We start from the raw sequence: 57,671 nt of genomic DNA, 5'->3' as shown, positions 1-57,671 counted from the left end.
AAGACCTAACACTGTTAAGCCCTTCAAATCTGACCAGTAATACTCGTCCACGCCTGCTTGAGGCAGTTGCGATTTAGAGATCCAGATATTTGCGCCAACCAAGTTATCTGCCGCGGTACGATCACTCACACCTTTTAGCGAAACAACTAAGCCTTTGCCATGTGGTTTCCAACGTTTTACATCTACTGTTTGCCAACCTGCTTTAGTCTCAATGTACCAAGGGAGGTAGTCAAAAATATTGCTCATAGGTTCTGTATTGGAATAGACCCAGAGCCACCCATTTAATCCATATGCTGAACGTAGCTGTCCAATCTGAATACGATCTTCGGGAACATTCTGTGTTGGTGTCATGGGTAACCTACTACTAATTAAGCAGTAGCTGCAGCTTTCTTAGCTTCAGCAGCTAAAGAAGCAACACGTTCTGAAGGTTGAGCACCTTGTGAAACCCAGTGAGCAAAACGGTCAGCATCTAAACGAAGTTTTTCTGCTTTACCTTGAGCTGTAGGGTTGAAGAAACCGATACGTTCGATGAAACGACCGTCACGTGCATTACGGCTATCAGTCACAATGATTTGATAAAACGGACGTTTTTTAGCACCACCGCGTGCAAGACGAATAACAACCATGATAGAACCTTATAGTTTTTACGGATTATCCCTGTACCGACCATCGATACATTTCAAACCCCTTTCATAGAGGGCAATATTTTACGTGAAATTTGCCCTGAATGAAAGATCAAAAAGTGTTTATCCACAATTTTGAATTTATTTTCCTTCCCATGGCGAACAAACTAAAGATTCTTTATACCAGCACTGCTTTCCTTGAGAATCAAGTGTTAATACACCAGTATTCAGCATTCCATTTATTGGTGTCGCGGTTAAACGCCACGAACCATTCTTAGTTGTCGAGGAATACGGTGTACCATCAATATCTGTAATTGTAAGATTATAATTCCCCGTACCAGTAACTGGAATTGTAGAATTAATTAAACCTGAGGTTCCAATATCTTTAAAAGAGCCATTTGCAATTTTATAAGCAATGAGCTTTTGAGACAACTCCAGCATCACCGACTGTGCTTCCACCCTTTTTGCACGTTTTGAATATTGTGTATAACTTGGATACGCAATGGCTGATAAAATCGCAATAATGACAACCACAATCATCAATTCAATTAATGTAAAACCAGTTTTAATCATGATGACACCTTACAGCCTACAGGTACTGTACATGCACCCGTTTCACTCCATTGGCAAGTTCTGCCATCGCTATTGAGTGCAAAATTGCTATATTTTGCTGCGTCTTTTAGATCTTTATTAACGCATGCTGTTAGTAGCCACTTTTGAAATACCGAAGTATCCACTGCAATATTGTATTTTACATCTATCCCTGTTTTACCCTTAGGTGTTACTTTATCTGTATCTGCCAAGGTAAACCCTTTATAACTAAAGTTTGTACTCCGTTCACTTTCAAGCTTAAGTGCAATATCTTGCAATTTTTGTTCAACAATTTTTTCATTATTTTTACGTGCATAATGTTGGTAACTTGGCAGCGCAATGGCTGCCAAAATCGCAATAATAATAACAGCCAACATTAATTCAATTAATGTAAACCCTTTAGCCATTATTTCGCTCCCACATAAGGTGTCATATCATACCAACGTGTAGGTAATAACTTATTTGTTGTCGTATATTCAATAATCTTATTCTGTGTACAAGTCGAACCAACACATGTTTCTGGAATTTTATTAAAAATTAATTTTCGAGAACCTTGGGTAGAGCCAGGTCCAACATTGAGACCAATAATCCCTCCACCTAAGTCACCTACAGTTGTAATTTTTGTATCTGTTCCACACTTACCAGATGGCAAACATAATTTGACTGCTGTACTTACTCCAACAATACCGCCAGAACAACTGGTACTACTTCCATTACTGCCATTGTTGGTTTTACTTGGGTCAAAAACTGAATAGTATAAATCACCATCTAGAGCGACGCCTTCGGATAATCCTCTTGTTTGATATGATTTTGAATTACCTCCACTAGTAGCTGTTATGATAGGTAATCGATAATACCAACCAGCTGTTTTATCAGTCGCTGCACCAGCCTTATAAATTTCATTCATATTTGTTAATTTGACTGTTGTGCCTTTTGCAGGTGTAGTTTTAGTTACATCATTATCATAAAACCCCAAAATCATATCTTGTGCAGAACTGTCAGACTTCAAAGGACTACTTCTATCTCCTGAAGCCATCGAAATGACTGCATATTTTTTAGCTACAGTATTTGTATGAATGGTAAATGTCGGTGCCTCATAAAAACGTGGGGGATTTTTATCAGCTTCTTTTGCATCGGCAAACTCAAAAGCATTAAGCACGAACTTATTATTTACATCACTTGCTTTGTGGCTTGGATTTAAATCTATACGGAATACCTTCCCCCCCAAGTCACCGACATAAAGATGATCAACTAAACCGTCACTATCTCGATCCACAGCTTTAACACGAGATGGAATGCTATTCACCATACCCGTGATTTTTGTCGCAGCACCACCATCTTTAGTCCCATTTGCATTCGATGCACTTTCACTGCCCCACCAGAGCAAGTTTCCATTTTCAGCATCAAATATATAAACACCGTTTCCTTTTACATTGCCTTCAGTTGAATTGGTAAAAGTTGGAACCTCATATTTTTCATCATAACCACCGCCCACAATCATTGCGAGTTTCCGTTGGCCATTCCATTTAATATAAGCTAGTGTGGGTTTTGACCAACTTTGCCCCATATAGGACAATGCTCCGCTTGTTACACTATCTGGATCAATATGGAACATTAATTTTGGCTTAGACATATCAGAAAGATTTAAAGCGTAATAGCTACGTCCTCCCATACGTAAGCCACCATACACATATTGATGACTATTTTTCCCGTCAGCTTTCACCTGCAAACCATCGCGCTCAACCGTTTTTCCATCAGCTGTAGTACCATCATAGAAATTAGGTTCATAAACAGTATGTGCTGTCCAAGCACCATCTATTCCGTAATAAAAAGCATCATTATTATCGGTTTCTTTGGCTGTCGCCATAGACTCAAAGAAGCCCTTTTTTTGTTTAGTCAACATTTCTTTAGGAACAAATGAAAACACTTCTTCACCACTCCCCGAAGCGATTCCACTACCATTTATTACTTGGGCATTTTGTGTTCCCGATTTAACAACATGCAGAACACCTTGTGTTGTACCAAAAAGCACATAGTCATCGCGATCCACCGACCCCAATGATCCCGTATCAGCAACAATTGCGCCTTTTTGTGTCAGTAGAATCGGGGAAGAATGGATAATTGAACCAAGTTGATAGCCTTTGGATGTCTCTTTTGTTTTTAAATAAGCCAACTGCTCATCATAAGATTTTGGTTTTAACGCTGTTAAATCGGCTTCTGTGAGTTTTGAGTACCCCAGTAAACCATATAAATACTCTCGCTCGGCCAAAGTTCCTGTTTTAAGAATACTTTCTGCAGATTTCAAATCACTTGCAGAACTCCCATCATTTATAAATACTTTTCTTTGTAAAACTAAATTATTTGAACCATCGATTTTTGGCATTTGAGTCCCCAAAAGCTGACTCAAATTACCACCATAATTCACACCTTCATCAGCGTGCGTTACACTTTTATTTAGCCAATAATCTTTTAAAGCTGTATTAAAGTCAGTGGGGGTTTTAAATACCGGCGTATTATTTGTATCGTAAAGCGTACCGTTGGATACATTAAACTTTTTTAAATTCCCCAACCATAGTTGATCTTTTGTTGCAATGAGTGGTTTAAACATAGGGAAATAAGCAAAAGGTTGCAACTGGTTGGTATTTAAAGCATCTACAGGAATGGTACTGCTACCGATGGTTGAACCTTCGATAGGCACCGTAGTGTCTGTAATAAATGTTTTAATACTCTCAACTAAGTCAGCAGATGATTGTGCTGTATAAAAACCACCTTCTCCGAAACCACCAGTCCCTGATTGATTTGGAATCGTTTTAGCCCCCCACTTACATAAGCTACGGTGATCTGTCTGACTTGCAGTAGTTTGATCAATATACGAACAATCAAAATATTTTTTATCACCTATCGTTATATTTGCACTATTTTTTTGCGTTGCTGTTAAATAATAGCCCCCCCCAAAACCAACAGTTGCTGTTTTAATTAAATACTTACTCGCTCTGATATTTTGTGCAAAATTACCTATGTTATTCCAATAATTTTTATTATTTCCGCTCGACATTGTATTTAATTTTGATGAGGCTAATTCCGTAATCTTATTACTCGACAAAGTTGAGCTAAATGCCCCCTCTCCCTCACCAGTACTAGGCTCCCCATCAGTTAAAAAGTAAATACCATTTCCAGTACAGTTTGCACTTGCTCCAGTTGCACTTTGCCCGGCCTGAATAATAGCACTCCCTGCTACATTATATGCTGGTGAAATGGGAGTATTACTACTAGCTGACAATGCTTGAATTTTTTCAATCAATGATGCTTTACCTGTCGCATCCATCGCAGTAAATTTCATAACAGTTTTACCGCCTTGGTTACCATTTGGATAATTGCCTAAAGCAAAATAAATTTTGTCATCAATTGATACATCTGCCACAACTGAAATCAAACCTTTTCTTAAATTTACAATACGGCTATAACAATTATATGTGTTTGTATTTCCAAGTTTTTCACAGACATTCCGTATCTTATCTTTATAAGCTATATCTGCTGTAGTATTTTTTATACCGTTAGAGTCTAAATCTACTGCACAATAATAATCCAATTTGGTTGCATAAGTATAAGATGTACTTGCTGTATTATCTTTATTAGGAATTGAAACTGTTAAGTTATTAGGCAAAGTTTTACGTTCGCATAAATTCTTAGTCACATCGTCATACCAACAAATCCCCCGATAACATTTTTTTACACTCTCCGTATAAGAATAACCATAATCTGCCGTAAATGAACTTGCCTGAGCCATACTCCCTGAAGTATCCAACATTAGATAAATACGTGTTGCTCCCGTCCCCCCTGCTTGATAAATATCAATATCACTTGCCTGAATTTGTACAGGCAAACCCGCCAAAATCAACGAAGTTATAGATGCAGCTAAAGTCGACACTTTAAAACGCACCCAATGGCTTGGAATCTGTTTAATCTCGTTCATAAAAACCTCTAACTAATCCCAACCTCAGGTCGAACCTGATTTTTTGAGAAATTGCCCCAAACTATATTCAGAAATTTGGGTAGTAAACGGTACACTTAATGCATTCAAACACTCAGACACAGTCACTTTATCGTTATTACTAATACCTGTAATACTCGGATCGATATAACTTGCTCTTTTCAAACATGCATTGATATCTGTTGCCGAAGCACTGCTTAACACCGGCATAACTGAAATTGCCGTCACAATTAATGTTTTTGGATCATCAATTTTTGCACCTTCAGAATCAGTTCCTTCAGGAACCCCACTAAAAGGTAATATAGGGGTAATAGTCGACGTTCCGACACGTACTGAAATTTGAGTCAAAGCAGCAGAACGGCCACTGCTAAAAAAACCATCTTCATATTTACAAAAGCTATCAATAGTCCCCAAATTTGATGTTTGTAATTTCGAGGAGTTATCAATATAGGCTATTCCTGCTCTTCGTAATGCAAAAAAATCCTTTTCCGAACCTTTGTAGCAAAAAACCAGCTCTTTATTTCGATTCGCATCCATTTTGGGATAACCGAATAAATTTGTACCTAATAAATAGGTTTCAATTTTTGTTTTATCTTCAATAGGAATAAAAACTGCATCAGTATTCTGATTTAAAATTTGAATCGCCTGACCATTGGTTGCAACTTTAAGCCCAAACAACCCAGACTTTGCCGCCATTGCTCCAAGAAGGGCTATCGCAATCAGTATAAACAACACCACGATTAATGTTGAACCTGCTTGAGCATTCGAATTTAAACTCATTGCGCATCTCCTATTGCATTACGTATTGCAACGGTTTGCTCCAAAGGAACTCTTAAAAATTTTCCTGTAACGCCTGTAGGATTGCTCACTGTATAAGGTATATTCAGCAATGTGTAAGTTGCAGGTATAACAGTATTCCCACCAGAATTATCAACAGAACGCATAAGCACACCTAATTGCAAGCTAACTGGTCGAACAGTGCTTGCTGCATCTGCAAATTGTTTCAGCGTAAGGTAACTCATTTTCTTTGAATCATTAACAACGCCAACAAGGACTTTAAATTGGTCTACTCGCTGCAATATAACCTGACCATCACTCGCGCTTGTTAAACCTGTCAAAACTGGCGCATCCGCTCCATATTCATAACGACCTGCAGCACAGGCAAGAACGTAGTCATTTTTATTTTTTTCATCTTTTCGAATAAAATATTTTTGCACAACAACAGCAGTAGAAGATGTAATCTTTTTACCTTCACAATCAAAACCATTGATCTGTGCTGGTTTATACTGAATCACTAGAATATCGCTATTCACAGTTGCTAATGAATCACCCGTAGCAGTTGAACTTAGCGGTAAATCAGTGGTTGTAATTGCCGAAGGGTAATTTTCTTTTTTAACAATCAAACCTGATATAATGTTATTTTTCATTATTCGCCCTCCCACATCCAAATTGGTCTGACGAATATCAGCAGTAATATAATTCATACCAAAATTAGCATTGTCTTGTATATTTTCCATTGCCTTTTGATACGAAAGTGTGGTCTGTCCACTTATTAAGAGTTGTACAGCAGCTGCAACAATAATCAGCCCAAGTGCCAAAGCAACCATCAACTCAACAAGGGTAAACCCTTTATTTTTTGACTTCATTAGAATGCCTCCACCACAATACAATGAGCACCCGACTTATATTTAAATTTATCTGCTTCTGTACATGCTGCAGCATCACTATTACTTTGAGATGGTGTGGTTTCATCCCATGCTATATATATACAGTTTCTTAAATTTTTCGTATCTGGACATGTAAGCACGGCAACAGTCATGTTTTTACTTTTTGCAAGTTTCGTTACATCTGCAATATCTTTGAGTGCAAACTCATCTGCTGTACAGTACGTATTTAAACATTTTGAGGTATCAGTAGAACTTACTCCCTTATAAGCACCGTCTCGATTAAAATACATACGGTCACTTAAATTCCGAGCAATACTCACTGCCTCGATTTTACGTAAAGCCTGCTCCCCCATACTTAATGACTTATATTGTAATAATGCAAATCCCAACACAGCTATCCCTAATATAAGCATTGCTACTATCACTTCCATTAAGCCAACACCATTTTGATATTTCATATCGTTCTCTTTATTTCATTAGCATGATGTTTTTGCTTGAGTAACAAGCCCTAATTGAGAAATTGTTAAAGATTCAACTTTAAGGCTTTTACTATGTTTGACTGCAATACAAATTGGATATTCTGCTTCTTCAGTTTGAATCTGCCCATTTGCTAAAAAAGAAATTGCCTTAACATCTTTTTCCAATTCTAAATTTGTTCCCAATCCAGCACTCACATCAAAACTCTTTGCAGTTGCGGGAACACTATAGGAACTATCCAATTTCAATACAGAAACTTGTCGAGTCAAGCGCGCGTTGTTTTTTGCATCATTTAAAGCAATAAGTAGTTTGTGTGAGCCCTGTTTTAATTCATTATTTTGAATAATTGATTGAAACGAAGGTGCTGCTACCGATGCCACAATTGCCAAGATTGCTATAATCACCATCAGCTCAATTAACGTAAATCCATTATTTTTCTGCATACTCCCCCCAAGGCGCGCCAAACTTTACCCTATTAAAAATAATATCCAATTAAATTACAAAACAAACACAAATCAGGATAAAAGGCATAAAAAAACAGATAATTGCCAAAAAGCAATGATCTGTCAATTCTTAAAAAAATTCAGAATGTTAAGTCATTAACACTTTATGCCTGAGTTACAGGAATACGTAACTCTTTTGGTAAACTAAATGTAATATTTTCTTCACGACCATCCAACTCTTGCGGTGCTTTCGCCCCCCAATCTTGTAAGCGCTGAATTACCTGTTTAATTAAAATTTCAGGTGCAGATGCTCCTGCAGTTACACCAATTTTTGTGTGCTCATTAAACCAGTCTTGCTGCAACTGATCGGCATTGTCCACCAAATAAGCATGCTTACCCATACGTTCAGCCAATTCACGTAATCGGTTCGAATTCGAAGAGTTCGGTGAACCCACAACCAATACAACATCACATTGCTCAGCCAGATCACGTACGGCATCTTGGCGGTTTTGAGTGGCATAACAAATATCATCTTTACGCGGCCCCTGAATTTCAGGGAACTTCTGACGTAGAGCATCAATCACTTTTGCTGTGTCATCTATAGAAAGCGTTGTCTGAGTTACAAACGCTACTTTTTCAGGATGCACCACTTTTAGTTCAGCAACATCTTGTTCATCTTCAACCAAATAAATCGAACCACCATTTTTGGTGTCATATTGGCCCATCGTCCCTTCAACTTCGGGGTGACCTTCATGACCAATCAAAATCGCTTCCACACCTTCACGTGCATACTTGGTCACTTCTATATGCACCTTGGTCACCAAAGGGCAGGTCGCATCAAAAACTTTTAGCCCACGGCGTTCAGCTTCTTGTTGTACCGCTTTAGATACACCATGCGCACTGAAAATCACGATATTGTCATCTGGCACTTCATCCAGTTCATCCACAAATATCGCACCGCGTTGACGTAAATCATCCACCACAAATTTATTATGTACTACCTCATGACGCACATAAATTGGGGGGTTAAAGCATTCCAGTGCACGGTTCACAATCGCGATGGCGCGATCAACACCTGCACAGAAACCGCGTGGATTAGCTAAAACAATTTCCATAGAATCCTCAATGCCCACTCAATTTTACGGGTATCACTTGAAATAAATGTAAACAATAGACGTCTGACTATTTTGTTTGGCGCGCGTCTGCTCTAAAATAGAGAAGATATTTTATCATATCAGGAAAAATATCATGTCGGGTCTCTTGTTTGTCGTTTCTGCTGCTTCGGGAACGGGCAAAACATCCCTCGTTAAAGCCCTGCTTGAACGTGTAAACAATTTACATGTCTCTGTTTCTCATACCACTCGTGGTCAGCGTCCTGGCGAATTAGACGGCGTACATTACCATTTTGCTAAAAAAGAAGATTTTCTATCTTTGGTAAATGAAGGCGGCTTCATTGAATATGCAGAAGTTTTTGGTAATTATTACGGTACTGCACAGCGCACAGTAAAAGAACAATTGGCCAAAGGTCATGACGTTTTACTTGAAATTGACTGGCAAGGTGCTGAACAGGTTCGTAAACTTTTTCCTGACTCTAGACAAATTTTTATTCTCCCTCCGAGTCAGTTCGATTTACGTCAACGTTTATCCAATCGTGGTACAGACTCTGTTGAAGTGATTGAACATCGTCTCAGCTGTGCCGTAGAAGATATGCAGCAATATGTTAATTTTGACTATGTCATTATTAATGATGACTTTAATAAAGCACTGCATGACTTAGAGTCTGTGATTATTGCCAATCGTCTTGTTTTAAAACAACAAGCCATGCGCCATGAAAAACTGATTGAGAAATTAATCACCCCTACGGAACAGTGATTAAAACTTGAGTCTATAGACAAAGCACCTTATACTGCACAGTCTGTTAAAAATTTATATTCAAACGAGAATTCTTATGGCACGCGTAACCGTTGAAGATTGTTTAGACCATGTAGACAACCGCTTTGAGCTTGTACTAGTGGCAAGCAAACGCGCGCGTCAATTGGCACGTCAAGGTATCGAACCTACTGTTGAGTGGGACAATGACAAACCAACCGTTGTTGCTCTTCGTGAAATCGCAGCGGGTCACGTTTCCAAAGACATTTTGAAACAACGTGAACAAGACTACCAAACTTCAAGTTTAGACCTTGCACTTTCTGCAAATAACCTAAACTTAGACGGTTTTTCTTTCCAATAAGATAAACCTGACCTTAAAAGCCTAGTTTTTAACTAGGCTTTTTTTATGGATTCTCTTTAATATTTTACTCAGAACAGTTATAACATAAGCTTAAGAAGTGCAAAGCAAGCAAAAAAGATTTTCATTTTTTTAAACTAAAAAATTGACAAGTCATGCAATATGCATTTCATTAAAGTATTAACCGTTTCATTTGTAAATCAGTAGTAAAAGGGTGTTCTATGCCAGGCCCAATGGTCAGCCAAGCCAAGCAACAATTAAATGTGATAATCGACGCTTACCTTTCAGTAAGTGATGTCGAACGCGTGCTTGAAGCTTGCGACTATGCGGATATTGCCCATGATGGTATTACACGTAAAAGTGGCGAACCCTACATCCTTCACCCAATTGCGGTGAGCTGTATTTTGGCGCATATGCGTCTTGATGCGGAAACTTTAATGGCCGCTTTACTGCATGATGTCATCGAAGATACCGAATTTACTAAACAAGATATTACTGAAAAATTTGGTCTGACTGTTGCTGAACTCGTCGACGGCGTCACCAAACTCAGCCATTCTAGCGATAAAGAATATAATAAAGCCGCATCCTTCCGTAAAATTCTGCAAGCCACCCTACAAGACCCACGTGTCATTATTATTAAACTGGCAGATCGATATCACAATATGACCACACTGGGTGCTTTACGCCCCGACAAACGTGCTCGTATTGCCCAAGAGACCTTTGAAATTTTTGTGCCTATGGCACGCCTCGTCGGTATGAATGAAATGGCCGATAACCTTGAACATTTGTGTTATCAGAATCTAGATTTGGATATGTATAACAATGTTCAAGAAGCGTTATTGCAAACCAAACCGAAACGCTGCGAATACCAAACCAAGTGGGAAAACAACCTCACTACCCTACTTGAACAGCACCATATTTCAGGTCGAATTAAAAAGAAAAATAATAATATTGAATTACTTCGCCACTTCGTAAAAAACGATATTGATCTGCAAGAGCTCACCCATAGTCATGCCTTTGAAATTATTTTACAAAGCATTGCAGACTGTGACCGACTTGCTGATATCCTCAAAGAAAGCTTTAAAGTTCTAAATTACGCCGATCATATCCGTCGCCCACTCCCTGGTGGTAACCAGTCACTGATGATGCGCTTAAAAGGTGAAAAAACCATTTTATCGCTGACCATCCAAACGGAGCTGATGCGCAAAGCGGCGCGCTTTGGTGTGGTTCTCGGTGAAAATGCACCACAAGCTTGTCGCTCAGCGATCCAAGCCTCCATGCAAAATTTAAACGTGTTAGTCGATGGCGCATGTGCCAAGACCACATTTAGTGAATTACTCGATTATCTACATCAAGAGAAAATTTGGGTTTATACCCCACATGGTCATTTGCATGAACTCCCTCAGGGTGCCACAGCGGTTGATTTCGCTTATTCAGCAAGCTTATTTTTGGGCAACCATGCCGTTGGTGCGAAAATTAATGGTGAGACCAAACCCCTATCAACACCATTACTGAGTGGTCAAGTAGTAGAAATCATCACCGATGTTCTTGCAACACCGAATCCTGACTGGCTTAGCTTTATTAATACCCAAAAAGCCCGTCGCGCATTACAAAACATCCTACGTGACCAAGACCAAGACGAACAACGCTTAGTTGGTCAGCAAGCTTTAAATCGTGCATTAAAGCTCTTTAACCGTTCTGTGAGTGATTTAACATTAGCCGATTGGGAAAATGTGCTGAATTGGCGTCATTTAAATGATAAAGAACAATTATTTGAACAGATTGCCGTGGGTGACTTATTACCGCAATTGGTTGCTAATCATTTATATGCTCAAGATACCATTCAGACTTCAAACTCTGCACGCTTAATCTTGGGCACTGATGGTGTCGACGTCAAATATGCGCACTGCTGTAACCCGGTTTTAGGTGATCCAATACAAGGGCATTTATCACGTCGTGGTTTGATTGTGCACCGTTCACGTTGTCATAATTTATTGCATGAACAACATTTACATCCTGAAAATATCATGCCTTTACACTGGACTACAGAAGACAGTGAAGACATTAGTTTTACAGCCTATTTATGCTTAAACATGCTGTTAAATGATGAGCAAATTTCAGAACTGATCTATCTATGCCGTAAAGAGAAAGTGGGTGTAGAGACTGTCCGCTCACATGAAGAAAAAACCTATGTGAATATTGTTGTACATAACCGTAAACAAATTGCCGAAATTATCCGTAATTTAAGAATGCATTTTGGCTTCCCACGCATCAGTCGTTTGGCACAACCTGTTGCCATTGCTGAGCCTGCGAAAGTTGCCAGCTAACCTGACACCGCATATTTACATGTGATGTGTCTGTGATGATAATAGGAGAAATAGATGTCCCGCCAGGTAATCCATACTGAAAATGCACCCGCTGCAATTGGTACTTATTCACAAGCCATTTTAGTAGGCGACACTTTGTATTTATCAGGTCAAATTGGCTTAGATCCATATAGCATGGAGCTGGTAGAAGGCATCGAAGCTCAAATTCGCCGTGTATTCGACAACTTAAAAGCGGTATGTGAAGCTGTAGGTGGTACGCTAGCAGATATTGCTAAGCTGAATATTTTCCTCACTGACCTTTCTAACTTCCAATTGGTCAACCAAATTATGGGCGAATACTTTGCTCAACCCTACCCAGCACGCGCAGCACTCGGTGTAGCAAACCTACCAAAGGGTGCGTTAGTTGAAATGGATGGCGTGGTGATTATTAATCAATAAGTTAGTAAACATCGCTTAAGCCCTTCACTAAATATCACATTCTAAAAGAACAAAAGCCTCACATGGAAATCTGAGCATTACTCAGATTTCCACTTAAATGACATTTTTTATTCAAAAACTCAATCACCTTAAAAGCATTTTTAAATGATTTTTATTGACAAAAGATAATAATTATCAATAATATTACCTATCCCATTTATTCACTTGGTTTGATTTCATGTACGTTTGTTTGTGCCGTGGTATTACTGATCAAGACATTAAAGATGCAATTGCCAATGGTGCAGAAAGCTATCGTGAAGTTCGCGATATGCTCGATTTAGGCACCTGTTGTGGTCGCTGTGCTCCTGAAGCACGTATGATCATCAGTGATGAAGTTGCGCAAATTGCAGCCCGTATCGCAATTGCTGCATAAACCAAGTTTTTAAATTTTTCAACAATCATAATTATAAAACCAATGGTCTCAGACCATTCCTCCTCCCCCGCTTCTGACTCTAAGCGGGTTTTTATTTATTAAAACCTGAAAATTAGTGCCTTGTTTTGATTGTGATTTTCATTTGCTGTTCTATAAAAAACTCGCTAAATTACACTTTGTTGTTTAAGATATTTCTATTCTAATATCGAATTTATATTGCTTAGTTCGAGCTTTATTGCAGTTAAGGAGTCAGACATGAAAGGCAATCGTGATGTAATTAATCAGTTAAATCAGGTGCTTTATCATCATTTAACTGCAATTAACCAATATTTTCTTCATTCACGGATGTTTAACGATTGGGGCATTGAGCAACTGGGCTCTGCGGAATATAAAGAATCAATTCGTCAAATGAAGCATGCTGATAAAATTATTGAGCGCATTCTATTTTTAGAAGGCCTGCCTAATTTGCAGCACCTAGGTAAGCTCTATATCGGTCAGCATACCGTTGAAGTCTTAAATTGTGATGTACGTAAAGTCAAAGAGAACATCGAAGCGATACAAGCCGCGGTTAAGCTAGCAGAAGAACAGTTAGACTATGTGACTCGCGATTTAGTGCAAGAAATTTTAGAAAAAGAAGAAGAATGGCTGGATTGGGCAACCACTCAGCTTGATTTGGTTGAGTCGGTTGGTATAGAGAATTACATTCAGAGTCAGATTTAATTGATAAAAAAGCTAGCAAACACTAGCTTTTTTTGTTTTATATAATGTCATTTTTAAATGAAAATTAAAAGTCATTCATGACACTAATCTTTTTTGAGTTAATTTAAACATAGTAACAGCTGCTTAACTTCTTGCTCATAACAGTTATAAACTAGGATTTTAAGAGTATATTCTCAAATTGTGTGGGAAAACTGAATACCAAGTTATTATCATTTTCAAGTTACCCATTTATAGCTTTTAGATAATAGCTTTAAAACTATCCATGTTCTACGATGAATTAATTCCATGAGTAAAAATACAGGGTGCTTATTTTTTCAGACTGATTTTCATAACCTATTGACTCGCCCATTTCGTAACTGCAATAGCATACTCACGAACAATTAAAACAATAGCAAGCCAAAACTGAGAACAAAGAGACATCCGAGTAGTGCAATACTAGAAAAGAAGACTTGCCCTAAGCTGTATTTTATAAGCGGTACTGATGCTGGCGCTAGCAAGGGAAGTGTCAGCTTCGGCAGTGTCAATTTATCTTTAAAGCTTATCGCCAAAATTGCGATTAATGCAATGAATGCATAAAGCTCACCAGTATAAGTCACCCATGGACGATAATGTACAGGGCTTAGCCATGCGAGGGAGATGAAGATTGCAGCAACTATTACTAGAATAGGTTTCATGACTAAATTAACAGCATTAAATTGATGGACATAATAAACAAAATATAAATTACTTGTTAGCTTCACAGTTAAAATATTGAAAATCGAGTATGATTGAAAAATGCGGATTTATTATTTCAAAGTAACAGCATGAATCAAAAAACAATTTTAGTGGTTACACGCAACCTTCCACCGCTTATTGGTGGCATGGAGCGACTGAACTGGCATATTGCTGACGAACTCTCAAAAAACAATGAAGTTGTATTACTGAGCCATACTCAAGCTAAAAATAATGCTCCAAAAAATTGTACCTTTTATGCTGCCCCACTTAACCCATTACCTTTGTTTCTTATTTTAGTTTTTATACGAACATTTTTTATTTGCTTAAGACATAAACCAGATGTGCTTTTTGCAGGTAGTGGTTTAACCGCACCTATTGTGGTTTTTTGGGCTAAATTATTTAAAAAGAAAAGTTTGGTCTACGTTCATGGCTTAGACATTGCAACAAATCATTGGTTATATAATCTTTTATGGATTCCAATGATTAGAAAAGCAGATCGTGTCATTGCAAATAGTACCCCAACAAAAGAAATATGTTTAAGAAAAGGTATACAACACGAACAAATATCAATTATTTTCCCTGGTGTAAGTTACCCCCCTTTAGCACCTAATGATTTACTTATAGAAGAACTTCGACAGCAATATCATTTAGCCAATAAAAAAGTTTTAATTTCTGTTGGGCGGCTAACACAACGTAAAGCACTAAATGAATTTGTAGATCTTGCATTAGTCAATATTGTGAAACAAAACCCCGATACAATACTTGTGATCATCGGTGATACGCCTAATCAATCACTCAATAAGAACCTACAAAGTAAAGAGCTGATTTTATCTACCGCCACAAAACATGGTATTCACAATAATATTTTATTTGTTGGCAATATTAGTGATGACAAAATCTTATCGTCTTGGTACTACTTAGCAGACCTGCATGTTTTTCCTGTAAAGCATATCCCTGATGATCCTGAAGGATTTGGAATGGTTGCTATTGAAGCTGCTGCTCATGGCACACCTACAATTGCTTTTAAAACAGGAGGGATAATAGATGCAGTGGAAGCAGGTGTCACAGGTATGCTAATTGAACCTAATGACTATCAATCATTTAGTATAGCCATAACTCAATTTTTAAGTTCTGAGAACAATTATGATGAACATGCTTGTAAAGCTTATGCTGAAAATTTCTCTTGGGAAAATTTAAAATTAAAATTGAACTGCCACATTGAGAACACTATATGAGTATTCTTTTTATTGGTAAACGCTTTTACACTAATAGAGATGCATATTCTGAAAAATTTGGCAGAATTTATCAGTTACCCTATTATTGGTCTAAAAAAAATCCAACTTCATTATGGCTTATTGACTACCATACTAAAGAAAAAATTAATGACCAACATGATGCATTAAATATTCTCTCAACACCCGTATTAAGTATACTTTTTTTTATCAATATCATCAAAATAATATTAATAAATAAGCCAAAAACAATTGTTGGAAGCGGCGACTGTTACATAGGTATCTTTGCATATATTTTATCAAAACTATGTAGATCAAAATTTGTATTTGACGTTTATGACAAATATGACACCTTTAGTGGTTATCGAAACTTAGGATTTAAAAACTTGTATCAGTTTTTATTACAGAAAGCAGACATATGCTTTTTTGCTAGCAAAAAATTACAAGAAGACAGTGAAAATATATGTCAGAAAACAATGTTAGTTCCTAATGGAGTAGATACCAATCATTTTTACCCTAGAGATAGAAACCACTCAAGAACATATTTTAATTTAGATAAAAACAATATTTATATTGGTTATTTTGGAAGTATGGAAATTGAACGTGGTATTGATGATTTGATAAGTGCTGTAGAAATTTTAAATAAAGAAAATCGAAATATCTATTTGCTACTTGGTGGAAAAAAACGTAAAGATTTAAACTTTGATCATTCATTTATACACTATTTAGGTAATGTTAAATTTAATATAGTGCCTACCGCAATGGCCTGTTGCAATATACTTGCTTTACCGTATCGAAACTCAGTTTTTTTAGATAATGCATCTTCATGTAAAATTGGAGAATATATTTCAATGGGCATCCCCTTGGTAGCTACAAATTCTAATAGCTTAATCTTCAATAAACATTTACTTAATTTTAAAGAGCACTGCTTAGCTAAACACTCGGATCCCAATGATCTTAAAGATAAAATCTTATTAAAACTAAATAAACCTAAAATTCATAAGCAAATTTACTTTATTACTTGGGAGGAAATTTCAAAAAAACTAAACTCTTTTTAATAAACTCATAGTATTAGATGCAATCTTCATAATAAAATAAGAAAAATATGAGAGATACCTCACAGAAATAAACAAATTTCCAGCTTTACTTTTAATTAAAGCTCTATCTTTTTCAGTAATTTCAAAATAGTAATATTTATACTTATCCCATCCAAGCTTAAGACCACTTAGACCATCAAATAAAAAACAATATTCTAAGTAAATACGAAAAAAATGTATGAAACAAATCTTATAAAGATCATTTTTTTGTTTACAATAAGTGTTGAGTAAATTATCCAAACTTAACATATTTTTGTAAATTTTCTCTTTGTCTTTCCCCCTAGTAATACTCGATAAGTTTTCTCTATAGTTATATAAATAATCATCCAAAATCAATATTTTTTTAGATTTAATAAATAAAAATGGAATTACAGCAGGATCCTCAAATGTAAAGCCTAGTGGAAAGGAAATATCAGAAAAAAGTTCTTTTTTATAAACTCGTGACCATGGATACCATGAATTCCAATTAAATATCTCTAATAATAAGTTGGAACTAGTTTGATAAACCCCACTATGTAACTTGATGCCAGATTTATATTTATTAGAATCCCAATAATTAAAATTAAATTGAACTATATCTGGTTCATTTTTTTTAATTGCTTGAATAATTTTTTCGAAATATAAAGGCTCTAAAGTATCATCAGAATCAAGAAAACCGATATATTGACCTGATGCTAATTTTAAACCTAAATTCCTTGCAGAGCTAACCCCTGAATTTTTTTGAGTTACCACTCTAGCATTGACTTTAGTATATTTAATATGATGATTAACAATATTTATACTATTATCATTACTTCCATCATTAATTAAAATAACTTCAACTTCATTTGTACATTGATTAAATAAATTTTCTAAAGTTTCCGATATATAACTTTCACAATTATAAAAAGGAATAATAATTGAAAATATCAAAATATAATTCTCACAAACATATTAAAATTTTAAAAAATATTTATTTCACTTCCTTACATTTCTATAACCTTTAAAAATCAAAAAAAACCTATATAGTTCATTGTATGCTCGATTTAAAAACTTAAATAAAAACCACTTTAAAATATTTTTTTTGTTAAACATATGCTGAGTTGAATATACCAAATTTCTTTCACTATTAATATTACTATCAATAAAATCCTGAGGATGCTTTATCAAATTAAAAAAGTACATATTATTTAATTTAATTAAATCACCCCAATTATCTGTAAAATTAAAATTCCTATTATGCATCTCAACCAATTCTTCAGCTACACTACGATTTATAACATAGCAATATGCGCCAAATAAAAATTTCTTAGAAAAGTTTGAAATTAAATATAAGTTTTTAGTTTTTTTTGCTAAAACATATTTCCAATAATCTTTAGGCACCCCTTCCTGCCCTCCAAATAAAACAATTCCTTCTGGCCTGTCACTTAAAATTATATTTTCTATTTCTGAAATATCATCATCATTACCGATAATATCATCCTCTATTACCAAACAATATTCTTCATTAGTTTCAAGAAAATCTTTATAGGCTTTTATATGTGATAATGTACACCCAACTTCACTCGGTGCAATGATTTTTTTATGAGTTTTGTAAAACTGATTAGAATATAAAAAAAATTCTTCAGCTGTAATTTTTTTACCGTTTATAGCATTTATTATTTTCATATTACAGTAATTTTTAGGAAAAAAATTTTTTAAATTCTCCCTACGCATAGTGTCTTTTTCAAGTGAAATGCAATAAATTAACATTTTTTTCCTTTTAAATTTAATAAATAATCAACAATATTATTTGAAGAACCTAGTATCTGTTTCTTATATTTTGAAATAAGTATTTCCCTTGTTTCTTTCATGATATCCTCATCATTCTCTAACATTTCAATATATTTTAATATATCGTCGCAACTATTTACTATATAAAAACTTTCTTTCAACTCTTCTACAAAACTATTAAAATCAATTTTTTGCCTATCAGATTTTAACCAAATAATAGGTTTACCAGTAAAGAAATACTCAATCAAAAAAGAAGAACAATCAGTAATTATAAAATCAGATTCAGAAAATAATGAACCATAATCACCTTGATTCATTATTTTTGAATTAATTCCATTGTTCCATTTTTTAAGATATTCCTCATAATCTTCTATTGAAAAAAATAATTCCTCGCAAGTTAATGTATATTCTAGTCTAGGATGAGGTTTATACACAAATGAGCTACGTTTTAATCCAACAATATTCACTACTATTTCAAAATACTTATCAAAGGTACCTAAACCTAATATAGAATTTTCCAATGAGTGATGTGGTGCATAAATAATTTTTTTCTTACCAAAATCATGAAATATATTTTCATCATTTAAATATTCTCGATACAAATCATCAAACTTAGGGTAACCTAAAACCTTACAATTAATACCCCTTTTTAATTGAAACTCCTTAAAAAAATTAAAAACGTGTTCATTCTGTGCAACATACAACCACAAATACCTATGAAAATTTTCTACATTATAGTCTATAGAATCTTTAACCGTAATTGCACTATATGGAATATATATTGTTAGACAAAAAAAATGCATGTATCTTATTTTATTTTCCATACCCCAAGGTTGTTGAAAAAAAATTATATCTCCTTTAAATAATAATTTTAATTTTTGAAAAAAATTAAGTTTTGGGTATATTATTACATCGCCCTTTTTTGAAAAAAAATCATATACATTATTTTCTATTTTACCTGTATATGGATTTCCCAATAAAACAATTTTCACATCAAAATGTTTTTTTAATTCTAAATACAATTGATCTGTTGACCATTTCTGCTCTTCATTAACCAAAAAATATATATTAGATTTTCTCTTTATCTTAAATAAAAATAAATTAAGATTATTAAATATAAAATCTCTATTAAAAATAAAATATATCAATTTATTAAAAAAATTAAATACTTTCATTTTCACTCTAATATTTTCCTATTTTTCAGAAATTAATAATGTTTTTAATTTTTTTAAAGTATCTTTCCGATGTGTAATAATTATAATTGTAATTTTCCCATTTAAAAAATTTACAGCTCTATTAATTGCCTCTTCAGTCTCTATATCCAAAGCACTCGTTGCCTCATCCATAAACAAAACTTGAGGATTTTTATACAATGCCCGAGCAATACCAATACGTTGACGCTGCCCCCCCGAAAGCATAACCCCTCGCTCCCCCACAACTTCATCATATCCATTTTTTAAATTATTTGTTATAAAAGCATCAATTTGTGCAAGCTGAGCAACTTTTTTTACTTGCTCAAAATCGATTTGCTCTTTGGGTACACCAAAAGCAATATTTTCAGCAATAGTCTTATCTGCTAAATAAATAAACTGAGGCACATAGCCTACCAAAGCACGCCAACTCGCTACATTATCTCTTGTAAGTTCAATATCATCGATATAAATTTTACCTTGCTGTGGTGTCAAAAGCCCAAGCATAATATCCATCAACGTGCTTTTACCACTACCACTTTTACCCATAATCCCCAAACTACTATTTTTAGGAACTACTATGCTAAAATTCTTTAGCACCTCTTGATCAGGTCTGTTTGGATAACTAAAACTAATATTTTCAAGTCGAATTGCTTTTTCGAAAGTAATGTCTTTCTTAAATTCAACTACGTTCTCTTTTTTTTCCAATTCAAACTCAGGTTGAATGACTTTTAAAATTTGAGAAGAAAATTTGATTTGTGATACAGCACGGTAAATATTTTGCGCTGCTGGTAACATCCTATAAGCTGCAAAACCATATAAACCTAATATAGGCAAAATATGAGAAACATTTTTACCTAAAAGTACTAAAAAAATCGCAAGTCCAATAAGACAACCATATCCTACTGTTTCAATGATATTAAGTGGAATTTGTCCCAAGGTGTCACGTGTTGCTATATGTCGAGCAAATATACGAGATGATCGTTCAAACTGTTCGATATAACTCTCTTTTGCATCATTTATAATGACATCTTTAATGCCACCTAATGCTTCTTGACAAGTATGGTAACGCTGTTGATTCGCAATGCTAAATTCTTGACCAATTTGTGCTAATTTTTTTCGAATTACGATATAAATAATTGAATAGAAAAAACCTAAAATGCTTGCTGTTGCAAATGCCATTATTGGGTCATACACCAACAAAATAGCAATCATTGCAAATAACACAAGGCCATAAGACATGATTGTTAAAGCAGGAAGAATTAAAGTCCAAATGAGTTGATCAACTTCGGATAAAATATTCTTAATCAAAGTTGATGAATTTCGCTGAATAAAAAACTCATAGTTTTGTTGTAAGTAGATTTTTAATAGTCGTGTTGAAAAATAGTGACGTTGCAGACTCGCAAAACGGTTCACAGCATACTGGGTAATCATTTTAAATATTGCAGAACTAATCACCACAATTAAAGAAATAATGCCTAAATAGACAATCGCTTCCTTGACAGAATTAGCACCAATAAAAGTATATATTGTTGATAATAGAGGCTGAGTTTCAATGATCTGAGGATTAGATAACACTGCCAAAAAAGGCATAATTGAAATCACACCCGCAGATTCAACACATGCCATTCCCATCACAAGTATCAACACATAGAGTACTTTACGTCGGTCTAATGGAGATAAAATTTGCCAAATCTGCTGAATACTATGCAACACGAATTATTTCTCTTTATACATTAACGCAGTGATCTGTTCTGAAATTAAACCCATCAGAAAAATCATAACTGAACCAGTATAGAGTAATGCACTCATATTGGTAAAACGATGATATTCATACAGGGTATAACCATACCACACCGTACCCAATAGAAATAAGCTTACAGCCAAAGGTAAAAACATTTTTAATGGTGAAAATAATGTTGCAATTTTAAAAATAATTAAAAAGAAGCGGATACCATCTTTCACAGGACTAATATGACTTTTACCAACCCTTTTTGCCGCATGGATTGGCACATACGCTACCGAATACCCTGCCCTAAAAAATGCCATCGTGCTCGTGGTTGGGTATGAGAATCCATTCGGTAATAAGTATAAAAATTCTCTAAATTTATCTGCTCTTACAACCCTAAACCCTGAAGTTAAATCCTCAACTCTTTGCTCTGTCATATAAGTAGCAAGATTATTATACAGCGTATTTGCAATACTACGCCCTATACTTGCTTGTGAACCTTTCTGTCGTGCACCTACAACAAGATCATAACCCTTTTCTATTTTAGCTAACAATCTTGGAATATCATTTGGGTCATGCTGTCCATCAGCATCCATAAATACAATCACATCACCAATTGCATGACGCGTACCAGTTTTGATTGCAGCACCGTTCCCTTTTGAATATGGATGTGAAATAACTTTTGCCCCAGCATTTTCTGCGACTTGTTGTGTTGCATCACTTGAACCATCATTCACCACAATAATTTCACAGTTCAGTGCTAATTTTTGAATTTTTTGAATTGTCAGACCAATCGCTTTAGCTTCATTTTTTGCCGGTAAAACTATAGATATAAACATATTATACTCAAGGAATTAGATGACAATCTGCTGTACCAACTTGACATTGCACATCTTGATGCAATGACGATGTTCCTTTTATAGGAGTAGCAAATGTTGTCGTACCATTGGTCTTATAGTCAGTTTCTGTCGGAGCAACATTCAAACTCTCGCATGCAGAAGCCTTATAAGGCGGCACGGTAACATTATCTGCAAAATTTGCAACTACAGTATTCATATAAAATTTTGCCTCAGCTAAGCATGCATTATTTGCTGTTCGTTGCATATAATTCCGATATGCTGGTAGTGCAATACTGGCTAAAATTCCAACAATAGCAATGACAACCATCAACTCTACAAGTGTAAAACCTCGCGTCATGTCGCTTCCCCTCGGATCAAGTTATCTCTAAGTACTCAAACCTAGAGTTTTTTATACTTATGATGCTTAAATTAGCTTTAAATGATCAACCCAATCAGGTTTACCTACCTCAATCAATTGCGAATACAAATCTTGGATTACTTCAGAATCTTGTGGGTGAGTTTCTACAGCTTTTTCAAAAAAGGCCAACGCTCTTTTTTTATCTTTGCCATGATAAACAAATGATCCAATATCAAGATATTCTGCTGGCTCGAACCACACCCCTTCACTTAAAGCAATTTCAAAGGCTTGAATCACTTGTTCTGTATCTTCGATCAGACCTTTTTCTGTATTACTTTTTAAAAACAATAAACTGATGCGTTTTTCTGGCCAGTGACTTTTAATTGTTACAGGTGCTCTAAGAGCCTTATAGTATTCTTGCCAATCTTGGTCTTTTACCAATCCTGCCATTGTTTTAAAGAGCACCCTATTACCTGCAAGTGAAACATCATTAGGAAATTTTTGCTGTGCTTGTTCTGCTACATGTGCCGCATTGATCAAATAATCTTTCTGTTTTGTTCGATTGTATAATTGATAATACGTTCCTGTATATTGCATCCATGCACGTCTAGAATCAGGCTCTAAACGCACCATTTTCTGTACCAAACGAATCGGATCTCCCCATGTATAAGCCTGTACTGTTGTACTCACTGCAAATAAAATCAAAACTAGACTTGGTACAATGAAGAAAACATATTTGTTATTACTAAAATACTGCTGTCTAAGCATTAAAAATAAATCTGTGATAGCTAAAATAATTCCTAATAAAGGTAAATAATTTCGATGTTCAAATACGAGTTCTAAAGGAATGACATTGCTTGAAACAAAGTGTCCTACGAAAAAGAAGAATATTCCAAATGCAAATAATGGGTATTTCAGCCTCCACATCCATGCCCAAACCAATAAGCCCATGATTGCTACAATAGAAGTCATTGTCGTCCATGGTTGCCACATGCTACGTGAAATTGGATAAGTATCATAGGTAAATACAAATGCATCAGGCACAGGCCATAATATTTGCCCGATATACATCATTAAGACACGCGCTTGTGTGAGTACACGTTCAAAACTGGTAAAATCTCGCCCACACGTATCTAAACAACCATAACGTGGAATAATGACAAAACAGTAAACAAGTATAAATAGAATAACGAACAGGGTATAACTTTGCTTTAAACCACGCTCAACAGCTTTCTGTGTCGCCTGAAATCTGAAAATAGTGAATTCAATAATGAGTGTAAAAATTGGAAAAATAATAGCATCTTCTTTAGAAGCTAATGCAAGTAACCATGCAAGCAAAGCGAGAACACCATAGCCTCTGCCTCTTCCTCCAGCAAGTTGATTCTGTCGCATTAATAGATAAGACCATAATGCTAAAAGCATAAACATGACTTCAATGGTCTGCATACGCTGTACGATATAAAGAACCGAAGATACTTGCATTGGATGGATTGCCCAAGCAAGCCCAATAATCAAAGCACCCCACATCGCATGTTTAGTATTCCAATGAACAGCCAATAATAATTGGCGGATAAAACCCAACATGATGAGGGATGTCAAAACATGAATGAAGAGATTGGTCACTTTAAAAGTAAACGGATCCATCCCCCCTGCACGCCAGTAGTCAATTGCAAAACTCAGCATGGGTAAAGCACGTTCACCATGACCATCATGAAAACTTAATGCAGCATAGATGAATTGATCAAAATCAAAATGATCGACATAAAGTCGTACATTTTGAGTTATGTTTGGCATATCATCTAAAAAGAAATCGCCAGACAATCCTAAGCTAAATACAGATACAATAACTGCTAAAAAGCCCAATACTGCTATACAGTTACGCATGCTAACCGCTCTTATTTTTAAATATTTAAATAATATAAGAAAAAAGCACCCAAAGGTGCTTTTTATACTGAACCAAATCTAAATTATGGTTCAAGTGCACAGCTACCTGTACCTGCATTACATAAGGTTTTCTTAGATAAGTCACTTGTACCCTTAGCTTGTGGGGTAAATTCAATCGTACTACCAGCAGCATAGGCAGCTTTACTAACCTTTTGCCCGTTATCCGTACAAGCTACACCTTTAAACGTATTCGGTGTACGACCATCTGCAGCATCAGCAACTGCAGTACCCATATGTCCCTTCGCTTCACCTAAACATGCACTGTTTGAAGAACGTTGCATATAGTCACGGTAAGCAGGAAGTGCAATCGCAGCCAAAATACCGATAATTGCAACAACGATCATTAATTCGATCAGGGTGAAACCCTTTTGTACTGATTTCATAACATTCTCCACAAATGTTTTTTGTTTATTTATAAGCTTAAAGAAAAGCTAATTATAATTAGCATCAATTGTGCCAACTTTATTATAATAATTTTGACAAAAAAAACAGCAATTTAAGAAAATATTTTTTTATTTGTTATTTCTGTGTTTCATTTTGTGCAATAAAGTGACATTTTTTGTCATCTTATTCCCAAAGCTTAATCCAATATAATGGGATGATTCACCAATTCATTCTTTTCATCATTTATTTTACGATCATAAAATTGGTCTAGTACTTGTCCAATTTGTAATACAGCTCCAAGCACTGCATGTCGATGTTTTTGTTGCTTAAGCTCATCTATCATTTTTTGGCAAATTTCTTGCCATACTTGTTGAGGAATCGCTTTTTTAATCCCTCGATCAATCACGATCTCGACCTGCTGCTCACATAGATTCAAGTACAGTAATACACCGCTGTTGTATTCCGTATCCCACACCCCAAGTTCCGCAAACAGTTGTCGCGCTCGTCCCAAGGTATTTTGATTATAAGCCTGATTGGCAGGAATATGCCCTTCAATCACCACTTGTATCTCACCGACATGTCCATGTTCAGCTTGAGCAACTGCTGCTGCAATTGCCATTTGATCTTGCTTATTAAAATAGCGTTTAGTTGCAGGCATAAAACACGCATGCTTTAACCAACGCTTAAAACTCGGCTGTACGATTTCTTCTGTTTTCGGTGTTGTGACTATTTCTGTTGTGTCTGTCGTCGTTACCATGATCCTGATGCTCCTCCCCCACCAAAGCCGCCACCACCGCCACTATATCCACCACCTCGTCCGCCACCAAAACCGCCACCTCGACCACCACCCGATGAAAGGAACAATTGGAAAATGGTTTGTGCTATTGCAGTAATGAGCAAAAAGAATATACCACCACCAATAAGCAAACTGGTCACCAATCCAGCACCATTTACCAACCCAGCAACGGTACCTGCAACTGCTGCTGTTGATGCACTCAAACGCTTACCGACAATAAATGATCCAATGATTCCAGCCACAAGTATAAATAGAGCCGTACTGAAAGTTTTCTCTTTGGCTTGTTGTTCACGTAATGCTTGTTCTTGACGTTCTTTTAACTCCTGAGCTGCTTTTGCCGCAACTTCAGGATCTAAATTCAGGATTCGTTCAACTTCAGCAAGACCAGCATCAATCCCTTGTGCATATTGTGCCTGCTTAAAATACGGCGTGATTTTTTGGTTAATGATCCGACTGACCACGATATCTGGCATGACACCTTCAAGTCCGTAACCTGTCAAAATTTGAATTCGGTGATCATTCACCGCAATTGCCATCAGTAAACCATTGTCTTGTTTAGCTGAACCAAGTTGCCATTTTTCAGCAACTCGCATCGCATAGCCAAAGATATCTTCTTGCCCTGTCGTTGGCACAATAACAATCCCAATTTGTGCCTTTCCTTGTTGATGTAAAGCCAAGATACGTTGACTGATTTGCTGTTTTTCAGCAACAGAGAGTAAGTTGGCTTGATCAACAATAGGTTGATTCAGTGTTGGCAACCCCCGAATGGATTCACCTTCTGCCATATCATTGACAATTTTTGGTTGCTGAACATCTGTTGTTGCAGCGGTTTGTTGCCCTTGCTTATTGTTATTCTGCTGATCTTTCAGAATCTTTGTGGCAACCACAACATCATCTGTTGTATCTACTGCGGTCGCCACCTCAGCCCATGTTAAATGACTGAGCATCAACAAAAATGCCGCGATCATTATTCGCGTTAGATCAAACATAGACTGCTTTCTTCTGAAATTCAGCATCTGTATCATCCTGATTAAATGACTTTAATCAAAAAGAAACTTTCGGTGCATTTTGTGCATTTTGGTCTGCACTAAAGTTTGGTTTCGTATCCATCCCAATCACTTTAGCCGTCATCACTTGCGGGAACTGACGTACGTATGAGTTGTAGTCTTGTACAGTGGTAATATAACGATTACGTGCAACTGCGATACGGTTCTCTGTCCCTTCAAGCTGTACTTGTAAATCTCTAAACTGCTCATTGGCTTTTAAATCAGGATAGTTCTCTGAAACTGCAATCAAACGAGATAACGCACTGGTCATTTGCGCTTGAGCTTCTTGATATTTTTGGAATAGTGCAGGATCTTCCAAAACTTCTTTATCAACTTTTAAGCCCGCAACATTTGAACGTGCCTGCGTCACTTCTGTCAGTACTTGTTCTTCATGCTTGGCATAGCCTTTCACAACATTCACCAAGTTTGGAACTAAATCAGCACGGCGCTGATACTGGTTTTGTACTTCTGACCAAGACGCAGTAACTGCCTCATCCTTCACTTGCAATGTGTTATAACCACATCCTGTGAGTGTTAATGTGCTTGCTAACGCAATCGCCAAAACACTATGTTTTATCAGATTCATGTGTCCAATCCTCTATTATTTATTTGTATTTGTTTAAATAAATCCATTCTATACGGAACTGCATCACTGTTTTGTTTATTTTATATAAATACAAAAAATTCATCCATCACACAGTGTGTCCTCTGAGTTAACCACACACTTTAACTCGGCAATTGAGTTTCAGCGACAAAGCCATCTAGATGATATTCATTGGCTAAACGCGTTTTCCAATAGGTCACGATTTGAGTGTAATCAATTTCACTCGGATGAAATCCTTTTTTGTAATAAGCTAGATATTCCGGTAACAATTGTACAAACATCTTCGCGAGCAAATAGACACCCAAAGCATTCCCTCCTACTTTAGGTAAACTTTTCTTTTTATCCTGTAAAAATAAACGCGTCGCCGAGTAAAAAGTTAAACTGGCAAAACCCGTGGTGACACTACGCATAATCAAACGGCGGATTTTATCATCACCATATACATGCTGATAAACATCAAAAGCCACTGCACGATGTTCAATTTCTTCAATCGCATGCCACACCCAAAGTTTCACCGCATCATCATCTAAAGTACTGAGTACTTCAGGATGCCTTAAAATATAACCACCAAGTAAAGCTGTGAAATGCTCAAATGCACAAGTAATGGCAAGCTGAACTTTTGGGTGCAAGTTTTTAACATGATGATCTTTACGTGCAAGCCAAGCTTGAAAATGATCTAAATTGTAATCCTCTCGTCGCCATGCATCATTGAACTCTGTATGTGCTTTAGAATGCATTGCCTCCTGCCCAATAAAAGCCGCAATTTGTGCTTGTAGCTTTTCATCCGTTACATGGTCACGCACATTGCGAACACTATGCACAAAGAACTGTTCACCAATCGGAAAAGTTGAAGATAACGCCGTGAGCAAATGTGACATCACTGGAGAATTTGCAAAATAATGTCGGCGTATCACTTTCGGATTAAAAGTTAACCGACGTACCGTAATACCGATGGCTTTTGGGCGATTTTGATATGATTTTTGTGTCGTCACCTGTGTCATCCATTTTCTCGTTCTTTATGACCAAATCACATTATGTGAACGATCTCACAGAATCTAAATAGCCCAAATGCTTATTGAGTTTGCAGAATTGTTCAAATTTCATTCTCACCTAAAACAAACGATTGAATCTCGATAAAACAAAACCCGCATAGTGCGGGTTTTGTTTTAATTTAAGCTTATGAATTACAATAACTTAGACATCTAAATAATCTAAAATACCTTCTGCTGCTTGGCGACCTTCATGAATAGCTGTAACAACCAAATCAGATCCACGCACCATATCTCCACCTGCGAAGATTTTTGGATTTGAAGTTTGGAACTTGTACTGCTGTTTTTCAGCCGCAACAACACGACCTGAACCATCAAGGCTAATATTAGCAGCACCAAACCAATCTGCTGGACTGGTACGGAAACCGAATGCTAGTAGTACTGCATCTGCTGGCAAGATCTCTTCTGAACCTGGAATTGGTTCTGGACTGCGACGACCACGGCTATCTGGCTCACTCAGTTGAGTAGTGACAAATTTCACACCAGCGACTTTGCCATTTTCACCGACGATTTCGATTGGCTGACGGTTGAACTGGAATTCAACACCTTCTTCACGTGCATTTTTTACTTCACGGCGTGAACCCGGCATATTTTCTTCGTCACGACGGTAAGCACACACAACAGACTCAGCACCTTGACGGATCGAGGTACGGTTACAGTCCATCGCGGTATCACCACCACCAAGCACGATGACCTTTTTACCTTCAACGCTGATGTATTCAGATGGATCTTTTTCCCAACCTTGGCAACGGTTCACGTTGGCAATCAGGAAATCAAGCGCATCGTAAACACCATTTAGATCTTCACCCGCGAAACCGCCCTTCATGTAGGTATAAGTTCCCATACCCATGAATACAGCGTCGTAATCAGCCAATAGCTGATCAATGGTCACATCTGTACCAATTTCAGTATTGAGACGGAATTCAACGCCCATGCCAGAGAAAATCTCACGGCGACGTTTCATTACGTCTTTTTCCATTTTGAATTCTGGAATACCAAATGTCAGCAAACCACCAATTTCAGGACGTTTGTCGAATACAACTGGCTTCACACCATTACGTACAAGAATATCTGCACAGCCAAGGCCAGCAGGACCTGCACCAATAATCGCAACTTTTTTGTCTGTCCACTTAACGTGTGACATATCTGGACGCCAGCCCAATGCAAAAGCCGTATCGTTAATGTATTTTTCAGCATTACCAATGGTAACTGCACCAAAGCCGTCATTTAGCGTACACGCGCCTTCACATAAACGGTCTTGCGGGCACACACGACCACAAACTTCAGGCAAGGTGTTGGTTTGATGACACAATTCTGCCGCTTGGAAAATGCGACCTTCTGCAATCAATTTTAACCAGTTTGGAATGTAGTTATGTACTGGACATTTCCATTCACAATACGGGTTACCGCAACCTAAGCAGCGGTGTGTTTGGTTTTTTGCAACTTCAGCTGTAAACGGTTTATAGATTTCCACAAATTCTGCTTTGCGGACAACTAGATCTTTTTTCTCTGGATCTTGGCGTGCTACATCCAGGAACTGAAAGTCATTATTTAGGCGCTCTGCCATGTCTCTCTCCGTGGGTAGGTGTAAGCATGTTTGCACTTACACCTGCCTATCAAATCTGCAGTAGTGGAATTATTGTGGATCAGCTTGAGTTGTTTTCAACAAAGTCTGCAAATTAGCAGCTTTTGGTTTCACAAGCCAGAATTTGCGGCTATAGAAGTCAAACTCGTTGCGGATCTTATACGCCCAAGCACTACCTGTTTCTTTAATATGTTCATCTAAGATACGGCACAAGAACTCTTTGTGTTCTTCCATCGATTCTGTAGAGATACGGTTCAATTCAATCAGTTCGTGGTTGTAATGGTCTACAAAGTCATTGTCGAGGTCGAGCACATAAGCGAAACCGCCTGTCATACCCGCACCAAAGTTATGACCCACTTTACCCAATACAGTCACGATACCACCTGTCATATATTCACAGCAGTGGTCGCCTGCACCTTCAATCACGGCAAACGCACCCGAGTTACGTACTGCAAAACGCTCGCCTGCTGTACCTGCTGCAAACAATTTACCGCCTGTTGCACCATATAAACAGGTATTACCAATGATTGCAGTATTTTGCGTTTGGAACGGTGAACCTTTCGGTGGGAAGATCGAGATACGACCACCCGCCATACCTTTACCCACGTAGTCATTCGCATCACCTTCTAGGCTGATGTGTAAACCACCTGCGTTCCAAACACCCAACGACTGACCTGCAGTCCCTGTTAATTTAACTTTAACAGGGTGCGCTTCCATACTGAGGTTGCCATAACGTTTTGCAATCTCACCCGAAATACGCGCGCCAATTGAACGGTCACAGTTACCAATAGTGAAACCGTATTCACCGCCTGTACCTGCTTCAATCGCCGGCAGCATTTCCGCCACCATTTTTTCAGCCAAGAGACCTTTATCAAATGGTGCATTGCCTTGTACTTCACAGTACTGTGCTTTACCTTCAGCAGCTGGATGTGACTCAAGTAATTTGCTTAAGTCTAGGTGTGCGTGCTTATCAGTTTCACCTGGAAGTACTTCAAGCAAGTCAGTACGGCCAATCAGGTCTTTCAGGCTTGATACACCCAACGCTGCTAACCATTCACGTGTTTCTTCCGCAATAAAGTGGAAGAAATTGATCAGCATTTCAGGCTCACCGATATAGTGTTCCTGACGTAAATGATCTTGCTGTGTTGCAACACCGGTCGCACAGTTGTTTAAATGGCAAATACGCAGGTATTTACAACCCAATGCGATCATCGGTGTAGAACCAAAACCGAAACTTTCAGCCCCAAGAATCGCTGCTTTCACAACGTCTAGACCTGTTTTCAAGCCACCATCAGTTTGTACACGGACTTTGCCACGCAGGTCATTCACACGAAGCGCCTGATGCGCCTCAGATAGACCAAGTTCCCATGGAGAACCTGCATGGTGAATTGAAGAAAGTGGAGAAGCCGCTGTACCGCCGTCATAACCAGAAATGGTAATGAAGTCTGCATATGCTTTTGCTACACCTGCCGCAATCGTACCAACACCCGGCTCAGAAACCAGCTTAACGGACACCATCGCCTGTGGGTTAACCTGTTTTAAATCGAAAATTAACTGTGATAAATCTTCAATTGAGTAGATGTCGTGATGCGGCGGCGGAGAAATTAATGTCACACCCGGTACTGAGTAACGTAAACGTGCAATTAAGCCATTCACTTTACCGCCCGGCAACTGACCACCTTCACCTGGTTTTGCACCTTGTGCCACTTTAATTTGAAGGACTTCTGCAGAAGTTAGATATGCAGGTGTCACACCAAAACGGCCAGATGCAATTTGTTTGATTTTCGAGTTACGAATAGTGCCGTAACGCGCTGGGTCTTCGCCGCCCTCACCTGAGTTCGAGCGACCACCAATAGTATTCATAGCGATTGCAATAGCTTCGTGCGCTTCAGGCGATAATGCGCCTAAAGACATCCCAGCCGAGTCAAAACGTGGCAGAATTTCTTCCACGGATTCAACTTGATCGAGTGCAATCGATTGATCTGTTTTCAACTTGAATAAGTCACGAATCGTCGCGATTGGACGGTTATTCACTAGCTCTGCGTATTCTTTAAAGTCAGCATAATTACCAGAACGCACTGATTTATGCAGCGCATTGATCACGTCTGGGTTAAATGCGTGATATTCCTTACCGAATACAAATTTCAGCATACCGCCTTGATCGATTGGCTTACGTGATTTCCACGCCAAATCTGCCAATTTTTTCAAGTCATTTTCTAGATCAGAGAATGTTGCGCCTTTAATACGGCTCGGTACGCCAGTAAAGCATTTTGCAACCACTTCATCAGAGAGGCCGACCGCTTCAAACAACTGACCGCCCCGGTAAGAGGCAACAGTAGAAATACCCATCTTAGAAAGGACTTTCAGCAAACCTTTCTCAATGCCTTTACGGAAATTAGCTTGCGCATGGATTGGGTCACCCAGCAACTCACCTTTTGCGATCAAGTCATTGATCACATCATAAGCCAAGTATGGATAGATCGCAGTCGCACCGAAACCAAGAATCACCGCAAACTGATGCGCATCACGCGCCAAACCAGTTTCAACAATGATGTTGGCATCGGTACGTAGCCCCACATTGATTAAATAGTGGTGAACCGCGCCTGTTGCCATTAATGCATTTGCAGGTAAGAAGCCTTGACGGATTTTCTTATCAGACAATACAAGTAAAGTTTTTCCATCGCGAATCGCTTGTGCTGATTCTTCACAAATACGCGCGATAGCAACTTCTAAGCCTTCATCTTCTGCATAGTTCAGGTCGATGTCTGCAATTTCATAACCTTTACGACCAAGGGTACGGATTTGATGCATTTTCGAATTTGACAATACTGGGCTTGAAATGATCAGACGATCTGCATGCTCTGGACCTTGTTCAAATACATTTTGTTCACGGCCGAGACATGTCTCTAACGACATTACGATCGATTCACGTAATGGATCGATTGGCGGATTCGTAACCTGAGCGAACTGCTGACGGAAGTAGTCAGACACATGGCGCACTTGACGAGACAATACTGCCATTGGCGTATCGTCACCCATTGAACCCACGGCTTCCTGACCGCTTTCAGCGATTGGACGAAGCAATTGGTCACGCTCTTCAAAGGTAACCATGAACATTTTTTGTGAAGCTTTCAGGTCATCGCCTTTTAAGCCTTGATCACATAAATATTCTTCCAGCTCTGGACTGCCTTGTACACGTACTGAGTTTTCACGTAACCACTGACGGTACGGACGCATACGTTTGAGGTGATTACTCACATCTTGAGTATCGAGCATTTTGCCAGTAAAGGTATCGATCACCAAAATTTGACCTGGACCGACACGACCTTTAGATACAACGTCTTCAGGTTCATAACCCCAAACACCAATTTCTGATGCCAAGGTGATGTAACCATTTTTGGTAATTACCCAACGTGCTGGACGTAAACCATTACGGTCAAGCATACAAATCGCATGACGACCATCTTGAATTACCAGACCTGCTGGACCATCCCAAGCTTCCATATGTTTCGAGTTGAATTCGTAGAATGCACGTAAGTCAGCATCTATAGTTTCAACGTTTTGCCACGCTGGTGGAACCAACATGCGTAGCGCACGGAACAAGTCCATACCGCCACCAACAAGGATTTCCAGCATATTATCTAAGCTTGAAGAATCCGAACCTGTACGGTTTACAATTGGGTTCAGCTCAGTTAAACCTGGCAGCAATGGGTTTTCAAATTTTGGTGTACGCGCCATCGCCCAGTTACGGTTTGCGGTAATGGTATTAATTTCACCATTGTGCGCCAAGTAACGGAACGGCTGTGCCAAAGGCCAACGCGGTAATGTATTGGTTGAGAAGCGCTGATGGAATACCACGATGTGTGACTTTAAACGCTCATCAGCAAGATCGGTATAGAAGTCAGCAATCGCTGCTGGCATCATCAAACCTTTATAGCTGATCACAGTTGAGCATAAAGTAGTTACATAGAAGTATGGGTCAGCAGTCAACTGTTGTTCTGCACGACGACGTGCCATCACCAACTTACGGTTGAATTCAACCTCTGAAACACCCATTGGGCAATTCACGATAATTTGTTCAAATGCAGGCAATGACTGCATCGCGATTGAACCCAACGCATCGTTATTGGTTGGCACAACACGCCAAGCGATGACTTTACAGCCTTCGTCTTCGATTTCTTTGGTTAAAATTTGTTTTGCATGTGCGGCTAATGCAGGGTCTAGATTTAGAAATACCGTACCCACAGCAAAGATTTCACTCAATGTAATGTCACTGAGTTTTTTCGCTTCTTCACGGAAAAATTCTTTTGGCATAGCAAGGAGTAGACCACAGCCGTCACCGGTTTTGCCATCTGCGGCAATACCACCACGGTGGGTCATACAACTTAAACTATGCATTGCGGTTTTGACGAGATCATGGCTTGCATCACCCTGCATATGGGCGATTAAACCGAAACCACAGTTATCTTTAAACTCATCCGGTTGGTATAAACCTTGAGCGGGAGCTACAGTATTAGGCGATGGCATGTGCATAGCGTACCCTTCTTTTCTTTACAGCTCTTTCGAGCACTTAACAAACTAATTTCTTGTTGCGATTCGTCTTAACTTACTCACATGAATTGTTCTGTCGAGCAAAATTATTTCTTATTCACACCCTTAAGATAAACCGAATTCACCTTTGATGCATGAATAAAAAGTCAAATTTTCTGCTTTTGCAGTTCAGATCAGGGATAACGACTGGATTAATGACTTCGCACTTTTATCGAATCATTTTCGCGCCAAAACAGGGAGAAAAGTTCAATTTACGCACCAATTAAGCAATTTATATGCCAACTTGATGCATTTTCTCCTAAGATGGCTGATTACAAGCATTTTTTAGTTATAACAAATAATTCAAATTGTTCTTTTTTAATTTTATGCACTTTTTCTGTGCAGTTTAGACTTTTCCTAAGAGGTCTTGCGCTATTTTAGAACTAATTAAATGGATCCGTTACTTCTTGTTCTACCGGTGCAGGTTTTGGACGTGGTGCATCTACACTACTTTGTGATTTTTGCACATCAATCACATTCCCTTCCGCATCACGACGAGTCACCGTAGTACTTGTCGTTGCATTAGTTGGTGTTGTTACCGTCGTTGCAGCCGCTGCTTTTCGTGCGGCGATTTGAGCTTCATCAATTTTCGGTAAAGGCACAGATTTTAATTTAACAGCATATAACTTTTGACTCGACGACATTTCTTCCGTGCCTAAGTCATTCACATATGCTTGATATTGTTTAAATTCAACAACCTCAGGTTTGATTGAAGCAGGCAAAGCGATGTTGAGGCTCGACATTGCAGCTTTGGCATCATTTTGCGACGAATATGGTCCAGTTAAAATGACGTATTGCTCAGGATGGTCTTCACCTGAAAGACGTAGATAAATAAATTTGTGACGCTCAGGCTGCTTGCGTAAGAAACTTTTTAAAATATCTTCCTCAGAAACCCGAAATAATTCAACACCATAAAGTTTGGCAGAATCATTGATAAATTTAGTGCCGCGAAATTCTGGCTCATGTTGAGCTGTAGCAACCACACGGGTCGTCATATCAAGTGGACGTACTTCTTCATTTAATGCACCAAGATGGGACATTGCTGCCACTTTCTCTGGCTGAATTTGCAAATCCACTTCGGTTTCAGCTTGTTTTTCAACTTCAACCAATTCTTTGGTATCTGTAATTGCCCAGAAAACCAATGCAGCGAACAGACACACAACTCCACCCACCAACCATGCGTAGTGATGAACTTTTTGCCATTGAGACTGCCGCGCTGCCATGATGTACCTACTCTGCCTGATTTGCCAAAATTGCCTGTTTCATTAACTCAACATCAAACTCTTTGGTGATGATGGCCTGACCTAATGATTTCAGTAAAATAAGTCGTAATTGCCCATTCAATACTTTTTTATCATGAGACATATACGCCAAAAAATCCTCTAGCGGAATTTTAGGGCAAACTATCGGTAATTGTGCACGTAAAATGATTTTTTTTGTACGTTCTAAATCTTCAGCAGTGATCCAACCCATACGCTGGGACAAATCTGCAGCCATTACCATCCCTGTTGCAACGGCTTCACCATGTAACCATTCACCATATCCCAAGTACGATTCAATCGCATGACCAAAGGTATGACCCAGGTTTAATAACGCACGTTCGCCTTGTTCTTTTTCGTCATTGGCCACAATACGCGCTTTATGAGCACATGAACGATAAACCGCTTCAGCCAACAAGGTTGCATCACCTGCAACTAAAGCATCCATATGCTGTTCAAGCCAAGCTAAGAATTCAACATCACCTAACAATGCATATTTGATCACTTCGGCCAAACCTGCAGAAAGTTCACGCGCCGGCAAAGTTTTTAATTGCGCCATATCCGCAAGGACCACTTGGGGTTGCTGGAAAGCGCCAATCATGTTTTTACCCAGTGGATGGTTTATCCCAGTTTTTCCACCGACACTTGAATCCACTTGAGAAAGCAAAGTCGTCGGCACTTGAATAAAATACACACCACGTTGATAGCATGCAGAAGCAAAACCGGTCATATCCCCAATGACACCCCCACCCAATGCTAAAACCGTACAATCGCGGTTAAAGCCTGCTTCGAGCAAGGCATCAAAAATTAAATTCAAATGCTCTAAATTTTTATACTTTTCACCATCAGGCAAAATACATGTTGCAACAGTTTTCCCTAATGCCTCAATTGCATCTACATAATGTTTTAAATAGAGCGGAGCAACTGTGGTATTAGAGACAATCATCACTTGTTTACCCTGAATATAAGGCTCAAGTAAAGTTTGTGGATCGAGGTCACTACCAATAAAAATAGGGTAGCGACGATCACCAAGTTCAACATGTAAGGTTTGCATGAATTTAACCTTTTCTAACGAGATATATTTTGTGAAACAATTAAATTAAAAATTTTTTGCGCAAGATCTCGCGCAGCACCTTGATTGGTTTCAATAATATAGTGCGCGACTTCACGATAAAGAGGATCACGGGCAGCCAATAAATCTCGTAGCTTTTGCTCTGGATTTTCCACTTGAAGAAGTGGGCGATTTTTGTCGCGGTAGGTTCGTTGTAACTGAATTTCCACCGGAGTATATAGATAAACAACAATACCACGTTGTTTTAAAAATTCACGATTTGGGGGCTGAGTCACAGCACCACCGCCAGTCGCCAAGACCAGTTGTTTCTTTGCAGTTAACTCATCAATGACATTCGTTTCACGACTTCTAAAGCCTTTTTCCCCTTCCTTTTCAAAAATCCAAGGAATGGTCGCACCTGTTTTACGTTCAATTTCATGATCACTGTCTAGAAATTCACGTCCTAACAATTCTGCTAAATGTCGCCCTACGGTTGTTTTTCCTGCCCCCATTGGCCCTACCAAATATATATTTGGTAGGGTTTCAAACTCTTTGCTTGGCAAGGAGTCACCTATTTCTTTTGTTAAATTGAAAATATATTAATGATTTCTTGTAACACTGTCATTAACAATTCGCGGAGTAACAAAAATCAATAGCTCTCGCTTGTTATCAGATTTCAAATCTTTACGGAATAAACGACCTAGGTAAGGAATATCACCCAAGAATGGTACCTTGGTTTGTCTATTAGCGGTTTCCTGCTCGAAAATCCCCCCCAAGACTACTGTTTCTCCATTATCCACCAAAACATTAGTGTTAAGCATATTTTTATTTAAATAAAATTCGCCTTGACTCGTTACACCTGCAATACTGTCGTTTTTAATATCGAGTTGCATCTGCACTTTGCCATCAGGGGTAATACTTGGTGTTACATCTAATTTTAATACAATTTCTTTGAACTCAGTTTTAGATACAGCATTTGCGCCACCACCTTCAGCAGACTGGTAAGGAACTTCAACACCAGATTGCACACTTGCTTTTTGCTTATCTGCAGTGAGGACTTTAGGCGTAGAAATCACTTCACCATAACCATCTGCTTGTAATGCAGAGAGTTCCAAATCCAGCATAAAGTCAGACAAGCTAATTAAACCAAAGGCAATACGGCTCGCACCTTGACTAGTGACACCTAAATCCACATTTAAGTTTTGTGGACGTTGAATAGTATATTTGCCGTCATCATCAGGTGTTTTTAAATCCCGCAAAGTTTGATCACTACCGCCAACCAACAAATCATTATTTTGATTAATCCCTTGTGATAACAAGCCCCACTTGACACCCATCTCTTTACTAAACTCTGTTGAAGCGCGAACAATACGGGCTTCAACCATCACTTGCTTGACTGATACATCAAGCAAATCCACCATTTTACGAATTTGATCAATATTTTGCGCGGTATCATTAATAATCAGTGTATTTGTACGCGTATCTGCAGAAATCGTTCCGCGTGGACTTAACAAATTACCCCGATCATCATCAGCATTATTACTATTATTTGACGAACCGCTATTACCCGCAGTTTTAGACTGCGTAATCAGCTTCTCTATCTCAGCAGCTTTTGCATAGCTCAGCGTTAAATATTCAGTCTGTAATGGTGCCAACTTCATACTTTGACGTAAGGCTTTTGCTTCTTCTTCTTCCGCTTTAATCAACTCAGATACAGGCGCAATCCAAATCACATTACCATTACGACGTTTGTCCAAATTCTTGGTTTTCAAAACGATATCTAATGCTTGATCCCAAGGCACATCTTTTAAGCGAAGTGTAATATTCCCTTGAACCGTATCAGCAGCAACCATATTGATTTCAGTGAAATCAGCCAAAAGTTGCAGCACACGACGTACTTCAATATCTTGGAAGTCTAATGAAATCTTCTTACCGGTATAATGATTGGCAGCTTTAGGACGTAATGGATTCTTATCTTCCGGACGTTTCAAACTTACCGTTAATTTATTATCAGTTTGGTACGCCATATATTCATAGCTGCCAGTCGACTGAATGGTAATCACACCATTACCGCCATCATTATGTGCATCCACCGTTGCAACAGGTGTTGCAAAATCATTGACATTTAAACGGCGAGTCAAATGTGCAGGTACTTTATTGCCTAAAGTACGGATCACCACTTTACTGCCTTGCTGTTGAACATCAACGGGAGTATTTCCACCCAGTAAATCAACAACAACTTGACCTTCACCATTAGAACCACGGTGGAAACCAATATTTGAGATGCCCTGTTGCTGACGTTGTGCTACAGGCTGTACATAATTTGCAGCTTGTGCAGAGTTGATTTTTAAAATAAAGGTATTACCTTCAACACGCGTGGTAAAAGCGCCAGCATTGGCTAAATTCACAGTTAAGCGCGCACGTTGTGCATCCGAACTCACATCCACAGTGCTCGCTTCAGCCGTTGCAACAGGAATTGAACTTTGTTTTAAATTTTGCTGTGCTTTATCAAAGTCTAAAACCAATCGTGATGGTTGATCGAGTTGATAAGCTTGTGGTTGCGGCGGCAAGCCATTAAACATCACGCGAATTTCAGTCCCTTGACCTGGAATTTGCATTGGTACCACATTGGTTACACTCACCTGAGCATTGGCAACTTGCATCATCGCCATTGCAACAGCCCCCATCGAAAACTGACGAAACACATGATTCATTGTATTGCCATCCCCAAAAATAAAATCTTGTACACTATTCTTCATTTTTATTCCTTTAAGCTTAAGGTGCTGGTCCAATTAATATGAGACTTCTAGGACGCTCTACATATCCTTCTCGCCCATCCGGAATAATCTCAATCAAATCAATTTGCGTCGGGGTAATATTTACCACTCGACCATGATTGAGCCCCATATAACTTCCACGTTGAATACGCTCAACTTCACCATCCGGCGTCTGAATCAAGGCTAAAATTTGCCCAGATTGGTTACGCATACTCCCCTTCATATTCAGGGTTTCGAGTGCATAACTTTCCAAAGGTTGAGGCTGACGACTCAAGTTTGGATAAACACGCTTACCCGCCATGATTTTAAGTTCTGCTGCCAATGAACTTGGCAAGAACGGACTTTTTAAAGAATGCGCTGCATAATTAAAAGTCTCGACAGGCACAAAATCTGGCGCAGGCTCAATCGCTAGTGGCGCTTGATTGCGTATATTTGCCATCTCTTGATTGACCACATCAATACGTGATTCGCAACCTACTAATACAAATCCAACCATCACAGAAAGTGCCAATTTATTCATTTTCATTTTGGAGCCTCCTGTGTGCTTGCTGAATCTGCAGCTTTCGCAGCACTTTCAGTATTTCCTTCGTAACGATATGTTTTCGCAGAAATCACATAATCAATTTTTGGAATATCTGAATTCTTTTCTTTATTTTCAGTTGCTGTAATCGTTAAATTATGCAAAGTCACAATCCGTGAAAGCCCTGCAATACCACTCACAAATGAACCAAAGGCATGGTAATCACCTGTTGCTTCAATATGAATTGGTTGTTCCGTAAAGAATTCTTGCTTCACTTCAGGCTCAAGACGAATAATTTTAAATTTCAGTCCAGAATTCACACCAGTTAAGTTGATATCTTCAACCAAACCTGGAATTTCAGTTTCTTTCGGCAATTGTTCTAATTGTTGATTAAAACGTGCTTCCATATCCTGCAACTGCAACTGATATTGTTGCAAATTACGCAGTTTCGAATCTTTCTCACGAAACTCATTCAACAAATTTTGTTCTTGCGCATTAGCACTTGAAATAGCTTCAATCTTGCCTTTAATCGCCAAGAAATAGCCCAAAATTGCCACAAGAATAATGATAAAAATCCAACAGGTAATTTTGACTGAAATTGGCCAACTACCATAGTTATTCGGATCTAGCGTATTGAACTGCTGTACAAACTTATCAAAAGTCATTTTCTTTTTCGGAATGACAACAGCATCTTGATTCAATTGCTCAAATTCATCACGACTCATTTTGCAACCTCCGGAGTTGGTGTTGCTGCAGTTTGTGCGTCAGATTTTTGCGCCGATGAAGCTGACTGTCCTGCATTTGCTGCTGGATCATTAATGGTCGGCTGCGCAATTTGCTCCAAATCAGCAGTCACAGTAAATGCACCATAAGATTCTTCTACGCGAGGAACCACAGATGTCGGCGCTTTGTCTTTTTTCTCTTCAGCCACAAGGAATGAGCTCATGAAGGCATTACGATACCAAGGTGACGCTTCCAAATTACGCAGTAAATCTGCAACAGTATTTGGACTTTCCGCACGCCCTTCGATCATAAATTTGTCGCCATTACGCTCAAATTTTGTGATGTACATATTGGCAGGTGTCACACGAACCAATTCATCTACAAGATGTACAGCGATTGGACGTTGACCTTGTAAGCCTTGAATCAACTTCATGCGTTCAATAATGGCATTACGCTGTTCTTGCAAACCGTCCAAAGACTTTAATTGAACATCTAAATTTTGGTTATGACTGATAATCAATTGGTTCGCTTGTTCTTGATCTTTTAATTTGTGATCAAAGTACAACCATGTTAAACCAACCCCAATTACCCCAATTAAGAAAGCCCCAATACAAAGTGCAATAAATTCTTTTTTTCGTTTCTCTCTTAGCTCATCACGCCAAGGGAGCAAGTTAATTTTTGCCATTAATCAAAACTCCTCAATGCTAGACCGCATGCCACCATGAGTGATGAGGCATCATTTTCAATTTTTTTAATATCAATTTGAGGTGAAAAACCCATTTGTAAGAATGGATTGGCAATCGTGACGCGGTAACCCAATTTTTGTTGAAGTAGTTTTGCAAGCCCCGGAATATTGGCATTCCCCCCTGCCAATAAAATATGGTCAATTTCGTTGAACTGTGAAGATGAGAAGAAGAACTGTAAAGAACGCGCTGCTTGTTGAACGACAGCTTCTAAGAAAGGTTCTAAGACTTCAACATCATAATCATCTGGCAAAGCACGTGTTTTTTTCGCACGACCCGCTTCTTCGAAAGACAATGCATAGCGATTTTGAATTTCCTGTGTCAATTGTTTGCCACCAAACACTTGCTCACGGGTATAAATCACTTTGTTATTCTGCATGACAGATAAGGTCGTCATACTATGACCAATATCTAAAATGCCCACGGTATTTACACCCATTGGCAAAGTATCTGAGAAAACTTTAAATGCATTTTCAATTGCAAAGCTTTCTACATCGCCAATTTTTGGTGTCAGACCCGCAAGCTGAATAACTTCCGCACGCGCTTCAACATTTTCAATACGCGTAGCGACAAGTAAAACATTGACACGATTTGGATTAGATAGACGATCCGGCAAGACCTCAAAATCAAGGCTCGCTTCATCCAATGGGAAAGGAATATATTGCTCAGCATCATCACGAATCTGAATTTCACGTTCATCATCGTTCATATCTGCGTCCATTTCGATGATTTTTGTAATCACCATCGATGTTGGAACCGCTAAAGCTGCATTAGTGGTCTGCGTATTGGCCAAATTAATTGCGCGCTCTAAACAGTCACCTACAGCTTCCGGATTCAATATGTTCTTCTCAACAACACTTCCTTCTGGTAATGGGACCAAAGCATAGCTTTCTACCCAATACCGCCCACTCTTTACAGAAAGTTCCAAAACCTTAACAGAAGTCGAACTAATATCTACTCCTATTAACCCCTTATTTGGCTTACGATATAACCTGAGCACAATATAATTCCTATTATTTTTTTATCCCCAAAAAAATTAACCCACTAATTAGCATTGGTCTATAATTTTATACAGATACAATAACTCATCTAACAATCCGTATATCGAAAGGATATACTGACCACCAATTAGTTTGCCATTAGCTCTTATTAAAACTTACTTGTTATGAAAAAGCTATCTTGTTCAGGCCTTGTTCATCCATTTTTTTTGGCCATTATTATTATTTTGGTCGCAATTCCAATGGGTTTCTATGGCATGTATCTCTATATTGCCCCGTCTTTGCCTGAAATGTCCATCTTAAAAAAGGCTCCATTATTAAAACCATTGCAGGTTTATAGTGCTGATAATGAGCTGATTGCAGAATATGGTGGCAAACTTTCGGTCCCTGTAGAGTACGACCAAATCCCGTCTCATTTCATTCATGGCTTTTTAGCTGCGGAAGATTCTTCGTTTTTTGAACACAGCGGTATTAGTTTCAAAGGATTGGGGCGTGCTGTCAGTGAAAGTATTACAGGCTCAGATGTGCAAACCGGTGGTTCAACCATTACCATGCAGGTTGCAAAAAACTATTATCTAACTCCTGAGCGCACATTAAAACGTAAATTGACCGAAGTTTTCCTTGCTCGAAAAATTGAACAAAATCTAAGTAAAGAAGAAATTTTAACGCTGTATGTCAACAAAATCTTTTTGGGCAAAAATGCCTACGGGATCGCTGCAGCAGCAAAAATTTATTATAACAAGAGCTTGCAAGATTTGAGTTTGGCTCAAATGGCAATGATTTCAGGCTTACCCAAAGCACCTTCAAAATACAATCCAGTAGCCAATCCAAAACGTGCTTTAGAGCGTCGTAATTGGATTTTAGGACGTATGTTGCAATTGGGTTATATCAATCAATCGGAATATCAAGAAGCAATTGCTGAACCGATTAATCTCGATATGCCTGACCGCGGGGTCAGCAACAAATTCCCCTACGTCGGGGAAATGGTTCGCTCTGAACTCGTAGAAAAGTTTGGCGAACAAGCGACTGATTCTGGCTATAAAGTCTACACCACCATCAACAGCCAACGCCAAGCCTATGCTGAGCAGGCAGTGCAAGAAGGTCTCGAAGCTTACGATAGACGACATGGTTGGCGCGGTGCAGAAGCACATGATGAGCCATTAAAAAACTTTATTCCATATGCCAACACCTATCCTGCCGAAGTCACTAAAGTCAACAACACCAGTATCGAAGTGTTGATGCAAGACGGTAGTAGTGTGACAGTTCCATGGTCAGGTCTGTCTTGGGCACGCCCCTATCGCAATGCCAATAGTGTAGGCAATGCGCCTAGCAAAGCCTCACAAATTGTTAAAGTAAAAGATATTATTCGCCTACGTCCAAATGCTGATAAAAGCTCATGGGCTTTGGTACAAATTCCAAAAGCACAAGGTCAATTGATCGCACTCAACCCCAATAATGGTGGTATTGAAGCCATTGTCGGTGGTTATAATTTTTATCAATCTAAATTTAACCGTGCCTTACAAGGCTGGCGTCAGCCGGGTTCAACCATTAAACCCTTTGTTTATGCTTTAGCACTTGAACGTGGCATGACTCCGTATTCCATGGTCAATGACAATCCAATTACGATTGGCAAGTGGACGCCTAAAAACTCTGACGGTCGGTATTTAGGGATGATTCCTCTACGCCGTGCCCTATATTTATCACGTAACACGGTCTCTGTTCGCTTATTACAAGTCGTTGGGATTGAACGTACTCGCCAACTATTTATGGATTTTGGCTTACAAGAAAACCAAATTCCACGTAACTACACCATTGCTTTAGGTACCCCACAGGTATTACCGATTCAAATGGCGACAGGTTATGCGACATTTGCTAACGGTGGATATCGTATTCAACCGCACTTTATTAGCCGTATTGAAGATGCTTATGGCAAAGTGATTTATCAAGCCAATCCTGAATATGCATGTATTCAATGTATCAATCAAAAGGACGAAGTTGAATCTGCAGATCCGACCACGCCAGATGATGAAGTGATTGAAGTCACCAATCAGGATAACAAGCCCGCTGAATCGAAAATTTCCGATACTGAAGCAGCAAACTATAAGCAAGCTCAGCGAATTTTGAAGTCGAGTTCGGCCTTTGATATGGCGAACATCTTGCGTGACGTGATCCAACATGGTACAGGTCGAGCGGCTTTAAAAATTGGTCGCGGAGATTTAGGCGGTAAAACCGGTACAACCAATGACGCAAAAGACGCGTGGTTTGCTGGATTTAATGGAAAATTAGTCACTGTGGCTTGGGTCGGTTTTGACCAACCCTCTACCTTAGGTCGTCGTGAATATGGTGGTGTTGCAGCTCTGCCGATTTGGTCAGATTTTATGGCGAAATCACTCAAAGGCACACCTGAAGCTTGGGTGCGTTTAGACACTCATGCCAAGAATCCAATCAATCGCAATTCAGCTAAAGCGACTCAAGGTCAACCTGAACAAGATCGTGCAGCAACGCCGCCGATGGCTCAACCGCTGTATCGTCCTGTTCCTGTTGTACCAAAACCACAGGCTACGCAAAATGATTTTGACGACCTTCCTGGGTCTACTGAAACCAATCTTGCACCGACTCGGACTGCGCCACCACCAATGCAGCCTAAACCACAAGGTGCAGAGCATAAAACGGACGCACTTGATCATCTCATCGATCAAGTTCAGTAAATACTGCATAAAAAAAGCCCTCAAACGAGGGCTTTTTTATCACTTCCAATGCATTATTTCTTTTTAAAGAGATAAATTTGATACTGCGCTTGCAACTCAAATTGTTCATTTTTTTCTAGAGCTTCTCGACGCTCAGCTTTGACTTTATAGGCATAAGGCGTCATTGCAATTAAGTTTTTGAGATCCTGCTGAGAAAGTGACATTTTCGCTTGTACCACTTGCTCACTTTCCAATTCAAAATCATTCGCCAGTTGTTCCACAAATTTATGCGGTTCATGTGGTTTTACTTCTTCAAACAAAGCTTCACGCATAGCATAAAGATGCTCTGGTGCAGGTGTAACCACCATCAAGTGCCCCTCAGGCTTTAAAACGCGAAGGATTTCTTCTTTAGGAATAGGACTAAATAAACTCGTACACAAGTCAATTGAGTGATCTAACACAGGCAAGGTCGCCCCTGTCCCTACCACCCAAGTCACCTCTTTATTCAGTTTAGCGGCCACTTGTACTGCATTTTTAGCAATATCGACACCCACACACTGTAATACTTCAGCTTGCATTGCATTGGTGTAATAGCCTTCACCACAGCCAATATCCAACAAGTTTTCAACACGTAACTTTTGAATCAAAGCCACTACTGCCTGTTGCAAAGGTGCATAGTGACCTGCACTTAAAAATGCTCGACGCGCCTGTACAGATTCAGGCGTATCACCCGGGTTTTTACTGTGTTTATGTTGAACCACATGTAAATTGACATAGCCTTGTTTTGCAACATCATAGCTATGATTATTTTCACAGCGCCATGTCCGCTCTGTGAGTTTCAATGCTTCACGGCATACAGGACACATCAACAGGTTCATCATTTACTCCACTATATTTTTGAAATAAAAAAACCGGCATCTGTGGGAGCAAATGCCGGTTTCGTTTATTTATTTGCTTAACGTAATTTTAAAGTCATTAGACCCAAAACTACCAGCATAATTGTGATAATCCAAAAACGAATCACCACCTGAGTTTCACGCCATCCCTTTTTCTCATAGTGATGGTGCAGCGGTGCCATTAAGAATACACGCTTGTTCCGCATACGCAGTGAGCCAATTTGCAAGAAAACAGAAATAGCTTCAACCACAAAGACACCGCCCATAATGGCAAAAACAATTTCTTGACGAACCATGACTGCGATCGTACCGAGCATCGCACCTAGAGATAAGGCACCGACATCACCCATAAACACTTGAGCAGGATGTGCGTTAAACCATAAGAATGCCAAACCAGCACCGATCATTGCCGCACAGATCACGACAAGTTCAGATGCGTATTTCACATAAGGGATATGTAAATAATCGGCAAAACGAACATCACCAGCCAGATAAGCAAATACACCTAAACCTGCGGCAACCAGAACGATTGGCATAATTGCTAGGCCATCTAAACCATCGGTTAAGTTCACAGCATTAGATGCGCCGTTAATCACCAAATAAGTAAAGACAATAAAGCCAATACCGAGTGGAATAATAGACAACGGAATGCTAATTTCTTTAAAGAATGGAATCAGCAGATCCAACATATTTGAGGTATGTACTGGGTTTACTTGCTGTGTCGCAATCACATAGAGCGCAATACCGGCGCCTAACGATGCCACAGAAGTCCAAAAGAATTTCTTCTTCGCAGGTAGACCGGCATTATCTTTATAACGGATTTTAATCCAGTCATCGGCCCAGCCAACAGCACCAAAGATCACCATAACGCCAAGTACAATCCATACATAAGGGTTTGAAAGATCGGCCCAAAGTAAGGTTGAAATCCCAATAGACAGTAAAATCAACACACCGCCCATAGTCGGTGTGCCCATTTTTTTGGCATGATTTTCAGGTGCAAATGAACTGACTGCCTGACCATATTTGAGAGCTTGCAATTTGCGGATCATCACAGGTCCAAGCAACAGACCAATGGCCAATGCCGTTAAGACACTGAGTAGCGAACGAAGCGTTAAATAACGAACAACCTGAAACGAGCTGTGATAACCCGCAAGCTGCTCAAATAACCATAACAGCATTAAAGTTTCTCCATCAATTCAGCCATCAAAGTTTCCATGTGGGTATAACGAGAACCTTTAAACAGGAAACTCATGGACTGAGGCTGATGTGTTTTGACTAGACTAATTAATAACGGTAAAGCCTGTTCTTGAGTAAGAAAGGCCTGTAATTTTTTACCATATTGTGTACTGCGCGCGCCTTCTTGCACAGCAGGTGAAAACTCACCGACAGCAACGACAAATTGAAGACCAGAGTGTGAGACAAGATCACGTCCCAACATGTAGTGCTGCTGTGCAGCAGATGAACCTAACTCACCAATATCCCCAATGACCATGACTTTGATGCCATCTTGCTGCGCAAGTACATCAGCAGCAGCACGCATTGAGGTTGGATTTGCATTGTAAGTATCATCAATAAACAAATAATCTTTATGCTGAATAAAGTTTAGACGGCCTTTGGCACCTGTCGCATGTTCAAGCCCCACAACGATATCATCTAAACTCACACCAATCGATAATGCGAAAGCTGCGGCTGCAGTGGCATTTTGCACATTATGTTCACCAGCAAATGGCAGTTGAACAGGACGTGCACCTTGTGGCGTATTTAAGATAAAACGTGAAGATTGAGCCTGAAGCTCCGTCTCAGTCGCAAAGACATCCCCGCCCTGACCAAAACTCATTACTTGCTCAGTTTGCACAGCTTGACGAATGGCATCTGTAAAATCATCTGCCGCAGGCACAATCGAAGTTCCTGTTTTCGCTATATGTGCATAAATTTCAGACTTGGCACGACAGATGCCATCACGCCCACCAAATTCACCCATATGAGCGGTGCCAATATTTAAAATTCCGGCAACCTGAGGCTGTACCAAATTTGAGGTGTAATCAATTTCACCTTTATGACTGGCACCAAGCTCCATCACGGCATACTGATGTTCTGGACGCAACTCAAGTAACATCATCGGCACACCAAGGTCATTATTTAAATTACCGCGCGTAATTAATGTTGGTGCAAGACGAGAAAGGATACTCCCGAGCATCTCTTTGGTTGTGGTTTTACCACTGCTTCCTGTCAAGGCAATGACTTTTAAAGCTGGGTTTTGGGCACGACGAAATGCACCCAAATGTCCAAGCGCCAAACGTGTATCTGCAACCACCAACTGACAAATATCCACATCGACCGGATGACTCACAATGGCAATTTCACAACCCTTTTCAGCCACTTGAGCAAGGAAGTCATGCGCATCAAAGCGTTCACCTTTCAGGGCAAGAAAAGTATCGCCTTGCTCTGCATGACGTGAATCGGTCAAAATTCGTTTCACAGGACCTGTCGGCGCTTGATTATTATGCCAGTGACCTCGTGTCGCTTGAACCAACTGTTCGGCAGTCCATGGTTCTAATGGAACCGTACTGGTCGTTGAAGTATGCATATCTGTTTCCTATTGCGCTGGATAAGCCGAGTCAGTGTTGTGATGCTGTGAATCAATCGCTGATTTCACTTCCACCACATCATCAAACCAATGTCGAACTCCATCAATTTCTTGATAGTTTTCATGGCCTTTACCAGCAATCACCACAATATCACCCGCTTGCGCATGGTTGACTGCGAATTTAATCGCTTCACGGCGGTCATGGATTTCATGGACAGTTTTTCCAGTGAAATCAATACCAGCCTTCATATCTGCAAAAATTTGTTCTGGGTTTTCAGTACGTGGATTATCTGAGGTAATCAACGCAATATCTGCATGGTTTAATGCCGCTTGTGTCATCAATGGACGCTTACCACGGTCACGATCACCACCACAGCCAAACACCGCCCATAGCTGTTGCGATACATGACGTTTTAAAGTCTGTAACACTTGAACTAAAGCATCTGGTGTATGTGCATAATCCACCACAAACAGGCGTTCATCATCACGAATCACTTGCATACGACCCGGTGCACCTTTTAACTCGGGCGCAGTTGCGATCAAGGCAGATAAGTCAAAACCCGCTTGCTCCGCTGAAATTAAGCTCGCCACAATATTTTCAATATTGAAGTGTCCCAATAATGGACTTTGCACCACAAATTCAGCTTGAGCAGTACGCAATTTAAATTGTGCGCCCGTTAAGCTGTATTGAATATCCGTCACTTGATAATCCGCAGCCTGACGCGTTGAATAAGTCAAAATTTTAGGCTGAACCGGGTTTTGGCGTGCGGCATTCAGCATCACTTCTGCATGTTCATCATCGAGATTGATGACTGCAACTTTGAGCGATGGAAACTGAAACAAACGTGATTTCGCTTCAGCATAGGCTTCAAGGGTTTTATGATAATCCAAATGGTCACGACTTAAATTGCTATAAGCGGCAATTTCAATTGCACAGCCATTTAATCGACCTTGTTCTAAGCCATGCGAACTTGCCTCAATGGCAGCAAACTCTGCACCTTCAAGTGCATAGGTATGCAACGCATTTTGCATATGTAACGCATCTAAAGTGGTGTGAGAAGAGGCTTCTAAATTCGGTAAAATTCCGTTACCAGTGGTTCCCATCACTGCACATTTTTTGCCTTGCAGCATGAGTAATTCAGCGATTAAACGAGAGATCGTGGTTTTACCATTGGTACCCGTCACTGCCAAAATTCGTGCAGCTTGAGCTGGTTGAGTTGCCTGTAAATATTGCTTTTGCCACTGCCCCATCAATTGACGCACATCCGCGATCACGACACTTTGATCCAAGCCCAAATCAGTTTCTGAAATGACAGCCAACGCGCCATTCTCTAACGCTGCACGTGCAAATTGTGCTGTTTTTTCAGGTTGCGAAAACGAAGTCAGGGCAATAAATATTTGCCCTGCTGTAACTTTGCGACTATCCAGATTGAAGCCCTGAAAGGATTGCGACATCCATTCAGCGGGCTGTTCAACGGTGTATAGATCTTGAAACGTAATTTTCATTCATCACCTATTACTGGATCTTAGGAGTGTCTAAAGGTTTATCTAAAGGTACGTTCATTAAACGTAAAGATTCTTGCATTACACGAGCAAAAACGGGTGCAGCCACCAGGCCACCGTAATACTGACCTGTTGGGTTTTCCACCACAACAATCATGGCCAAACGTGGATCACTCACTGGTGCAACACCGGCAAAGAGTGCTCGATATTCTGAAGTCGAATAGCCTTTACGGTCTGCACGTAATTTATGTGCTGTACCAGTTTTACCCGCCACGCGATAACCCGGGATATTGGCTTGACGTGCCGTACCACCTGGCAAAGTCACCGCTTCCATCATTAAAAGCACTTGATCGGCAATTTTAGCGTCAATAATCTGCTCACCTTTCGGCTGTTCCTCAAGCTTATACAAGCTCAGTGGCATTTTGACGCCCTTATTGGCAATCATGGCATAAGCATCCGCCAGTTGGAGTACTGTAGCGTTCAAACCATAACCATAAGCCATAGTCGCTACTTCAGACACATTCCATTTGCTCTTTGGTAAAATCAGACCAGCACTTTCACCGGGGAATTTCACCGCTGAACGTTGACCAAAGCCAAGACGTTGATAGAAGGTCGGCAATGTTTCATAAGGGAGAGATAAAGCGATTTTTGCCACACCAACGTTAGACGATTTTTGAATAATGCCGCCCAAAGTCAAAGGACCATAGTTATGCGTATCTCGAATAGTATGATTCCCAACGCGCATTGAACCCGGTGTGGTATTTACAACTGTATTTGCCGTGTATTTGCCGCTTTCCAACGCCATTGCCACGGTCATTGGCTTCATGGTTGAACCTGGCTCAAAAGAGTCAATCGCACCACGGTTACGCATGGCATCTTTATTTAAAACGCCTTTTTTATCGTTCGGGTTGTACGACGGCCAAGAGGTCATCGCCAAAATTTCACCTGTTTTGACATCCACGGCAATCGCGGTTGCAGAACGTGCATTATTGGCCACCCCTGCGGCGGTCAACTCACGGTACATGATGTATTGCAAACGTGAATCGATACTGAGCGTGATATTTTCGCCCGACTCGACTTCTTTCACAATCTCAGGGTCTTTAACACGGTTGCCCTTTTTATCACGGACAATTTGCTGCGCACCATCAACACCTGAAAGACGTTCATTCAGTTGCATTTCTAAGCCTTCAATACCCATGCCCTCACTATTGGTTAAGCCAATAATTTGTGAGTTTGGCTGAGGCTGTGGATAGTAGCGCTTATAGTTTTTCTCAGTATATACGCCCTGAAAGTCACGTTTCATGATCAATTCAGCTTGTTGCGGCGGTACTTCTTTCTTTAAAACCAAATAACGTGAACGTGGACGCTCATTCATTTTGCGTTTCAGTTCAGCACGATCCATACCGACAGCATCGGCAAGTTCATCTAAGCTTAGATTTTTATCAGGTAATTGACGTTTTAATTTACGATTGTTTGGATCTTTAGCCAATTCAGCCGTGGTTTCTTCAAAGAGTTTTTTATTGTCAAAATAATCACGTGGATCGATCACGATTTTCATGATCGGGGTACTAATCGCTAAAGGCACACCGTGACGGTCATAGATGACACCGCGCATGGCTTTTAAGGTTTCAGTTCTTAAAATTTTAGCATTGGCTTTATTTTGTAAAAAGTCTTTATTAATGATTTGTACATAAAAAGCCCGCCCCACCAATGCAATGAAGCACAGCAAAACCACTGCCCACATCAAGTGATAGCGCCACATCTCCACCGAAATGGCTGTACGACCAGTAACAGACTGCTGTTTCTTACGCGGAGTTTGTTTGTTTCTCTTTTCAACCATGTGACCGGCAGCCTATTTTTTCTGTTCTGGAGTTTGTGGCAATGAAATAACAACGGTTTGTGCAATAGGAGGCGAATACATGCGTAATTGGGTAACTGCACGTGTCCCAATTTGGGCTGTTGCACCGAAAGTTTGTTGTTCGATCAGCAAACGTCCCCATTCTGCGTTGAGGTCATCCCTTTCACGCATATAGGTACTCAATTGACGATAATCTTGGCGATATTCAAAGACTTGAAAGACCACCATAATCGCACTCACAAAAACCAAGAGCAATAAAATGCCATATGTAATGATTTTCTTCGACTGCGATTGATCAGAGTTTTTTTCGATTGCTTCGGTTTTCATTCTTTGCCTTTTAAGCTAAACGCTCTGCCACACGAAGCCAAGCACTACGAGATCGCGGATTGGCTTTAACTTCTTCTTCACTTGCTTTAATTCGTGACACTTTTTTTAAGCGGCGGGTATCTTCGCGTTTTTGTGGTAAACCCCAACCTGTGTCTTCTGCAAGTGTAGATTCTTTTTGAATAAATTGTTTAATTAAACGATCCTCTAAAGAGTGGAAACTGATTACTGCAAGAGTGCCTTCAGGTTTCAGCATATCCACCGCTTGAGGTAAGAAGATATCAATATCGTCGAGTTCTTTGTTAATAGCAATACGAATTGCTTGGAAAGTTCGTGTCGCTGCATGTTTATTTTTTTCCCATTTTGGGTGGGCAACTTTCACAATTTCGGCCAATTGAGCTGTGGTTTCAATATACCCTGCCGCTTTAATCGCTTTGGCAATACGGCGGCTATAACGTTCTTCACCATATTTAAAAATAATATTGGCCAAATCTTCTTCTTCAATATCAACCAACCACTCTGCGGCTGTTGGGCCTTGTGAGTTGTCCATACGCATATCAAGTGGGCCATCTTTCATAAAACTAAAGCCACGCTCTGCTTGGTCTAACTGTGGAGATGATACCCCTAAATCCGCCATAATACCGTCGACCAAATCGATACCTCGACTACGCAGTTCTTCTTTTAAGTCTGCAAAACTGGCGTGAATAATTTTAAAACGCGCATCTTCTTGTTCTAATTCTGCGGCAACAGCCAATGCTTGCGGGTCTTTATCAAAGGCATAAACACGTGCATTTTCATCTAATTTAGACAGTAATAAACGCGTATGACCGCCACGCCCAAATGTGCCATCTACGAAAATTCCTGTATTGCGATCTGCCAGTAAAGCATCAACAGTTTCATGAAGTAATACAGAAATATGCGACATAAGGGTTCGTTCAACACAGCTAAAAATGTAACTGCACATTATTACCTTGTTTTAGCAAAGCTCCAAACGTCTTTTTGTACAGAAATATTACTTTCCATAGAGAAAACCGTTTTTATTTTTTGCCATCCATTAAAAAACCTCCCGAAGGAGGTCTTTGAACATCTCAAATCCTAGATTTCGATGTATTAGCGCTTGTTATTGTAGATCTGATCGAAGATCGCACCATTCACAAAATGTGTTTGTTGAGCTTTTGCCCAACCACCAAACACTTCATCAATAGTAAATGTTTTTAATGGCGGGAACTGTGATTTATATTTTGCTAAAACTGCTGCATTACGTGGGCGATAGAAATGACGAGCCGCCATTTCTTGACCTAATGGAGAATAAAGATAATTGATATAGCCTTGAGCTAACCATTTATTACCATTTTTATCGACAGTTTTATCCACGATCGCCACTGAAGGCTCAGTCAAAATCGACATCGATGGATACACGATATCAAATTTGTTTTTACCCAAAGTTTTTTGAGTAACTAAAGCTTCGTTTTCCCAAGTCAATAACACATCACCAATACCACGTTCTGCAAATGTAGTCATCGATGCACGTGCCGCAGAGTCCATTACTTTTACGTTATGGTACATTTTACCCACGAAATCTTTGGCTTTCGCTTCATTACCACCCGGTTGTTTCAAAGCATAACCCCAAGCTGACAAGTAAACCCAACGTGGGAGACCGCCAGTTTTCGGGTTCGGGGTAATAATTTGTACGCCCGGCTTGGTTAAATCAGACCAATCTTTAATATGTTTCGGGTTGCCCTTACGCACCATGAAGACAATCGTTGACGTATATGGCGCTGAGTTATGTGGAAACTCTTTTTGCCAACCTGGTTGAATCTGACCAGACTTCACAATTTCTTCGATGTCATTGGCCAACGCCAAAGTCACAACATCACCTTTTAAGCCATCAACCACGGAACGGGCTTGTTTGCCTGAACCACCATGTGATTGTTTAAATGCAACCGTTTTACCGGTACGCTCTTTCCAATATGCACCAAATGACTTATTAAATTCGTCATAAAATTCACGCGTTGCATCATAAGAAACGTTTAAAAATTCACGATCAGCGGCCTGAGCAGACGCTGAGAAAGCAACACCAGTGGCAAGCAACGCAGCACTGAGCCACGCCTTAAATTGAGTTTTCATAACAGCCAGCATAAATTTATATTCAATACTGCTAAATATATGAAATAAAGTCATAAATCGCAATTGCAGCAAGTTTAGACCCTTTGCTGGATACAACTAACGCAGCGAATTTAATTGTTTGTTTTTCATATTAAAATACACAAAAACAATCTACTTATTCCCTATGTATAGATTTTTATGCATTACATATGCAAAAAACGGATAATCTAAATTATCCGTTTTACACCACTCAACGTTATTTACAGACTTACTCTTTATTCTTTTCACTATAAATTTGATCGAAAATCGCACCATTCACAAAATGTGTTTTTTGCGCTTTAGCCCAACCGCCAAACACTTTATCAATGGTAAAGGTTTGAACTTTCGGGAATTGAGCAGCGTACTTTGCAGTGGCTTTTGCATCGCGAGGGCGGAAGAAATATTTACCTGCCAGCTCTTGGCCCTTAGGTGAATATAGATAGTTCAAATAACCCTTCGCCAAATTTCGATTACCATTTTTGTCGACAGTTTTATCCACTACTGCCACCGAAGGTTCGGCTAAAATCGAAATAGACGGATAAACAATGTCATATTTATCTTTGCCTAAGCCGTGAGTCGCTAACAGTGCCTCATTTTCCCAAGACAGCAACACATCTCCAATACCACGCTCAGCAAAGGTCGTGAGTGAACCACGCGCGCCAGAATCCAAAACTTTGACATTGCTATAGAGTTTTTTCACCAATTCTTTGGCTTTGGCATCATTGCCCCCCGGTTGTTTTAAAGCATATCCCCATGCTGATAAATAGATCCAACGCGGTGCGCCGCCTGTTTTTGGATTTGGCGTAATAATTTCAACGCCCGGTTTGGTCAGGTCATTCCAATCTTTAATTTTTTTCGGGTTACCTTTGCGCACCAAAAATACGATGGTTGATGTATACGGTGCAGAATTATGTGGAAATTGTTTTTGCCAGTTTTTATTGATTTGTCCGGTCGCCACAATTTCATCAATATCATTGGCCAATGCCAAAGTGACAACGTCTGCTTGTAAACCTGTTGCCACTGCACGAGCTTGTTTGCCTGAGCCACCGTGAGATTGTTTAAAATTAATCTCTTGTCCTGTACGTTTTTTCCAATATTGTCCAAATTCTAGGTTATATTCCTGATAAAACTCACGTGTTGGGTCATATGAGACATTTAATAAATCTTTTGCGGCATACACCTGTACCGATACCCCACCCAACAAAGCGAAAATGCCCGATGCTATTATTTTTTTCATCTGCTCAAACTCAAATTGATCTTGAGAGCACTATATAAATCAAAAATAACTTTAACAATCAGTTATATAAAATATAAATTCAAATCTATTTCTGTTTTAAAGATATCTAAAAATAACGTATTTAAAGCTTTAATTCTGCTAATATAGCAACAATCAAAAGCGATCTCCATGCTATCTTCATAGTTGTTTGCTAAAACATCCAAAAATCTGGAGAAAACAGTCTATTTAGGTAATCCTAGTACAGACTTTTTTAGTTTTCTTGTAAAATTTGTGACGTAGTTCTACTTTTTAATTACAAAAGATGGTTAAATCGTAGTCTAAATATTAAAACTATTTTGCAAATAAAAAGTTCCATCACCAAAACTAGGGGGAGATTTGGACATGAAATTTTCATACGCACTATGCCTAGGCTTAAGTTTAAGCGTTACTGCACAGACTGCTTTGTGTGCTGCAACCAGCACCGCATCGAATAACAAACTTACGATGCCTGCTGAACGTACCTCATTGATCGAAAAAGCGATTAATCAGCAAAAATCTGAAGGTAAAGGCCGTACAGACGATAATTTAAAAGTATTTACATCTATTAAAGCTGCACCGACTCAAAGTTTCTTTGCATCACAAAACCAAAGTTTTTCTCGTTTTGTTCAAGCCATTTTCTCTGGTAACAACTCATAACGACATCAGCATATTAATGCTGCCCAAGCTATTGTTTTAGACCAGTTCCCCCACTGTCTTCTAAAAAACACTAAAAACGCCTGATCATTCAATGTTGAACATGCATAAAGAGCGCATTCTCGCTCTTTTAAGGGCTGGTTAGCTCTTTTTTAATGACATGGATTTTTTTGCATTTTTTTTAGAAGTTGGTATTCTTTGGTTTTCGATATACTTTTTAACAACTTCTAAACTTGCACCACCACAAGATACAATGCAATAACTAGGCGACCAAAAGTGGTTGCCCATAATTTTCCCTTAATTTCATCCCAATAAGATCGTCTTGACATACTCCCACCACCAAGCTAAGAGCTATGGTGGGGGAATCTTTGCGACCCATGCAATCTTAGAGATTGCACCTTTCGATACCGCACTGCGCTGACAGTATGGCGGTACAGGAACTCTTTATACAGCACTATGTCCTAGTGCATCAGCTAAAGCGAAATTGCGTATATTCAAGCTTGCATTCAAATCACGATCATGCACTGTTTCACAGTCAGGACATTGCCATTCTCTTATGCTTAGTGGCAATTTTGTCATAGTATAACCACAACATGAACATGCTTTAGAACTTGGAACGAATCTTCCAATTTGTAGCACATTCTTACCGAACCATTTTGCCTTGTATTGCAATATCGTAAGAAATTGACCCCAAGCCACATCCGAAATGGACTTGGCTAATTTTCGATTTCTTACCATGTTTTTTATCCCTAAATCTTCTACAGCATACGTGGTCGCTTGGTTTTCACAGATCAAGTAATGCGTGAGTTTGTGATGTAGGTCTAAGCGTTGCAGGCGCACTTTTTCATGGATGAATGCAACACTTA

General features: G+C 39.1%; 52 protein-coding genes and 2 pseudogenes (1 of these 54 running past the window's edge). 10 read left to right on the top strand and 44 right to left on the bottom strand.

Going from position 1 to position 57,671, the window contains the following annotated elements:
• From rimM to ispH, 10 genes are all read right to left on the bottom strand, one after another.
• Positions 1 to 351, bottom strand: the 5' portion of a protein-coding gene (rimM, locus tag FTT98_RS03820; protein WP_078189353.1) for a ribosome maturation factor RimM. It extends 198 nt beyond the left edge of the window; 351 of the gene's 549 nt are visible here — the first part of the coding sequence; its start codon is at positions 349 to 351; the stop codon falls past the left edge of the window.
• Between the two features lie 17 nt (positions 352 to 368).
• Positions 369 to 626 carry a 30S ribosomal protein S16 gene (gene rpsP, locus FTT98_RS03815; RefSeq protein WP_078189354.1) on the bottom strand — a complete coding sequence of 86 codons (258 nt, stop codon included), beginning with the start codon at positions 624 to 626 and terminating at the stop codon, positions 369 to 371.
• Between the two features lie 138 nt (positions 627 to 764).
• Entirely contained in the window at positions 765 to 1,196 is a 432-nt protein-coding gene (locus FTT98_RS03810) for a type IV pilin protein (RefSeq protein WP_180177039.1), read from the bottom strand.
• Entirely contained in the window at positions 1,193 to 1,621 is a 429-nt protein-coding gene (locus FTT98_RS03805; RefSeq protein WP_180177038.1) for a prepilin-type N-terminal cleavage/methylation domain-containing protein, read from the bottom strand. The genes FTT98_RS03810 and FTT98_RS03805 overlap by 4 nt, the downstream gene beginning before the upstream one ends.
• Entirely contained in the window at positions 1,621 to 5,154 is a 3,534-nt protein-coding gene (locus FTT98_RS03800) for a pilus assembly protein (RefSeq protein ID WP_373685122.1), read from the bottom strand. Before FTT98_RS03800 ends, FTT98_RS03805 begins: the two co-directional genes overlap by 1 nt.
• Before the next feature lie 57 nt (positions 5,155 to 5,211).
• Positions 5,212 to 5,985, bottom strand: coding sequence for a hypothetical protein (locus FTT98_RS03795; protein ID WP_180177036.1), 774 nt, complete (start codon positions 5,983 to 5,985; stop codon positions 5,212 to 5,214).
• On the bottom strand, positions 5,982 to 6,851 hold the full coding sequence (locus tag FTT98_RS03790) for a PilW family protein (protein ID WP_180177035.1): 870 nt from the start codon (positions 6,849 to 6,851) through the stop codon (positions 5,982 to 5,984). Before FTT98_RS03790 ends, FTT98_RS03795 begins: the two co-directional genes overlap by 4 nt.
• Positions 6,851 to 7,330, bottom strand: a complete 480-nt coding sequence (pilV, locus tag FTT98_RS03785) for a type IV pilus modification protein PilV (protein WP_180177034.1) — start codon at positions 7,328 to 7,330, stop codon at positions 6,851 to 6,853. Before pilV ends, FTT98_RS03790 begins: the two co-directional genes overlap by 1 nt.
• Positions 7,331 to 7,348: 18 nt before the next feature.
• Positions 7,349 to 7,792, bottom strand: a complete 444-nt coding sequence (locus FTT98_RS03780) for a Tfp pilus assembly protein FimT/FimU (protein WP_180177033.1) — start codon at positions 7,790 to 7,792, stop codon at positions 7,349 to 7,351.
• A 164-nt stretch (positions 7,793 to 7,956) separates the two neighbouring features.
• Positions 7,957 to 8,907 carry a 4-hydroxy-3-methylbut-2-enyl diphosphate reductase gene (ispH, locus tag FTT98_RS03775; RefSeq protein WP_180093061.1) on the bottom strand — a complete coding sequence of 317 codons (951 nt, stop codon included), beginning with the start codon at positions 8,905 to 8,907 and terminating at the stop codon, positions 7,957 to 7,959.
• Between the two features lie 133 nt (positions 8,908 to 9,040).
• Between ispH and gmk the strand changes: the two genes are divergently transcribed.
• The 6 genes from gmk to bfr all read left to right on the top strand — a co-directional run bounded on the left by gmk (position 9,041) and on the right by bfr (position 13,916).
• Positions 9,041 to 9,664 (top strand): guanylate kinase, encoded by a 624-nt coding sequence (gene gmk / locus FTT98_RS03770; RefSeq protein ID WP_180177032.1) that lies wholly within the window; start codon positions 9,041 to 9,043, stop codon positions 9,662 to 9,664.
• A gap of 76 nt (positions 9,665 to 9,740) precedes the next feature.
• Positions 9,741 to 10,022 (top strand): DNA-directed RNA polymerase subunit omega, encoded by a 282-nt coding sequence (gene rpoZ / locus FTT98_RS03765; RefSeq protein WP_067762989.1) that lies wholly within the window; start codon positions 9,741 to 9,743, stop codon positions 10,020 to 10,022.
• A gap of 218 nt (positions 10,023 to 10,240) precedes the next feature.
• Positions 10,241 to 12,346: a bifunctional (p)ppGpp synthetase/guanosine-3',5'-bis(diphosphate) 3'-pyrophosphohydrolase gene (locus tag FTT98_RS03760; RefSeq protein WP_180008708.1), complete on the top strand. Its 2,106-nt coding sequence runs from the start codon at positions 10,241 to 10,243 to the stop codon at positions 12,344 to 12,346.
• Positions 12,347 to 12,400: 54 nt separating this feature from the next.
• Positions 12,401 to 12,784, top strand: a complete 384-nt coding sequence (locus FTT98_RS03755; RefSeq protein WP_180177031.1) for a RidA family protein — start codon at positions 12,401 to 12,403, stop codon at positions 12,782 to 12,784.
• A 217-nt stretch (positions 12,785 to 13,001) separates the two neighbouring features.
• On the top strand, positions 13,002 to 13,196 hold the full coding sequence (locus FTT98_RS03750; RefSeq protein WP_078192519.1) for a bacterioferritin-associated ferredoxin: 195 nt from the start codon (positions 13,002 to 13,004) through the stop codon (positions 13,194 to 13,196).
• Between the two features lie 255 nt (positions 13,197 to 13,451).
• Positions 13,452 to 13,916 carry a bacterioferritin gene (gene bfr / locus FTT98_RS03745; RefSeq protein ID WP_180177030.1) on the top strand — a complete coding sequence of 155 codons (465 nt, stop codon included), beginning with the start codon at positions 13,452 to 13,454 and terminating at the stop codon, positions 13,914 to 13,916.
• Between the two features lie 392 nt (positions 13,917 to 14,308).
• On the opposite strand, the pseudogene FTT98_RS18070 reads toward bfr, so the two are convergent.
• Positions 14,309 to 14,590 (bottom strand): annotated as a pseudogene (locus tag FTT98_RS18070) (polymerase); the annotation flags it as partial.
• Positions 14,591 to 14,719: 129 nt separating this feature from the next.
• Between FTT98_RS18070 and FTT98_RS03740 the strand changes: the two are divergent.
• On the top strand, positions 14,720 to 15,865 hold the full coding sequence (locus FTT98_RS03740) for a glycosyltransferase family 4 protein (RefSeq protein ID WP_180177029.1): 1,146 nt from the start codon (positions 14,720 to 14,722) through the stop codon (positions 15,863 to 15,865).
• On the top strand, positions 15,862 to 16,920 hold the full coding sequence (locus FTT98_RS03735) for a glycosyltransferase (RefSeq protein WP_180177028.1): 1,059 nt from the start codon (positions 15,862 to 15,864) through the stop codon (positions 16,918 to 16,920). Before FTT98_RS03740 ends, FTT98_RS03735 begins: the two co-directional genes overlap by 4 nt.
• Here FTT98_RS03735 and FTT98_RS03730 read toward each other — a convergent pair.
• The 22 genes from FTT98_RS03730 to FTT98_RS03625 all read right to left on the bottom strand — a co-directional run bounded on the left by FTT98_RS03730 (position 16,906) and on the right by FTT98_RS03625 (position 42,898).
• The gene (locus FTT98_RS03730) at positions 16,906 to 17,871 is read right to left on the bottom strand and encodes a glycosyltransferase family 2 protein (RefSeq protein ID WP_180177027.1); all 966 of its coding nucleotides are present in this window, start codon (positions 17,869 to 17,871) and stop codon (positions 16,906 to 16,908) included. The two genes, FTT98_RS03735 and FTT98_RS03730, sit on opposite strands and share 15 nt — an antisense overlap.
• 45 nt (positions 17,872 to 17,916) lie before the next feature.
• Positions 17,917 to 18,690, bottom strand: a complete 774-nt coding sequence (locus FTT98_RS03725; protein WP_180177026.1) for a glycosyltransferase family 25 protein — start codon at positions 18,688 to 18,690, stop codon at positions 17,917 to 17,919.
• Positions 18,684 to 19,886, bottom strand: coding sequence for a CDP-glycerol glycerophosphotransferase family protein (locus tag FTT98_RS03720; RefSeq protein ID WP_257230185.1), 1,203 nt, complete (start codon positions 19,884 to 19,886; stop codon positions 18,684 to 18,686). The genes FTT98_RS03725 and FTT98_RS03720 overlap by 7 nt, the downstream gene beginning before the upstream one ends.
• 18 nt (positions 19,887 to 19,904) lie before the next feature.
• Positions 19,905 to 21,617 carry an ATP-binding cassette domain-containing protein gene (locus FTT98_RS03715; RefSeq protein WP_180177024.1) on the bottom strand — a complete coding sequence of 571 codons (1,713 nt, stop codon included), beginning with the start codon at positions 21,615 to 21,617 and terminating at the stop codon, positions 19,905 to 19,907.
• A 3-nt stretch (positions 21,618 to 21,620) separates the two neighbouring features.
• A complete protein-coding gene (locus FTT98_RS03710; protein ID WP_180177023.1) occupies positions 21,621 to 22,469 on the bottom strand; it encodes a glycosyltransferase family 2 protein in 849 nt (282 codons plus the stop codon).
• A 7-nt stretch (positions 22,470 to 22,476) separates the two neighbouring features.
• The gene (locus tag FTT98_RS18245) at positions 22,477 to 22,827 is read right to left on the bottom strand and encodes a type IV pilin protein (RefSeq protein ID WP_180177022.1); all 351 of its coding nucleotides are present in this window, start codon (positions 22,825 to 22,827) and stop codon (positions 22,477 to 22,479) included.
• 66 nt (positions 22,828 to 22,893) lie between these two features.
• Complete coding sequence (locus FTT98_RS03700; RefSeq protein WP_180177021.1) at positions 22,894 to 24,711, bottom strand: lipopolysaccharide assembly protein LapB; 1,818 nt, start codon at positions 24,709 to 24,711, stop codon at positions 22,894 to 22,896.
• An 83-nt stretch (positions 24,712 to 24,794) separates the two neighbouring features.
• Positions 24,795 to 25,154, bottom strand: a complete 360-nt coding sequence (locus FTT98_RS18240; protein WP_180177020.1) for a prepilin-type N-terminal cleavage/methylation domain-containing protein — start codon at positions 25,152 to 25,154, stop codon at positions 24,795 to 24,797.
• Between the two features lie 197 nt (positions 25,155 to 25,351).
• The gene (locus FTT98_RS03690; RefSeq protein WP_180177019.1) at positions 25,352 to 25,912 is read right to left on the bottom strand and encodes a TPM domain-containing protein; all 561 of its coding nucleotides are present in this window, start codon (positions 25,910 to 25,912) and stop codon (positions 25,352 to 25,354) included.
• Positions 25,906 to 26,940, bottom strand: a complete 1,035-nt coding sequence (locus FTT98_RS03685) for a YgcG family protein (protein WP_257230182.1) — start codon at positions 26,938 to 26,940, stop codon at positions 25,906 to 25,908. Before FTT98_RS03685 ends, FTT98_RS03690 begins: the two co-directional genes overlap by 7 nt.
• 55 nt (positions 26,941 to 26,995) lie before the next feature.
• A complete protein-coding gene (locus FTT98_RS03680; RefSeq protein WP_180177017.1) occupies positions 26,996 to 27,583 on the bottom strand; it encodes a LemA family protein in 588 nt (195 codons plus the stop codon).
• A 140-nt stretch (positions 27,584 to 27,723) separates the two neighbouring features.
• The gene (locus FTT98_RS03675; RefSeq protein WP_180177016.1) at positions 27,724 to 28,602 is read right to left on the bottom strand and encodes a metal-dependent hydrolase; all 879 of its coding nucleotides are present in this window, start codon (positions 28,600 to 28,602) and stop codon (positions 27,724 to 27,726) included.
• 193 nt (positions 28,603 to 28,795) lie between these two features.
• Entirely contained in the window at positions 28,796 to 30,217 is a 1,422-nt protein-coding gene (locus tag FTT98_RS03670; protein WP_180177015.1) for an FAD-dependent oxidoreductase, read from the bottom strand.
• Positions 30,218 to 30,286: 69 nt separating this feature from the next.
• On the bottom strand, positions 30,287 to 34,762 hold the full coding sequence (gltB, locus tag FTT98_RS03665; RefSeq protein ID WP_180177014.1) for a glutamate synthase large subunit: 4,476 nt from the start codon (positions 34,760 to 34,762) through the stop codon (positions 30,287 to 30,289).
• Positions 34,763 to 35,208: 446 nt separating this feature from the next.
• Positions 35,209 to 36,048: a hypothetical protein gene (locus FTT98_RS03660; RefSeq protein ID WP_180177013.1), complete on the bottom strand. Its 840-nt coding sequence runs from the start codon at positions 36,046 to 36,048 to the stop codon at positions 35,209 to 35,211.
• Positions 36,049 to 36,055: 7 nt separating this feature from the next.
• Complete coding sequence (gene aroB / locus FTT98_RS03655; protein ID WP_180177012.1) at positions 36,056 to 37,138, bottom strand: 3-dehydroquinate synthase; 1,083 nt, start codon at positions 37,136 to 37,138, stop codon at positions 36,056 to 36,058.
• 14 nt (positions 37,139 to 37,152) lie between these two features.
• Positions 37,153 to 37,698, bottom strand: a complete 546-nt coding sequence (gene aroK / locus FTT98_RS03650; protein ID WP_078189378.1) for a shikimate kinase AroK — start codon at positions 37,696 to 37,698, stop codon at positions 37,153 to 37,155.
• Between the two features lie 36 nt (positions 37,699 to 37,734).
• The gene (pilQ, locus tag FTT98_RS03645) at positions 37,735 to 39,894 is read right to left on the bottom strand and encodes a type IV pilus secretin PilQ (RefSeq protein WP_180177011.1); all 2,160 of its coding nucleotides are present in this window, start codon (positions 39,892 to 39,894) and stop codon (positions 37,735 to 37,737) included.
• Positions 39,895 to 39,910: 16 nt separating this feature from the next.
• Positions 39,911 to 40,438 (bottom strand): pilus assembly protein PilP, encoded by a 528-nt coding sequence (locus FTT98_RS03640; RefSeq protein WP_180177010.1) that lies wholly within the window; start codon positions 40,436 to 40,438, stop codon positions 39,911 to 39,913.
• Positions 40,435 to 41,157, bottom strand: coding sequence for a type 4a pilus biogenesis protein PilO (locus FTT98_RS03635; protein ID WP_078189381.1), 723 nt, complete (start codon positions 41,155 to 41,157; stop codon positions 40,435 to 40,437). Before FTT98_RS03635 ends, FTT98_RS03640 begins: the two co-directional genes overlap by 4 nt.
• Positions 41,154 to 41,840 carry a PilN domain-containing protein gene (locus FTT98_RS03630; protein WP_168378182.1) on the bottom strand — a complete coding sequence of 229 codons (687 nt, stop codon included), beginning with the start codon at positions 41,838 to 41,840 and terminating at the stop codon, positions 41,154 to 41,156. The genes FTT98_RS03635 and FTT98_RS03630 overlap by 4 nt, the downstream gene beginning before the upstream one ends.
• Positions 41,840 to 42,898: a pilus assembly protein PilM gene (locus FTT98_RS03625; RefSeq protein ID WP_078189383.1), complete on the bottom strand. Its 1,059-nt coding sequence runs from the start codon at positions 42,896 to 42,898 to the stop codon at positions 41,840 to 41,842. Before FTT98_RS03625 ends, FTT98_RS03630 begins: the two co-directional genes overlap by 1 nt.
• A gap of 165 nt (positions 42,899 to 43,063) precedes the next feature.
• Here FTT98_RS03625 and ponA point away from each other — a divergent pair, with 165 nt between their 5' ends.
• Positions 43,064 to 45,604 carry a penicillin-binding protein PBP1a gene (gene ponA / locus FTT98_RS03620; protein WP_180177009.1) on the top strand — a complete coding sequence of 847 codons (2,541 nt, stop codon included), beginning with the start codon at positions 43,064 to 43,066 and terminating at the stop codon, positions 45,602 to 45,604.
• 53 nt (positions 45,605 to 45,657) lie between these two features.
• Here the strand turns inward: ponA and FTT98_RS03615 are convergent, their stop codons facing one another.
• The 9 genes from FTT98_RS03615 to FTT98_RS03575 form a co-directional block, all read right to left on the bottom strand.
• Positions 45,658 to 46,461, bottom strand: coding sequence for a putative RNA methyltransferase (locus FTT98_RS03615; protein ID WP_180113316.1), 804 nt, complete (start codon positions 46,459 to 46,461; stop codon positions 45,658 to 45,660).
• A 77-nt stretch (positions 46,462 to 46,538) separates the two neighbouring features.
• Positions 46,539 to 47,657, bottom strand: a complete 1,119-nt coding sequence (mraY, locus tag FTT98_RS03610; protein WP_180177008.1) for a phospho-N-acetylmuramoyl-pentapeptide-transferase — start codon at positions 47,655 to 47,657, stop codon at positions 46,539 to 46,541.
• On the bottom strand, positions 47,657 to 49,066 hold the full coding sequence (gene murF / locus FTT98_RS03605; RefSeq protein ID WP_180177007.1) for a UDP-N-acetylmuramoyl-tripeptide--D-alanyl-D-alanine ligase: 1,410 nt from the start codon (positions 49,064 to 49,066) through the stop codon (positions 47,657 to 47,659). The genes mraY and murF overlap by 1 nt, the downstream gene beginning before the upstream one ends.
• Positions 49,067 to 49,075: 9 nt before the next feature.
• Entirely contained in the window at positions 49,076 to 50,572 is a 1,497-nt protein-coding gene (locus FTT98_RS03600; protein WP_180177006.1) for a UDP-N-acetylmuramoyl-L-alanyl-D-glutamate--2,6-diaminopimelate ligase, read from the bottom strand.
• A gap of 10 nt (positions 50,573 to 50,582) precedes the next feature.
• Complete coding sequence (ftsI, locus tag FTT98_RS03595; RefSeq protein WP_180124608.1) at positions 50,583 to 52,409, bottom strand: penicillin-binding protein PBP3; 1,827 nt, start codon at positions 52,407 to 52,409, stop codon at positions 50,583 to 50,585.
• 12 nt (positions 52,410 to 52,421) lie between these two features.
• Complete coding sequence (gene ftsL / locus FTT98_RS03590; protein WP_078189390.1) at positions 52,422 to 52,754, bottom strand: cell division protein FtsL; 333 nt, start codon at positions 52,752 to 52,754, stop codon at positions 52,422 to 52,424.
• A gap of 10 nt (positions 52,755 to 52,764) precedes the next feature.
• Positions 52,765 to 53,676 (bottom strand): 16S rRNA (cytosine(1402)-N(4))-methyltransferase RsmH, encoded by a 912-nt coding sequence (gene rsmH, locus FTT98_RS03585; RefSeq protein ID WP_180008673.1) that lies wholly within the window; start codon positions 53,674 to 53,676, stop codon positions 52,765 to 52,767.
• Positions 53,677 to 53,861: 185 nt separating this feature from the next.
• The gene (locus tag FTT98_RS03580; RefSeq protein WP_078189545.1) at positions 53,862 to 54,878 is read right to left on the bottom strand and encodes a sulfate ABC transporter substrate-binding protein; all 1,017 of its coding nucleotides are present in this window, start codon (positions 54,876 to 54,878) and stop codon (positions 53,862 to 53,864) included.
• A 247-nt stretch (positions 54,879 to 55,125) separates the two neighbouring features.
• On the bottom strand, positions 55,126 to 56,133 hold the full coding sequence (locus tag FTT98_RS03575) for a sulfate ABC transporter substrate-binding protein (protein ID WP_180177005.1): 1,008 nt from the start codon (positions 56,131 to 56,133) through the stop codon (positions 55,126 to 55,128).
• Between the two features lie 381 nt (positions 56,134 to 56,514).
• Here FTT98_RS03575 and FTT98_RS03570 point away from each other — a divergent pair, with 381 nt between their 5' ends.
• Positions 56,515 to 56,808: a hypothetical protein gene (locus FTT98_RS03570; protein WP_180039355.1), complete on the top strand. Its 294-nt coding sequence runs from the start codon at positions 56,515 to 56,517 to the stop codon at positions 56,806 to 56,808.
• A gap of 138 nt (positions 56,809 to 56,946) precedes the next feature.
• Here FTT98_RS03570 and FTT98_RS03565 read toward each other — a convergent pair.
• Both FTT98_RS03565 and FTT98_RS03560 read right to left on the bottom strand, forming a co-directional pair.
• A pseudogene (locus FTT98_RS03565) lies at positions 56,947 to 57,078 on the bottom strand (transposase); the annotation flags it as partial.
• 171 nt (positions 57,079 to 57,249) lie between these two features.
• The coding region (locus FTT98_RS03560) for an RNA-guided endonuclease TnpB family protein (RefSeq protein WP_180177004.1) at positions 57,250 to 57,671 on the bottom strand (422 nt) is incomplete at its 5' end.

This window comes from Acinetobacter sp. YH12039, assembly GCF_013420015.1.
Taxonomy (GTDB): domain Bacteria; phylum Pseudomonadota; class Gammaproteobacteria; order Pseudomonadales; family Moraxellaceae; genus Acinetobacter; species Acinetobacter amyesii.
The sequence above is the reverse complement of the archived record's forward strand: the minus strand, read 5'-3'. Positions and strand labels throughout refer to the sequence as shown.

Bases quoted from the DNA above. Each gene is read 5' to 3' on its own strand.
- FTT98_RS03580 (WP_078189545.1), bottom strand. From the start codon at position 54,878: ATGAAAACTCAATTTAAGGCGTGGCTCAGTGCTGCGTTGCTTGCCACT.
- FTT98_RS03640 (WP_180177010.1), bottom strand. From the start codon at position 40,438: ATGAAAATGAATAAATTGGCACTTTCTGTGATGGTTGGATTTGTATTA.
- FTT98_RS03810 (WP_180177039.1), bottom strand. From the start codon at position 1,196: ATGATTAAAACTGGTTTTACATTAATTGAATTGATGATTGTGGTTGTC.
- pilQ (WP_180177011.1), bottom strand. From the start codon at position 39,894: ATGAAGAATAGTGTACAAGATTTTATTTTTGGGGATGGCAATACAATG.
- bfr (WP_180177030.1), top strand. From the start codon at position 13,452: ATGAAAGGCAATCGTGATGTAATTAATCAGTTAAATCAGGTGCTTTAT.
- aroB (WP_180177012.1), bottom strand. From the start codon at position 37,138: ATGCAAACCTTACATGTTGAACTTGGTGATCGTCGCTACCCTATTTTT.
- FTT98_RS03575 (WP_180177005.1), bottom strand. From the start codon at position 56,133: ATGAAAAAAATAATAGCATCGGGCATTTTCGCTTTGTTGGGTGGGGTA.
- FTT98_RS03805 (WP_180177038.1), bottom strand. From the start codon at position 1,621: ATGGCTAAAGGGTTTACATTAATTGAATTAATGTTGGCTGTTATTATT.
- murF (WP_180177007.1), bottom strand. From the start codon at position 49,066: ATGCATACTTCAACGACCAGTACGGTTCCATTAGAACCATGGACTGCC.
- gmk (WP_180177032.1), top strand. From the start codon at position 9,041: ATGTCGGGTCTCTTGTTTGTCGTTTCTGCTGCTTCGGGAACGGGCAAA.
- rpsP (WP_078189354.1), bottom strand. From the start codon at position 626: ATGGTTGTTATTCGTCTTGCACGCGGTGGTGCTAAAAAACGTCCGTTT.
- ftsI (WP_180124608.1), bottom strand. From the start codon at position 52,409: ATGGTTGAAAAGAGAAACAAACAAACTCCGCGTAAGAAACAGCAGTCT.
- FTT98_RS03710 (WP_180177023.1), bottom strand. From the start codon at position 22,469: ATGTTTATATCTATAGTTTTACCGGCAAAAAATGAAGCTAAAGCGATT.
- FTT98_RS03755 (WP_180177031.1), top strand. From the start codon at position 12,401: ATGTCCCGCCAGGTAATCCATACTGAAAATGCACCCGCTGCAATTGGT.
- FTT98_RS03680 (WP_180177017.1), bottom strand. From the start codon at position 27,583: ATGAATCTGATAAAACATAGTGTTTTGGCGATTGCGTTAGCAAGCACA.
- ispH (WP_180093061.1), bottom strand. From the start codon at position 8,907: ATGGAAATTGTTTTAGCTAATCCACGCGGTTTCTGTGCAGGTGTTGAT.
- FTT98_RS03700 (WP_180177021.1), bottom strand. From the start codon at position 24,711: ATGCGTAACTGTATAGCAGTATTGGGCTTTTTAGCAGTTATTGTATCT.
- FTT98_RS03750 (WP_078192519.1), top strand. From the start codon at position 13,002: ATGTACGTTTGTTTGTGCCGTGGTATTACTGATCAAGACATTAAAGAT.
- FTT98_RS03795 (WP_180177036.1), bottom strand. From the start codon at position 5,985: ATGAGTTTAAATTCGAATGCTCAAGCAGGTTCAACATTAATCGTGGTG.
- FTT98_RS03600 (WP_180177006.1), bottom strand. From the start codon at position 50,572: ATGAAAATTACGTTTCAAGATCTATACACCGTTGAACAGCCCGCTGAA.
- FTT98_RS03760 (WP_180008708.1), top strand. From the start codon at position 10,241: ATGCCAGGCCCAATGGTCAGCCAAGCCAAGCAACAATTAAATGTGATA.
- FTT98_RS18245 (WP_180177022.1), bottom strand. From the start codon at position 22,827: ATGACGCGAGGTTTTACACTTGTAGAGTTGATGGTTGTCATTGCTATT.
- FTT98_RS03735 (WP_180177028.1), top strand. From the start codon at position 15,862: ATGAGTATTCTTTTTATTGGTAAACGCTTTTACACTAATAGAGATGCA.
- pilV (WP_180177034.1), bottom strand. From the start codon at position 7,330: ATGAAATATCAAAATGGTGTTGGCTTAATGGAAGTGATAGTAGCAATG.
- FTT98_RS03675 (WP_180177016.1), bottom strand. From the start codon at position 28,602: ATGACACAGGTGACGACACAAAAATCATATCAAAATCGCCCAAAAGCC.
- FTT98_RS03630 (WP_168378182.1), bottom strand. From the start codon at position 41,840: ATGGCAAAAATTAACTTGCTCCCTTGGCGTGATGAGCTAAGAGAGAAA.
- FTT98_RS03670 (WP_180177015.1), bottom strand. From the start codon at position 30,217: ATGGCAGAGCGCCTAAATAATGACTTTCAGTTCCTGGATGTAGCACGC.
- FTT98_RS03660 (WP_180177013.1), bottom strand. From the start codon at position 36,048: ATGGCAGCGCGGCAGTCTCAATGGCAAAAAGTTCATCACTACGCATGG.
- mraY (WP_180177008.1), bottom strand. From the start codon at position 47,657: ATGCTGTTATGGTTATTTGAGCAGCTTGCGGGTTATCACAGCTCGTTT.
- FTT98_RS18240 (WP_180177020.1), bottom strand. From the start codon at position 25,154: ATGAAATCAGTACAAAAGGGTTTCACCCTGATCGAATTAATGATCGTT.
- FTT98_RS03635 (WP_078189381.1), bottom strand. From the start codon at position 41,157: ATGAGTCGTGATGAATTTGAGCAATTGAATCAAGATGCTGTTGTCATT.
- FTT98_RS03780 (WP_180177033.1), bottom strand. From the start codon at position 7,792: ATGCAGAAAAATAATGGATTTACGTTAATTGAGCTGATGGTGATTATA.
- FTT98_RS03685 (WP_257230182.1), bottom strand. From the start codon at position 26,940: ATGTTTGATCTAACGCGAATAATGATCGCGGCATTTTTGTTGATGCTC.
- rsmH (WP_180008673.1), bottom strand. From the start codon at position 53,676: ATGTCGCATATTTCTGTATTACTTCATGAAACTGTTGATGCTTTACTG.
- rpoZ (WP_067762989.1), top strand. From the start codon at position 9,741: ATGGCACGCGTAACCGTTGAAGATTGTTTAGACCATGTAGACAACCGC.
- FTT98_RS03615 (WP_180113316.1), bottom strand. From the start codon at position 46,461: ATGAACCTGTTGATGTGTCCTGTATGCCGTGAAGCATTGAAACTCACA.
- FTT98_RS03725 (WP_180177026.1), bottom strand. From the start codon at position 18,690: ATGTTAATTTATTGCATTTCACTTGAAAAAGACACTATGCGTAGGGAG.
- FTT98_RS03740 (WP_180177029.1), top strand. From the start codon at position 14,720: ATGAATCAAAAAACAATTTTAGTGGTTACACGCAACCTTCCACCGCTT.
- ponA (WP_180177009.1), top strand. From the start codon at position 43,064: ATGAAAAAGCTATCTTGTTCAGGCCTTGTTCATCCATTTTTTTTGGCC.
- ftsL (WP_078189390.1), bottom strand. From the start codon at position 52,754: ATGAAAACCGAAGCAATCGAAAAAAACTCTGATCAATCGCAGTCGAAG.
- FTT98_RS03790 (WP_180177035.1), bottom strand. From the start codon at position 6,851: ATGAAGTCAAAAAATAAAGGGTTTACCCTTGTTGAGTTGATGGTTGCT.
- FTT98_RS03720 (WP_257230185.1), bottom strand. From the start codon at position 19,886: ATGAAAGTATTTAATTTTTTTAATAAATTGATATATTTTATTTTTAAT.
- FTT98_RS03570 (WP_180039355.1), top strand. From the start codon at position 56,515: ATGAAATTTTCATACGCACTATGCCTAGGCTTAAGTTTAAGCGTTACT.
- gltB (WP_180177014.1), bottom strand. From the start codon at position 34,762: ATGCCATCGCCTAATACTGTAGCTCCCGCTCAAGGTTTATACCAACCG.
- FTT98_RS03690 (WP_180177019.1), bottom strand. From the start codon at position 25,912: ATGGTAACGACGACAGACACAACAGAAATAGTCACAACACCGAAAACA.